The following is a 56,630-nucleotide window of genomic DNA, read 5'->3' on the forward strand; positions in this document are numbered from 1 at the left end:
CGCTCGCGGGCGCGGCCGGCTCCCGTCAGGCCAGGGCTGGATGCCCGGCGGGCAGCGCGTGGCGCTCGCGGGCGCGGCCGGCTCCCGTCAGGCCAGGGCTGGATGCCCGGCGGGCAGCGCGTGGCGCTGGCCGGCGGCGTGGAGCTTGAGGTTCTTCGCTTCCCAGTCCCCCAGCGCCTGGCGTACCGGACCCAGGGCACGGGTCTCGGGGCAGGCTGCGACCGATTTGCCGCATCCGCAACGCTGCGGGTCTGCCGGGGTCGCCCGGTGTAGCTGGTCGATCTGCCAGAGCACGGCCATCGCGGCATCCGTGCGGCGCTGGCCCAGCTCTGCCTTGCGCTCGGCACGCTTGAGCACCTCGGTCTCGAGCAGGCCGCGCAGCCCGGCGTCCGGGCCGCGGTCGAAGCGGCCGGCCACGATGCCGGTGAGCTCGGCGACCTGGGCGGCGAGCGCGGCGATCTCGGCGTCACGTTCGGCGATCGTGGCGGTCGTCGTGGTTTCGACATCGTGCAGAGTCTGCTGCTGCGCGGCGAACTGTCCCAGCCACAGCTGGATGTGGTCGGCGTCGCGCTGCTCGGCCTTCTCCGCGCCGAGGTGGCGCAGGCAGTGCGTGCACACCACCTGGTCGGTCGCCGAGCCGAAGTGGAACGGTTGCAGTGACTGGCAGCAGAAGCACTGTGCCAGCACATTGACATACAACGGATACGAGTGGGCCACAGGCTCTCCAGGGTCGAGGTGCTGCCCCGAGCCTAGCCGGGCGGCCGGCACGGCTCAGTGCAGGCCGGCCCGGTGCGCCAGCCCGCGCACGAACGCGGCCTGGCCGGCGTGCTCGAGGTCGTCGCCGATCACGCTGACCAGCCGCACGGCCACGGTCACCGGCGGCGTCCAGCGGGTGTCGACCACGCGGCTGAAGTCGTCTTCGCGCAGGGTGCCCAGGTAGGCGATGGTGCGCTCGTGCACCGCGTCGAAGTAGCCGCGCAGCAGGTCGGACCCGGCCCGCACGGCCGCGACCTCGCCCGCGCTCTGGCGGTACCCGGTGGCACCGACGGCGAAGGGCAGATTGAAGCGCTTCTGCCAGCCCTCGGTCGTCCAGAGCTGGGGCTCGCCCATGAGGTCGGCGACGTGGTCGTCCTGCACCCGGGTGAGATGCCAGACCAGCCAGGCGATGGTGTTCGCCTCGGGGTCGGCGCGGAACTCGAGCAGATCGGACCCGGCGCCCACGAGCACGGCATGCACCGCCTCCTGCACCCGGCCGAAGGCATCCGTCATCAGGTCGGTCGACAGCATTCGGTACCTCCAGGGGTTTGATGCCCACCCTAGTCCGACGAGGGCTGATCGGAGCTGCGCGGGTACAGCGCCGGTGCGTGGGCGGCGCGCCACGCGCGTACCGGCGCCGCTCCCGCGCGTCGTCCGACGCCGGAGCGCATCCGGCCGGCCGAGCCGTCACTGTCTCGTATACGAGACACGAACCGGGCGAAAGCCGCTGCGCCGACGGCCGTGCAGGAGTCAGATAGGAGCATGCACACCGTCGACACCGTCCTGCCCGCCGCCAGTACCGCTCCGGCCCCCGTCACCGTGGGCACCGGCCCGGTCTCGGTGGCGGATGTCGTGGCCGTCGCCCGCCGCGACGCCCCGGTGCTCCTCGGCGATGACGCCCGCGCCGCCGTGGCCGCCAGCCGGGCCACCATCGAGGTGCTCGCCACCGACGTGCAACCGCACTACGGCATCTCCACCGGGTTCGGCGCCCTGGCCACGACCTTCATCACCGCGGCCGACCGCACCCGGCTGCAGCAGAGCCTGGTGCGCTCGCACGCGGCCGGGTCCGGCGCCGAGGTGGAACGGGAGACCGTGCGCGCGCTGATGCTGCTGCGCCTGTCGACCCTGCTCACCGGCCGCACGGGCATCCGCCTGTCGACGGCCGAGGCGTACGCCGGTCTGCTCAACGCCGGCATCACCCCGATCGTGCGCGAGTACGGCTCGCTCGGCTGCTCGGGCGATCTGGCCCCGCTGGCGCACTGCGCGCTGGCGCTCATGGGCGAGGGCACCGTGCGCGATGCCGCCGGCACCGAGCTGCCCGCCGCCGACGCCCTCGCCGCCGCCGGCCTCGAGCCTGTGCTGCTGGCCGAGAAGGAGGGCCTGGCCCTCATCAACGGCACCGACGGCATGCTCGGCCAGCTCAGCCTGGCCCTGCACGACCTGCACACCCTGCTCGCCACCGCCGATGTGGCCGCGGCGATGAGCATCGAGGCACTGCTCGGCACGGATGCCACCTTCGCCGCCGACCTGGCCGGCCTCCGCCCGCAGCTTGGCCAGCAGGCCTCCGCCGCCAACCTCCGCCAGCTGCTCGCCGGCTCCCCCATCGTGGCCAGCCACAAGGGCCCGGAGTGCACCCGGGTGCAGGATGCCTACTCGCTGCGCTGCGCCCCGCAGGTGCACGGCGCCGCCCGCGACACGATCGACCACGCGAGCCGCATCGCCGAGCGCGAACTGGCCAGCGCCATCGACAATCCCGTCGTCACGATCGACGGCCGCGTCGAATCCAACGGCAACTTCCACGGCGCCCCGGTCGCCTACGTGCTCGACTTCCTCGCCATCGCCGTGGCCGACGTCGCGAGCATGTCCGAGCGGCGCACCGACCGGATGCTCGACCCGGCCCGCAGCAACGGCCTGCCCGCGTTCCTCGCCCACGACGTGGGGGTCGACTCGGGCCTGATGATCGCCCAATACACCGCCGCTGGCATCGTCTCCGAGCTCAAGCGCCTCGCCGTGCCGGCCTCGGTCGACTCGATCCCGTCCTCGGCCATGCAGGAGGACCACGTCTCGATGGGCTGGCACGCCGCCCGCAAGCTGCGCACCGGCATCGACGGGCTCGCCAGGGTGCTCGGCATCGAGGTCGTGACCGCGAGCCGCGCCCTCGACCTGCGCGCACCCCTCACGCCCGGCCCCGCCACCGGCGCCGTGGTCGCCGAGGTGCGCCGCGAGGTCGCCGGCCCCGGCCCCGACCGGTTCCTCTCCCCCGACATCGAATCCGTCGCCGCCTCCGTGAGGAGCGGTGCCGTGCTCGCCGCCGCGCAGACCACGACCGGCCCGCTCTACTAGTCCGCCCGCATCCCCACGCATCCGCACGCTCAGCTCTCGAGAAAGCAGAACCGCTCATGACCGACCTGACCGACACCACGGCCGCAGCCACGGATGCGACGCCCACCGACCCGCACGCACCCCGCGTCGTGCGCGCCGCCCGCGGCACCACCCTCACCGCCAAGTCCTGGCAGACCGAGGGCCCGCTGCGGATGCTGATGAACAACCTCGACCCCGAGGTGGCCGAGCACCCCGAGAAGCTCGTGGTCTACGGCGGCACCGGCAAGGCCGCCCGCAACTGGGCGGCCTACGACGCGATCGTGCGAACCCTCACCACGCTCGAGAAGGACGAGACCCTGCTCGTGCAGTCCGGGAAGCCCGTCGGCGTGTTCCGCACCCACGAGTGGGCGCCGCGCGTGCTGATCGCCAACTCCAACCTCGTCGGCGACTGGGCCACCTGGCCCGAGTTCCGCAAGCTCGAGGCTCTCGGCCTCACCATGTACGGGCAGATGACCGCCGGATCGTGGATCTACATCGGCACGCAGGGCATCCTGCAGGGCACCTATGAGACCTTCGCCGCCGTGGCCGCGAAGCGGTTCAACGGAACCCTGGCCGGCACCCTCACCCTCACCGGCGGCGCCGGCGGCATGGGCGGCGCCCAGCCCATGGCGGTCACCCTCAACGAGGGCGTGGTGCTCATCGTCGACGTGGACCCGTCCCGCCTGGCCCGCCGGGTCGAACACGGCTACCTCGACGAGATGACCGACGACATCGACGACGCGATCACCCGGGTGCTCGCCGCCAAGGCCGAACGCCGGCCGCTCTCGGTGGGCCTGGTCGGCAACGCTGCCACGGTGTTCGCCGAGCTCCGCGCCCGCGAGGTGCCCATCGACATCGTGACCGACCAGACCAGCGCGCACGATCCGCTGGCCTACCTGCCGGAGGGCGTCACGGTGGCCGAGTGGCACGCCTACGCAGCCGAGAAGCCTGAGGAGTTCACCGAGCGGGCCCGCGCCTCGATGGCCAAGCAGGTACAGGCCATGGTCGATTTCCAGGAGGCCGGCGCCGAGGTCTTCGACTACGGCAACTCCATCCGCGCCGAGGCGCTGCTCGGCGGCTGCGAGCGGGCGTTCGATTTCCCCGGCTTCGTGCCCGCCTACATCCGGCCGCTCTTCGCCGAGGGTAAGGGCCCGTTCCGCTGGGCCGCGCTCTCCGGCGACCCGGCCGACATCGCGGCCACCGACAAGGCCATCGTCGAGCTGTTCCCGCACGACGAACACCTGCGCCGCTGGATCACCGCGGCCGGCGAGAAGGTGCGCTTCGAGGGCCTGCCCGCCCGCATCTGCTGGCTCGGCTATCAGGAGCGGCACCTCGCCGGCCTCAAGTTCAACGAGATGGTCGCCTCGGGCGAACTCAGCGCCCCGATCGTGATCGGCCGCGACCACCTCGACTCCGGCTCCGTCGCGTCGCCGTACCGCGAGACCGAGGGCATGTTGGATGGCTCGGATGCGATCGCCGACTGGCCGCTGCTGAACGCGCTGCTCAATACCGCCTCGGGCGCCACCTGGGTCTCGATCCACCACGGCGGCGGGGTCGGCATCGGCCGCAGCATCCATGCCGGCCAGGTCATCGTGGCCGACGGCACCCCACTGGCCGCCGAGAAGATCTCCCGAGTGCTCGTGAACGACCCCGGCACCGGCGTGATGCGCCACGTCGACGCCGGCTACGAGCGCGCCGAAGAGGTCGCCCGTGAACGCGGCCTGCGGGTGCCGATGTGGGAGGGCGATGCACCGACCGGAGCGCCCGTCGGTGCCACGGATGTGCCCGATGCCTGACCTCGTCGCCCACGGCGTGCTGGCCGGGCTCGACGAAATCGCCGGCACCGGTCGCGACCTCCGGGCCGGCGGCTACTCACGGCACCTCTGGCAGAGCGCCGACCTCGAGCTGCGGGCCTGGTTCACCGAACGTGCCGAGCGGCTGGGCCTCGGCGTGGAGGTGGACCGCAACGGCAACACCTGGGCCTGGTGGGGCGCACCGGGTCCGGATGCCGTGGTGGTCGGCAGCCACCTCGACTCCGTGCCCGGCGGCGGCGCCTACGACGGGCCGCTCGGCGTGGTCTCCGCGCTCGAGGCCGTCGCCCGACTGCAGGCCGCCGGCTTCACGCCCAGCCGGCCCTGCGCGGTCCTGGTCTTCGCCGAGGAGGAGGGTTCCCGCTTCGGCGTGGCCTGCCTGGGCTCCCGGTTGCTCTCCGGCGCCATCGACCCCAACCGGGCCCGCGCCCTCACCGACCGGGCCGGCATCACCCTCGGCGAGGCCGCTGCGACGGCCGGACTCGACCCCGCGCACCTGGGCCGGGACCAGGAGGCCCTGGACCGCATCGGCATATTCCTTGAACTGCATGTGGAGCAGGGCCGGGGACTGATCGACCTGGGTGAGCCCCTCGCGGTGGCTTCGTCGATCCTCGCGCACGGCCGCTGGCGGCTGAGCTTCACCGGGCAGGGCAACCACGCCGGTGCCACCCCGATGGCCGACCGGCGTGACCCGATGGTCGCGGCCGCGCACGCCATAGTGGCCGTGCAGGAGGCGGCCCTGGCCAACCCCGGATCCCGCGCCACCGTCGGCCGCATCGAAGCCGTGCCCGGCGGCACCAACGTGATCCCCTCCGTCGTGCACGCCTGGCTGGATGCGCGCGCCGACACCGACGCCCAGGCCCGCGCCGTGGTGGCCGAGATCGCCGCCCGCGTCCAGGCGCCGCACCACGGATGTTCCACCTCCGTGGTGGAGGAGTCCTGGACGAGCACCGTCACCTTCGACCCCGAGTTGGCCGCCCGGCTCGCCCTCACGCTCGGCGGGCTGCCCGCGCTGGCCACGGGCGCCGGCCACGATGCCGGGGTGCTCGCCGCCCGCGTGCCCACCGCGATGCTGTTCGTGCGCAACCCCACCGGCATCTCGCACGCGCCCGACGAGTTCGCCACCCTCGAAGACTGCCTCGCCGGCGTCGAAGCCCTGGACACCCTGCTGCGGGAGCTGCTGTGACCGCGCCGCCGGTTGCGACCTACTGGTGCGAGTCGCTGCTGGTCGACGGCGTTGTCACCGCCGGCGTCCGCCTGAGCATCGGCGCCGACGGCCGGATCTCCAGCCGTGTCGACGATCTTCCCGCCGAGCCCGGCGACATCCGCCTCGGCACCGTGCTGCCCGGCCTCGCCAACGCACATTCGCACGCGTTCCACCGGGCGCTCCGCGGCCGCACCCACGACCAGGGCGGCGACTTCTGGCGCTGGCGGGAGTCCATGTACGCCGTCGCCCTGGCGCTCACCCCCGAACGCTACCTGCAGCTGGCCCGGGCGGTCTTCGCCGAGATGCTCGTCAGCGGCTACACCGCCGTGGGCGAGTTCCACTACCTGCACCACCAGGCCGACGGCACCCCCTATCCGCAGGCGCACGCCATGGAGCTCGCTCTGGCGACGGCCGCCCGCGAGGTGGGCATCCGCCTGGTGCTGCTGGACACCAGCTACCTGGCCGGCGGCCTCGAGACCCCGCTGCGCCCCGAGCAACAGGGCTTCAGCGACGGGTCTGCTGCCGGCTGGCTGGAACGGTGGGCGCGGCTGCGCGAGACTCTCGCAGCGGATGCCGCGGGCCGGCCGAACGAGCCGGCTCTGGTCACCCTCGGCGCCGCACTGCACTCGGTGCGGGCGGTGCCGCGTGACGCCATGCGGCAGATCCTGGCCGGGCTGCCGGCCGAGGTGCCACTGCACATCCACCTCTCCGAGCAGCCGCAGGAGAACTCCGACTGCCTGGCCGTCCACGGCGTTACCCCGACGGCGCTCCTCGACGGCCTCGGGGCGCTCACCCCGCGGCTGAGCGTCGTGCACGCCACCCACCTCAGCGACGACGACCTCCGGATGCTCGGCCGCACCGGTGTCTCCGTGGTGATGTGCCCGAGCACCGAGGCCGACCTCGGCGACGGTATCGGCCGCGCCAGGGAGCTGGCCGCCGCGGGCAGCCCGATCGCCCTGGGCTCCGACCAGAACGCCGTCATCGACCCGTTCCTGGAGATGCGCGGCCTGGAGATGGGCGAGCGCCTGGCCGCGGGCAGCCGGGGCCGGTTCACCCCCGCGGCGCTGCTGCGGGCCGCCGGCGCCGACGGGTACGCCGCGCTGGGCCTCGGCCCGGCACGCCTGGCCACGGGTGACCCGGCCGACCTCGTCGAGGTCGACGCCCACAGCATCCGCACCCTGGGCGCCCGGCCCGGCCAACTGGTGCTCGCCGCCACGGCGGCCGACGTACGGCGGGTGATCGTGGCCGGCCGGCTCGTGGCCGACAGCGGCCGGCTCGTGGGCACCCCCGCGGCCGCATCCGCGCCCGCCGGCTCCCCCGCCGCGCTACTCCGGGACGCGCTCGACACCCTCGACGCCCGCCCGTCCGCCGAAGCCCCGAGCCCCGCGTGACCTCCCCCGCCCGGCCCTACTGTTCCCCGTGCGGACACTTGTGGCCGGCGCACCGGGCACAATTGTCCGCAACGGACACAGTCGCATCGGGTCACGCTCTTCCCCACCCGACTCCCCCCGTTCACCTCCCCGACCGGAAGGCCTCACGATGACCGCCGAACTGCTCACCGGGATCGCCGAGCTCACCACGCAGGCCGCCGAGTTCAGCCACGACGACGACCGGCTCCGGGATGCCGCGCTCGTGATCGAGAACGGCCGCATCGCCTGGATCGGGCCGGCCGCCGAGGCGCCCGCCGCCGACAGCGTCGTGGATGTGCACGGTCGGGCGGTACTGCCGGGCTGGGTCGACACCCACAGCCACCTGGTTTTCGCGGGCGACCGGGCCGCCGAGTTCGAGGCCCGGATGGCCGGGCAGAGATATACCGCCGGCGGCATAGTCAGCACGATGATGGCGACCCGGGCCGCGAGCGAAGCCCACCTCATCGCCAATGCCCGACGCCTTCGCCGGGACGCCGAGGCCCAGGGCACCACATTCCTGGAGACCAAGACCGGCTACGGCCTCGACCTGGCCAGTGAACTCCGCAGCGCCAAAGCGGCCGCGGAGGTGGCCGACGTGGTCAGCTTCCTCGGTGCCCACGTGGTGCCGCCGGGGATCGACCGTCGGGACTACCTCGACCTGGTGACCGGCCCGATGCTGACTGCCGTGACCCCGCACGTGGACTTCATCGACGCCTTCTGCGAGACCGGAGCGTTCGACGTCGAGGAGTGCCGGGAGGTGCTGCTGGCCGGCCGGGCCGCCGGGCTGGGCCTGCGTCTGCACGGCAACCAGCTCGGCTCCAGTGGTGGTGTGCGCCTCGCCGTGGAGTTGGGCTGCGCCAGCGTGGACCATTGCAACCACCTGGACGACGCCGACATCGACGCCCTGGCCGGCTCGAACACCGTGGCCACCCTGCTGCCGGCCTGCGACCTGTCCACCAGGGAGCCGTTCCCGCCCGCCCGCCGGTTGCTCGACGCCGGCGCTCACATCGCCCTGGCCAGCAACTGCAACCCCGGCACCTCGTACACCACGTCGATGCCCTTCTGCGTGGCGACGGCGGTGCTGCAGATGGGCCTGACCGTGCGGGAGGCGGTCTGGGCGGCCACCCGCGGCGCGGCGCGGGCGGTCGGCCGCGAGCACGGGCCGGATGCCGTCGGCTCCCTCCGGATCGGCGGCCGGGCCGACCTGCAGGTGCTCGACGCCCCCTCGGTGGCGCATCTGGCCTACCGGCCGGGCATGCAGCTCTGCGTCGCCACCTGGACCGAGGGAGTGCGTGCCCGCCCCCTCGCGAACCGTGACCTAAGCACCTAAAAACGCGAAAGTCTGGTGCTCAGCTCACAGTTCGCGGGCTAGGACGTGGGCCAGCCGTGGCGGGCGAGGGCGTCCCGGGCCAGCTCGCGGGCCGAGTACGGCGTGCGCACACCGCGGATGTCGCGGTAGTCCTGGTGGCCGGGTCCGGCCCAGAGGATGGCGTCGCCGTCCCTGGCCAGGTCGACCGCGTAGTCGATAGCGGCCTCCGGCGGGGAGACCTCCACGATCTGCTTGGCGGGGAAGGCCTCCCTGGCGGCGTCCACGAGCATCCGGCGGATGCTGGCCGGGTCTTCGAAGCGGGGGTGGTGGTCGGTGATCACCACAATGTCGGAGCCGGCCGCGGCGACGCGGGCCATTTCGGGGCGCTTGACCGGGTCACGGTCGCCGTCGGCTCCGAAGAGCATGATGACCCGGCCGGGGGTCACGGCCTTGACCGCCCGCAGGGTCTTCTCGAATGCGTCAGAGCTGTGGCCGAAGTCCACGTAGACGCGCGGTCCGGTCGGCCCGGAGACGCTCTCGGTGCGGCCCGGGATGTACACCTCGATGCCGTCCTGCAGCGCGGCCTGAACGCGGTCGGCGGCGTAGCCGGCCTCGATGGTCATCGCAACGGCGAGCCCGGCGTCGGCGACGAGGTGGTCACCCAGCAGCGCGACAGTCGTCTCGACCGAGTCGCCGGCCCGGTTCTGCACGCGGAAGCGGGTGCCCTCCGGGAGCGCCTCGAGGATCTCCAGGCGCCAGTCGGGGTCGGTCGCGGCATCCGCGGAAATCGATGCCACCGGGATCTTCGGCTCGGCCAGCAGCTTCTGGCCCCAGGTGGTTTCCAGGCTCACGACGGCGGTGCGGGAGCGGTCCGGCCGGAACAGGAGTTCCTTGGCGTCGAAGTAGTTCTCCATGGTGCCGTAATCGTCGAGGTGGTCGATCGAGAGGTTGGTGAAGCCGGCGACGTCGAAGAGGATGCCGTCGACCCGGCCGTGGGTGAGGCCCTGGGCGCTCACTTCGAGCACCACGGCCTCCACGTGCTGTTCCTTCATGCGTGCCAGGAGCGCGTGCACGTCGGTGGCCTCGGGGGTGGTCAGGCGGGAGACGAAGACCTCACCGGCGATGTGGCGTTCGGCCGTGGTGGACAGCCCGGTGACCAGGCCCATCTGGCGCAGCACGGCCTCGAGCACGTAGGCGGTGGTGGTCTTGCCGTTGGTACCGGTGATGCCGAAGATTGTGGGGGCGCCGTCGGCCGTGCCGTAGATGAAGGCACTGAGCTCGCCCAGCCTGGCGCGCAGATTGTCACTCACGATGACGGGAACGCCGGCCGCGCGGGCCTCGGCCTCGCCGTCGGCATCCGTGAGCACCGCCACCGCACCGGCCTGCACGGCGCTGTCGGTATAGGCGGCTCCGTGGCCGTTCTTGCCGGGCAGCGCCACGAAGAGATCGCCCGGCTGCACGGACTGGGTGGAGAGTGCGATGCCGGTGACGATCGTGCCGGCCTCGGCGGGGGTGCTCGATGTGTCAGCCCGGCCGGCGATGTCCTCCAGGCGAATCTGCGGCGGGGTGCTCGGCCGCACAACGGGTGGGGTACTTTCGATTGCCAAAACAGACGCCTCCGGATTCACCCCCCGAATGAGGGCACAATATTACCGTAAGCGCCCCTCCTGCAAGGGATCTGCGATAGCCCTCCGTTCGGGCACACTCATATGAACTGCATAGAAACCGACCCGGAGCCGGTTGCAGCGCGGCGGCCCGGCCTGCCCGCGCAAGGCTCAGCTCAGGATGTCCTTGGTGACGAACCGCCCGTACGCCAGTGCCCCGAAGACCAGCAGATAGCCGCCCTGCAGCAGCGCGTTCGCGCCGAAGGAGCTGAGGTCGACGGGCTGGCGCAGCAGGTCGGCGAAGTCGAGCCAGTAGTGGCTGAAGAGCCACGGATGCAGCCAGTCCAGTTGCGGCAGCGAGTCGAGCACCTGCGCGACCACCGAGAGGACGATGGTGGCGGCCATTGCCCCGACGGGCACCACGGTGAGGGTGGAGAAGAACAGGCCGATGGCCGAGAGGCCGAGCAGCGACACGGTGACGTAGCCGGCGATGAGCAGGGCGCGCAGGAACGACTCGCCCAGGCTGATGGTGTCGCCGGAGAGCAGGGTGAGCGGGCCCACCGGGAACAGCGCCAGCCCGGCAAGAACCCCGGCGGTGACGACGGTGAGCGTGGCGGCCAGGCAGAAGACCGCAGCGCCGACGTACTTCACCACGAGCAACCGGACCCGGCCGGCCGGGGCCACGAGCAGGTAGCGCAGGGTCCCCAGCCCGGCCTCGCCGGCGATGGTGTCTCCCGCGACCACACCGACGGTCAGGGGCAGGAACAGGGGGATCGACACGATGAGGCCGGTCACCGCGACGAACAGGCCGTTCTGGGTGACCTGGTCGAGGAACGGCGGGCCGCGGCCGGGGGTGGGCTCCTGCGAGGAGAGCCGCACGGCGACGGCGATCAGCACCGGCACCGCGGCGAGCGCCAGCAACAGCGCCCAGGTGCGGCGGCGGCGGAAGAGCACGGTCAGTTCGGAGACCAGCAGCGCCCAGGCGCCGCCGGACCGGGGTGTCCTGGCCTGTGCAGTCTGGGGCGCGACGGTCGCGGCAGGCTTATCGGACAACGTCGAACCCCTCTCCGGTGAGCGCCACGAAGCGGTCCTCGAGGCTGGTCTCCTGCACCTCGAACCCGCGCACCCGCACCCCGCCGGCGACGAGCGCGGCGACGAGGTCCTCCTCCTCGAGCTGCCCACCTGCGGACCAGCTGCCCGGGTCTGCGGGGGCAACTCGTCCGCTGCGGGGCAACTCGATGGGGGCGCTCACCCAGTGGTCGGCGGATCGGTCCGGGGATGCGGAGGCGCCCGGGAAACTCTCGGTGCCGCGATCGTTCGGCGCGGGCTCCAGCCCTGCCGCCAGGCCGGCGCCTGCCAGCACGCGGATGGCGGCCGCGGCATCCGGGGTGCGCACCCGCACCCGGGACTCACCGGCGCGCAGCTCGTCGAGGGTGCCCTGGGCCACCAGGCGTCCGGCGCTCATGATCGCAGCGTGCGTGCACATGTGCTCGACCTCGGCGAGCAGGTGGCTGGAGACGAAAACCGTCGTGCCCTCGTCGGCCAGCGACCGCACCAGGGCGCGTACCTCGCGGGTGCCCTGCGGGTCGAGTCCGTTGGTGGGTTCGTCGAGCACCAGCAGCCGGCGCGGCATCAGCAGGGCGTTCGCGATGCCCAGCCGTTGCTTCATGCCCAACGAGTACGCCGCCACCTTCTTGCCTGCCGCGTTGGACAGGCCGACCCGTTCGAGCGCCCGGTCCACCCGGGCCCGGCGGCTTCCCGTGGGGGCCGCACGGTCGGCGGAATCGAGGCGCCGCAGATTGGCCGCGCCGGAGAGGAACGGGTAGAACGCCGGGCCCTCCACGAGGGCGCCCACCTGCGGCAGCACCCGGCCGAGCCTGGCCGGCATCGGCTCCCCGAGCACTCTCACCTCACCGCTGGTGGCGGCGGCGAGGCCGAGCATCACCCGGATGCTGGTGGTCTTGCCCGAGCCGTTCGGACCGAGGAAACCGAACACCGAGCCCGTCGGCACGGCGAGGTCAATGGCGTCGACGGCGGCCTGCTGGCCGAAGCGTTTGGTGAGGGCCCGGGTCTCGATCGCCAGGTCGGCGACCCGGGCGGCGGCGCTCACTCCTGGGTTGCGGCGGCCAGCAGCCGCTCAACGGGAACGGACCCGGCGAAGACCCGGCCGTCGTCGGTGATCAGCACCGACACGAGCGTGGTGCTCAGGGCCCGGCCGCCATCGACGGCGTCGGTGACCTGGGTGTACAGGGGTGAGGCGGTGAGTTCGGCCAGGGCCGCGGCATCCTCGCCGGCCGGCAGGGCCACGACGGCGTCCCAGCCGGTGCCGATCACGGTCACACCGCTCGGGTCGGCCTCGGAGTGGCCGACGCCATCCTTCGTGGGCAGCGTCTCTTCCGAGACGGTTGCGCCGGCCGGCGGGGTGAAGGCGAAGAGGTCGCCCGGTGGGGCCTCGAGGGTGAGCGCTGTGAAGGCCACGCTGATGGCCGGGTCGGTGGCGTCCTGCGCGGCGACCTGCACCCGGAGCGGCAGTCCGGTCTCGGAGTCCACCGCGATCGACACCGAGCCCACCAGGGTGTCGGAGCTGTCGGGGGTGAGCACGAGCTCGTAGGCGGTGCGGCCGGCGACCTGGGTGTTCTCGGCCAGGCTCACGTCGGTGCTCGGAGTCACCTCGTCGAGGAATGTCTGAGCCAGTTCGCTCGGCGTGTAGCTCGCGCCGTCCTTCTCTGCGCCGTCGGTCGGGGCGGCATCGGCGGGCAGGGTGGTGTGCACGGCGGTGTTGTCGGCGGAGTCGTAGAGCCATACGTCGGAGCCGTTCCGGATCAGGTTGCGCTCGGACATGGTGTCCTGCACCTGCACCCGGCTCTGGTCGGCGCCGTTCTGGTAGACCCGCACGGTGCGACTGCCGGTGAGCAGGTCGAGGGCGTCGGCGAACTCGGCGGTGGCGGCGTCCCCGGTGCTGGGGATCTCGGGCAGCCCAAGCTCCGAGGACTGCTCGATGGTGCCGGAGAAGGTGTCGACGGTGCTGCCTGCGGCCAGTTCGAGAACGTCCTGCGGGCTCTTGTCCGGCAGGTCGACGGCCGCGCCGGCCTGCAGGGGAACCGCGAGGACCCCGGCGACGATCACGGCGGGAACCGCCACGGCGGGCATCCACTTCAGCCAGGTTCGGGACATGACGTGCAACCTCCAGTGTGACCACATAGAACAACGCAATGCGTATGCCCGACACTACGCTTCGATGCTGAAAGTTCCACTCGACTTTTCACCGGCGTCCAGGCGTGCCCACAGGAGTTCCGCCACGGCCCGGGCGGTCCGGGAGTGCCAGGTGGGCGTGGCATCGCCCTGCGCCCAGGCCAGGGACAGGCCGCACCAGGCGATGGTCCACTCGGCGAGTATCACCGGGTCGATGTCGGCCTGGCGGCTGATGGCGTGCAGCCGCGCAGCAAGGTTGTCGAGCGCGGCCGTCTCGGTGGGGTTGCAGAGGATGTTGGCAAAGTCGAAGCCGCGATGTCCGAGCAGGGCTTTCGGGTCGATGGCGGCCCAGCGATCGCCGAAGTCGAGCACATTGCCGTGATGGATGTCGCCGTGCAGCACAACGATCTCTGGGGCCGTCGTGCCGGACAGCAGGCGTTCGGCCAGTTCGGCCGTGCGTTGAAGGAGCGGATCGTCGGAGTTCGTTGCCAGCAGGTCGCGGAACCAGTCGCGGAGGGGAACAAGCTGCACATCGTCCCGGCTGGAGGGTGCCGGATGGTCGTGCAGTGCCAGGGTGGTGCGCACGAGGATGTCGGTAGCGGTCGCGTCCTGCCCGGAGGCGGCCAGCGCCGCCAGCTCTCGGGGGCCTGTGGCCCGCTCCATCAGTGTGGCGGCTTCATCACGCAGGAGAACGCGGGCGGCACCGCGGCCGCCCCACCACTGGAGCAGCGCCGCGCCGCGGACCTCCTCCTCGACCAGCGCGATCTTCAGCATCACCGGCAGCCCCTGACGCGTACCGGGCATCAGCTCACTCGACGGCGTCCTCCATCCCGGCCCGCTGGGTGTCACGCCCCACGCGGCCAGCCGTCGGCGCATCCGAATCGAGGGCTCCTCCACGGTCAGCCCCGACCGCCGAGTGCGGGCGACATCGTCACCATTTGCGCGCGCAGCGCTTCCACCACGGCCGCGATCACCGGCTGGCGTTGCGCCTCGGGCCGGAGCACCAGCCAATACGGCAGTTCCTCGGCGAACTCCGCCGGCAGCACCCGCACCAGGTCGTCGTGCCTGTCGGCCATGAAGCAGGGCAGCAGCCCGATGCCGCCGCCCACCCGGGTTGCCTCGATCTGCACGAACACATTCGTCGAACTCAGCGAGCCCCGCATGCTGGGCACTCGCCGGCGGGGCGCATCCAGATCGTCCACCTGCAACATCGAGTCGACGAAGTAGACCAGCGGATGCTCCACCAGCTCGGCCACGCCGGCCGGCGTGCCGTTCCGGGCCAGGTAGTCCCTCGACGCGTACATGCCCAGGGTGTAACGGCCGAGTTCGAACGCCTCGGCCCGGTGCGCCGTCGGCCGGCCGACCACAACCTCGATGTCCAGGCCCGAGCGGTGCTGAAGCGCCTGCCGGGTCACCGTGACGATTTCCACCCGGAGCAGCGGATGCGTCTGCTGCAACTCGGCCACCGCCGGGGCCGCGATGAAGGCGCTGAAGCCATCCGTCGCGCTCAGCCGCACCACCCCGGAGAGCTCCCGGCCGTCCGTCTGCCCGCCCAACAGGTCCAGGGCCGCTTCCACGTTCTCGGCCGCGCGCACCGCGCGGGTGCCGAGGTCGGTGAGCTCCCAGCCGCCCGCCGTGCGCGAGAGCACCCGGCCGGCCAGCGCCGTCTCCAGGGCCGCGATGCGCCGGGAGATTGTGGTGTGGTTGAGGCCGAGGGATTCGGCGGCGGTGGTGAAGCGGCCGGTCCTCGCGACGGCAAGCAGCACCAGCAGGTCGTCGGGATTGGCCGGGGTGGTGACACGAGAGTCGGTCATATCTGCAATTATGCACATCCGGAGTGTTGAAGTGGTCATTGCCGCAGCCGAACGGAGACGGAATACTCAGGGGAGCCGTCGCCGCCCCTGCGTGCGCCTGTCGAGTCCTTCCCCCATCCAGTGTCAATGCCGATACTCAAGGAGATCCCCATGAGCGCGAACTCGCGTGTCACCGCCGCCACGAGCGGCCCACCCTCCACCAGCGAAACCTCCGGCCTGAAGAAGGTCGTCGCCGCCTCCATGGTCGGCACCGTCGTCGAGTGGTACGAATTCTTCCTCTACGCCACGGCGGCGAGCCTGGTCTTCGCCACGGTCTTCTTCCCCAACGCGGGCAGCCAGCTCGACGGCATCATCGCCGCGTTCCTCACCTATGCGGTGGGCTTCATCGCCCGGCCGCTCGGCGGCATCGTCTTCGGCCAGATCGGCGACCGGCTCGGTCGCAAGCACACCCTGCAGCTCACCATCGTGCTGGTCGGTGTCGCGACCTTCCTGATGGGCTGCCTGCCCGGCTTCGACACCATCGGCTACTGGGCGCCCGCCCTGCTGGTGGCCCTGCGATTCATCCAGGGCTTCGCGGTCGGCGGGGAGTGGGGCGGCGCCGTGCTGCTCGTGGCCGAGCACAGCCCGAACCAGTCCCGCGGGTTCTGGTCCAGCTGGCCGCAGTCCGCCGTACCGGTGGGCAACCTGCTCGCCACGCTGGTGTTGCTGACCATGTCCTGGACCCTGCCCGCCGACCAGTTCCTCAGCTGGGGATGGCGCGTGGCGTTCTGGCTCTCCGCGATCATCGTCGTGGTCGGGTACTACATCCGCACCCACGTGAGCGAGGCGCCGATCTTCCTCGAGGCCCGCGCCCAGGTGGAGGCCGACAAGGCCGCCAACTACGGTGTGCTCGAGGTGGTGCGCAAGTACCCGAAGGGCATCCTGGGCGCCATGGGCCTGCGCTTCGCCGAGAACATCCTCTACTACATCATCGTGAGCTTCTCGATCGTCTACCTGGTCACGGTGTGGGAGTACAACACCAGCAGCCTGCTGCTGGCCCTGCTGATCGCCCACGTCGTGCACTTCCTGGTGATCCCGCAGGTCGGCCGGCTCTCCGACCGCGTCGGCCGCAAGCCCGTCTACTTCGCCGGCGCCGTCCTCGGCGCCACGTGGGCGTTCTTCGCCTTCCCGATGTTCGACACCCAGAACCCGGCGCTGATCGTGCTGGCCATCACCATCGGCCTGTGCTTCCACGCCCTGATGTACGCGGGCCAGCCCGCGATCATGGCCGAGATGTTCCCCACCCGGATGCGCTACTCCGGCGTCTCGCTCGGCTACCAGGTCACCTCGATCCTTGCCGGCTCGATGGCACCGATCATCGCCACGGCCCTGCTCAAGGAATACGACTCCTGGCTGCCGGTGGCCCTCTACGTGGCCGCGGCGTGCGCCGTCACACTGGTGGCAGTCGTGACCCTCAAGGAGACCCGCGGCATCTCCCTGCGCGAGGTCGACAAGGTGGATGCCGAGAAGCACGGTCTGACCCCCGTCGGCAGCCTCTGATGGTCAGCGACCTCTCCGGCCAGAGCGCCCTCATCACCGGCGGCGCCGGCGGCATCGGGGCCGCCTGCGCGGCGGCCCTGGCCGCCCAGGGCGCGCATGTGATCGTCGCCGACCGGGATGCCGAGGCCGCCGAGCGGGTGGCCGGCCAGGTCCGCGGCGAGGCCTGGGCCGTCGACCTGCTCGACACCGCGGCGCTCGAAACGCTGACATTATCCGCCGACATCCTGGTCAACAACGCCGGCTACCAGACCATCAACCCCATCGAGGCGTTCGACCCGGCGGAGTTCCGCCGGATGCAGACGCTCATGGTCGAGGTGCCGTTCCTGCTCATCCGCGCCGCCCTTCCGCACATGTACAAGAACGGGCACGGCCGCATCATCAACGTCTCTTCGGTGCACGGCCTGCGCGCCTCCGCGTTCAAGTCCGCATATGTCACCGCCAAGCACGGCCTCGAGGGTCTGTCCAAGGTGACCGCGCTCGAGGGCGGCGACCACGGGGTCACGAGCAATTGTGTCAACCCGGGCTATGTGCGCACGCCCCTGCTCGAGAGCCAGATCTCGGCGCAGGCCGCGGCGCACGGCATCCCCGCCGATGAGGTGATGCACGAGGTGATCCTGGCCAAGAACGCGATCAAACGCCTCGTCGAACCTGCCGAGGTCGCCGCCCTGGTGGCATTCCTCGCTTCCCGTGAGGCGGCCATGGTCACCGGCTCGTCGTATCTGATGGACGGCGGCTGGACCGCCTGAGCGATCCCGCCCATCCTGACCCACCGTGAACCAGAGGAGACTCCGATGACAACACTGCACCTCAGCGCCGCCGAGGCCCTGGCCGGCACCCTCACCGACGGCTGCGTGCTCGCGGTCGGCGGCTTCGGCCTCAGCGGCATCCCCGCCGACCTCATCGAGGCCGTGCGCGACTCCGGCGTGAGAGGCCTCACCGTGGTCTCGAACAACATGGGCGTCGACGGCCTGGGCCTCGGCCTCCTGCTCGAGGCCGGTCAGGTGCGCAAGGTCATCGCCTCCTACGTGGGCGAGAACAGGCTCTTCGCCGAGCAGTTCCTCGACGGCCGCCTCGAGGTGGAGTTCAGCCCGCAGGGCACCCTAGCCGAGCGGCTGCGGGCCGGCGGTTCAGGCATTCCCGCGTTCTACACCAAGACCGGGGTGGGCACCCAGGTGGCCGACGGCAAACCGCACGCCGACTTCGACGGTCAGCGCTACGTGCAGGAACGCGCGATCATCGCCGATGTGTCCCTGGTACGAGCGCACACCGCCGACACCGCCGGCAACCTCACCTACCGTCACACCGCCCGCAACTTCAACCCGGTGGTCGCCACGGCCGGCCGCCTCACCATCGCCGAGGCCGAGCACATCGTGGTGGCCGGCGAACTCGACCCCAACCGGGTGATCACCCCCGGTGTCTATGTGCAGCGCCTCGTGCCGGCCACGACCCGCGAGAAGCCGATCGAGCAGCGCACCGTGCGCCAGCGCGACACCGTCGACACCACTTTCAGCACCGAAGGAGCACTGCGATGAGCTGGACCCGCGACGAGATGGCCGCGATCGCGGCCGCCGAACTGGAGGACGGCGACTACGTCAACCTCGGCATCGGCATCCCCACCCTGGTGGCCAACAACCTGCCCACCGGCGTGCAGGTCACCCTGCAGAGTGAGAACGGGCTGCTGGGCATGGGCCCGTTCCCCTTCGACGGCGAGGAAGACGCCGACCTGATCAACGCCGGCAAGCAGACCGTCACGATCCTGCCGGGCGGGTCGGTGTTCGACTCGGCCACCTCGTTCGGCATGATCCGCGGCGGCCACGTCAAGGTGGCCATCCTCGGCGCCATGCAGGTCTCCGGCGCCGGCGACCTGGCCAACTGGACCATCCCGGGCAAGATGGTCAAGGGCATGGGCGGCGCGATGGACCTCGTCGCCGGCACCCCCCGCGTGGTGGTGCTCACCGAACACGTCGCCCGCGACGGCTCCGCCAAGATCGTCACCGAGTGCACCCTGCCGCTCACCGGGGTGGCCGTGGTCGACCGCATCATCTCCGACCTCGCCGTCTTCGACATCACGGATGCCGGCCTCCAGCTGGTCCGTCTCGCCCCCGGCGTCACCGTCGAGCAGCTGCGCGACTGCACTGAGGCCGCCTTCACGGTGGATGCCGCGGCGGAGGCGATCGCATGAGCCTCGCCACGCAGTTCGGCACCGACGTGCTGCTCACCGGCTGGGGGCACAGCCGGTTCGGCAAGCTCACCGATGACACCCTCGAGTCCCTCATCGTGCAGGTCACCCGGGAGGCCATCGCCGGCGCCGGCATCGACGCCGCCGAGATCGACGAGGTCTACCTGGGCCAGTTCAACTCCGCCCTGGTTCCGTTGGCGTTCCCGTCCTCGCTGGTGTTGCAGGCCGACCCGGTGCTGGCGAACGTGCCGGCCACCCGGGTCGAGAACGCCTGCGCGTCAGGCTCGGCCGCCCTCCAGCAGGGCGTGAAGTCACTGCTGGCCGGCACGGCCAAGACCGTCCTGGTGATCGGTGCCGAGAAGATGACCCATGCCTCGGCCGACCAGGTCGGCTCGGCGCTGCTCGGCGCGGACTACGACCTGGCCGGCACACCATCCAGCACCGGGTTCGCTGGCCTGTTCGCCGTCGTGGCCGACGCCTACGCCGAGCGGTACGGCGCGATCGGCGACGTTCTCGGCTCGATCGCGGCGAAGAACCACCGCAACGGCGTGGCCAACCCGTACGCACAGCTGCGCAAGGACCTCGGCGAGGAGTTCTGCCGCACCGTGTCGGAGAAGAACCCGATCGTGGCCGGGCAGCTGCGCCGCACCGACTGCTCGCCGGTCTCCGACGGCGCCGCAGCGGTGATCCTCAGCACGGATGCCCGCCGCGGCTCCGGCGCGGCCACCGACCCGGTGCGCCTGGCCGGCTTCGGCCAGGCCAACGACTTCCTGCCGGCCGCGCGCCGCGATCCCACGGCGTTCGCGGCCACCCGGGTCTCGTTCGAGCGGGCGCTCTCGATGGCCGGGGTAGGCCTTGACGACATCGACTTCGCCGAGCTGCACGACTGCTTCACCATCGCCGAGCTCGTGCTCTACGAGGCCATGGGCCTCACCATGCCAGGTCAGGGCCGCCGGGCCATCGACGAGGGCTGGGTGCGGCCGGACGGACGCCTGCCGGTGAACCTGTCCGGCGGCCTCAAGGCCAAGGGGCACCCGGTGGGCGCCACCGGGGTGTCGCAGCACGTCGTCTCGGCCATGCAGCTCACCGGCACCGCCGGCGACATGCAATTGCCCGCCGCCCGCCGCGCCCTGGTGCAGAACATGGGAGGCGTCGGCGTGGCCAACTACGTGAGCATCCTCGAGGCCGTCTAGCCGCCCTCTCATCAACTGTTCCCCAAGCGGACTTCTGCGCCCGGAACGCCGGGCGCAGAAGTCCGTTCTGGCAACAGGTGGAGTGGTGCAGGAATCTAGATCAGGCCGTGGCGGCGGAACGCGTTCCAGACCCCGTCGTCGAGCACGCTCGTGGTGACCTCGTCAGCGTGCGCCTTCACCGCATCCGTGGCGTTGCCCATGGCGATGCCCATGCCGCAGACCTGCAACATCTCGATGTCGTTGTTGCTGTCGCCGATTCCAATGGCGCTTGAAGCGTCGAGGCCGAGCTTGTCGAGCAACCGCAGCAGCGTCGAGCCCTTGTTGACCCCGCCGAGGGTGACTTCGCCGCTGCCCTTGCCCATGTGCGGGATGGTGCCGGTGATCACGTGGAAGTCGCCGCTGAGCGCCGCGCTGACCCGGTCGAACGCGGTGAGGTCGCCGGCCAGGAACACCGACTTCGCAATCCCGGTGAAGCTGAGTGGGCGCACGTCGGCGAAGGCCTTCAGTGCGGGGTGCTCGTCGGCGTCGGTCACCGACGCGAGGTCGGTGCGGGTTTCGCCCTTGCGCTCGCTGTCGTCGTCGAGGTACTTCGCGAAACGGTTCCGCACCCCGGGGCTCGGGTACAGCTCGTCAAAAGCCTGCAGGTAGAAGTCGTACCCGGACTCCTCGTAGAAGCCGACCATCCGCTCCACCGCCGCTTCGGGCATCGTGCGCTTGATGACCAGTTCGTTGCCGATCTCGGCGAAGCCGCCGCCGGCGCTGATGGCCCCGTCGAAGCCGATGTCCCGGATCCGGGGGTAGATCTCCACGCTCGCCCTGCCGGTGCTCAGGTAGACCAGGTGCCCGTTGGCCCTGGCGGTCTGCACCGCCTCGATGGTGGAATCGGCGATCACCTCGCCCGAGTCGATAAGGGTGCCGTCTACGTCGAGGAAGGCTATGCGGGGCGAAATCATGTGGAGCTCCAAACGAGGCGGTCTCCGGGCGAACTGCATCCCGGAGACCACCCAAGGGGTTTAAACGTCTACATCGACGCTAGCGGGTGAGGCTGGCGCCGTTCGACCTGATGACTTCGGCGTACCAGTGGAAGGACTTCTTCTTGTACCGGTCCAGGGTGCCGGAGCCGTCGTCGTTGCGGTCGACGTAGATGAATCCGTAGCGCTTGCTCAGCTGGGCGGTGCTGGCACTGACCAGGTCGATGCAGCCCCAGGACGTGTAGCCCATGACGTCGACGCCGTCGGTGATGGCCTCGCCGACCTGCACGAGGTGGTCGTTGAGGTAGTCGATGCGGTAGTCGTCGATGACCGTCTTCGTGCCGTCGATCTCCACAAGCTGGTCCTTGGCGCCGAGGCCGTTCTCCACGATGAAGAGCGGCTTCTGCCAGCGGTCCCAGAACTGGTTGAGCACGATGCGCAAGCCCACCGGGTCGATCTGCCAGCCCCACTCGGATTCCTTGAGGGTGGGGTTGCGCACTCCGCCCATGATGTTGCCCTTGCCGATGACGCGCTTGGACTCGTCGGCGGTCTCGGCCACGCTCATGTAGTAGCTGAAGGAGACGAAGTCGACGGTGTTCTCCTTCAGCAGCGCGCGGTCCTCGTCGGTGATGACGAGTTCGACGCCCTGGTCGCGCAGGCTCCGCAGGTAATAGCCCGGGTATTCACCGCGCACGTGGATGTCGCCGAAGGCGAGGTTGGTGCGCTCGGTGGTCATCGAGGCCATCACGTCGTCGGGGTCGGGCGACAGCGGGTAGGCCGGCATCGCCAGCACCATGCAACCGATCTGGGCGCTGGGGGCGAGTTCCCTGGCGGCCTTGGTGGCCAGGGCGCTGGCGACCAGTTCGTTGTGGATGGCCTGGTACAGGTCGGTCTTGGAGAGCTGGTCCTTGGGCGTGTTGATGCCGCCGGACATCAGCGGGGCGTGCAGCACCGAGTTGATCTCGTTGAAGGTGAGCCAGTACTTCACCCGGGCGCCATAGCGGGCGAACAGTACGCGGGCGTAGCGCTCGTAGAAACCGATCATGTCGCGGTTGACCCAGCCGTCGTAGGTGTCGGCGAGGTGCAGCGGGGTCTCGTAGTGCGAGATGGTGACGAGCGGTTCGATACCGTGCTTCTCGCACTCGTCGATCACCCGGTCATAGAAGGCGAGGCCCTCTTCGTTGGGGAGCGTCTCGTCGCCGAGCGGGAAGATCCGGCTCCAGGCGATGGAGAAGCGGAAGGTCTTGAAGCCCATCTCGGCGAACAGGGCGATGTCTTCGGCGTAGCGGTGGTAGAAGTCGATGGCCACCTGCTTGAGGTTGTCGTCGGTCGGGCCGTCCGCACGCGGCGTCGTGATGCCCTGGGGCATGACGTCCTGGATCGACAGGCCCTTACCGCCCTCGTTGTATGCGCCTTCGATCTGGTTCGCGGCCGTGGCACCGCCCCAGAGGAAGTCGGTGGGGAACGTTGTTGAATCGGTCATTCTTGTACTCCTTTTATTACGCAATGCAGATGTGCTGCAGTGCATGGGGTGGAGGAGCGGCCAGGCCGCTCCTCCACCGGGACGTGCTGGGTGTGCTGGTTAGGCGAGGGCCAGTTCTTCTTCGGCGATGGCGAGGAAGAGGGCGTCACCGTGGGCCACCGGGCCCGAGGCGGGCGAACCGATGGTCGGGTACTTCTTCGGGTTGGTGATGATGACCGGCGTGGTGATGTCATAGCCGGCCGCGGTGATCGCGGGGATGTCGAACTCCACCAGGAGGTCGCCGGCCTTGACCTGCTGGCCCTTTTCGACCTTGAGGGAGAAGTGCTTGCCGCCGAGCTTGACGGTGTCGATGCCGATGTGGATCAGCGCTTCTGCGCCGTCGGCGTGCTGCAGGCCGATCGCGTGCCCGGTGGGGAACGCGGCGACGACGAGGGCGTCGAACGGGGCGTACAGGGCGCCGACGCGGGGAATGATCGCGACTCCCTTGCCCAGGGCGCCGCCGGCGAAGACGGCATCCGGCACCTCGGTGAGCGGGACCGCGGTGCCGTCCAGCGGGCTGAGGACAGCAAGGTCGGTGCCGTCCACAGGGGCGGCGGTCTCGACGACCGGGTCCTTGAAGCCGACGATGACCGTGAGGAGGAACGGAACCAGGACGGCGACGGCCAGGCCGAGGAACAGCAGGACCAGGTTGCCTTGGCTGAGTAGTGCGGGCAGGGCAAGGCCCGAGGGGAGCACGAAGGCGTTGGCGGCGATGCCGCCGGCCGAGATCAGGCCACCACCGATGACACCGCCGATGACGCCGTACACGAACGGGCGCTTCAGCGGCAGGTTGACACCGTAGATGGCGGGTTCGGTGACCCCGGCGAGAAACCCGGACAGCGCGGCTGGGGCGGCGAGGGATTTGAGGTTCTTGTCTTTGGTGCGTACCCAGACGCCGGTGACGGCGGCGGCCTGCGCCAGTACGGCGGCGAACAGCGGGGCGACGAGGTAGATCAGGCCGCCGGTCTGGAGTTCTGCGGTCATCAGCGGGACGAAGCCCCAGTGCAGGCCGAAGATCACGAAGACCTGCCAGAGGCCGCCCATGATGGCGCCACCGAGCCACGGCACGACGTCGAAGATCCAGCCGATGCCGCCGGCGAGCCCGCTGCTGATCAGGTTGGAGAGCGGTCCGATGGCCAGGAAGGTCAGCGGCACGAGGATCAAAACGAGAAGCATCGGTGTGACGAAGCGGCGGATCGCGGAGGGCAGCTTGGCGTAGAGAACCCGCTCGGCGTGGCTCTGCATCCAGACGATGACGATGATCGGGATGACGCTCGAGACGTAGCTCACCATGGTGACCGGAATGCCGAAGAAGGTGATGTCCGGTACGCCGTTCAGCGCAACGATTGACGGGTAGACGAACGCGCCCGCGATGGCGAGGGAGGTGAACTGATCGGCCTTGAAGTACTTCGCGGCGGTGATCGCGAGTGCGAGCGGCAGGAAGTTGATGAACGCGTCGGAGAGCGCGTTGAGGATCACGTAGGTGGTCGTGGTGTTGTCCAGCCAACCGAAGGTGACCGCCGCGGCGAGGAACGCCTTGAGCAGGCCGGTTCCGGCCAGGGCCCAGAGCAGCGGGGTGAAAATCGCCGAGATCATCGCGATAAAGCGGTTGAGCAGGTTGCCCTTGGGTCCGTCAGAGGCGGCCTTCTCGTTGGCGGACGGGCCAGCGAGCGTGGAGATCTTGGCGATCTCGGCGAAGACCTCTGGCACCTCGTTGCCGATGACGACCTGGTACTGGCCGCCGGCCTCGGCCGTGGCGATGACGCCGGGGGCGGCCTTGACGGCGGCCTTGTTGACCTTGGCGTCATCCTTGATGACAAAACGCAGCCGGGTCGCGCAGTGCACGAGCGAGGAGACGTTTTCCTCGCCGCCCACGGCTGTGAGAACCGCAGCAGCGGTTTTGGAGTAATCCATCGTTCTGATTCACCTTCCGCCGCGACATCGCGGCTTCTCCTTCTCAGGTCATCGATCCGGATTTTGGGCAAAAAAAAGACCTGAACCCGTCGCCGCTCAATGGCGGTTCGAGTTCAGGTTTTGCCTGCTTGCGCAGTAACAATCCGGAAAGTTACCACAGGGCGTCTTCGCCCTGCGTCGCTCACGCTATCACATCAACGGGGCGATTCACGATCGACGACCTGGTTGGCCAGACGCTCGACGTGCACGATCACATAGAGCAGTTCTTCATCGGTCAGGTCGGAGCCGGTGGCTTCGCTGACGTACAGCTTGACGTCGGCGGCGATGGCGTACGACCGCGGGTAGCTGTGTTTGGCGAACTCGAAGAACGACGTGTCCGAGCCGCGCAACATCGACTGCGCCACGAGCCGTTGCAGGAGGAACTGCACGTGCAGGATGAACCGCGCGTAGTCGGGGCTGGCCGCATCCAGCTGCACACCCAGGCCCCGCTCGACCGTCGTGACCACGTGCTGTACCCGCCGGAAGAGCAGCGCCGCGGTGCCGTTGGGCTCATCCCGGGTCGCGTTCAGAATATGCATCGTGAGGAATACGGCTTCTTCCTCGGGCAGTTCGGTCTGCAGACTGGCGCTGACCGATCGGGCCATGGCCGTCGCCGCATCGAATTCCTGCGGGTGCAGCACCCGCAGTTCGGGCATCGCCGCGCCCGGGATGCGGATGCCCTTCTGCATCCGCTCCAGTACGTATTGCACGTGGTCGATGATGGCCAGCGGCAGGCGCCGGCCGAGGCTGCGACCCAGGGTCCGTTCGGCCTCGTCGACCGCGGAGGTGACGGCCTCGATGACCGGGTACGGCACGGAGGCGAGCAGCTGCCTGGCGTGGTCGGCTCCGCTGCCCTGCTCCAGGATGAAGGTCTTCTCCACCTTGGCGGGGTCGATGCTGTCGGTGGGCTGCAGCTGGAAGCCCAGCCCCCGCCCCATCAGGACCCGCTCCTGACCGCTCGAATCGACGGAGATCACGACGTTGTTGTTGAGCACCTTGTGCGCCACCACCGCGGGGGTGGGCGCCGCCGTGCGCGCTGCGGGGGTGCGCGCCACGCTGCGGTCCGTCGTCATGGCGGAAGTTTACAGCTTGGGATTTCCGGGGCCATGTCCTAGGTCCCGTCGGCGCCGCGCGCAACTGCTTCCGGTGCGGCCAAAAGGTCGCGGTGTGCCGGGCGCAACCGTCCGCTTCGGCACCAGTTATGCCAGCCGCTTTCAGCCGGCGACGTCGTGCAGGTGGTGGGTAGGGTCGTGGATGAAGTACTGGGCCAGCGTGGTCACGGTAAACCTTGCGCCGTCGCTGCGCCGGCCCGTGCGCTGCCGGTCGGCGGGCGGCACCGCGGCGAACGCGTCGGCGACGGATGCCGCGGCCGCAGCCAGCTCGGCCGCCACGGCCTGCGGGTCCTGCTCGTTGTAGCGCTCGGCCACGGCCGTGGCGTCCTGGTCCCAGTTCGCGAACAGCGGGTCGTCCTCGCCGAGGATCAGGCCGAGCCGGGTGTTGAAGATGCGGAACACATCGCGCACGTGGGCCGCGTACTCCAGCGCCGACCAGGTCGCGTCGTCGGGCCGCACCGCCGCATCCGGTCGGGCCAGCACCGGCGCCCAGGCGGCCGCGTTCGCCCGCACGAGGGCGGGAACGTCGTCGTAGTCAAGGTCGGCTGCGGAGAATCCGCACTCGGTGCAGGGGCGCTCGAGCACCCAGGTCCAGTCTTTGGTGTCGGGGGTGATCGGCATTCCCCCAGCGTAAAGAGGTCTCTGAGGGCGGTGGGCGGTGGCGACTGCCAATCCTCGGCGATCTGCTGCCAACCCAGGCCGGCCACAACTGTTCCCCGTGCGGACCTGTGCGTCCGGTGCGCCGGACGTAAATGTCCGATTCGGGAACATATCCGGCGCATTCTGGTTGAAGCATGGGTACCTCGTACCGGGGTCGCACTCGTGCCCGTTTCGTTAGGACCCCGTTGACAGACTCCACCGTCGCCACCAGCGCCGCCCCCAGCCCCGCCCCGGTCGTTCCCGGCAACGCCCCGGATGCCGCCGGCACCAAGCTCGTCATCTCGCTGCTGCTGGTGTCCGCGTTCGTTGTGATCCTCAACGAGACCATCATGGGTGTGGCACTGCCGCACCTGATGAAGGACCTGAACATCACCGCCGGCGCCGCCCAGTGGCTGACCACCGCGTTCATGCTCACCATGGCCGTCGTGATCCCGATCACCGGTTTCCTGCTGCAGCGGTTCAACACCCGCCCGGTCTTCCTGGCCGCGATGACCCTGTTCAGCACCGGCACGTTCATCGCCGCGATCGCGCCGGGCTTCGAGGTTCTGATCGTGGGCCGGGTGGTGCAGGCCATGGGCACGGCCATCATGATGCCGCTGCTGATGACCACCGTGATGACCCTCGTCGCGCCCGCCGCCCGAGGCAAGACCATGGGCAACATCTCCATCGTGATCTCGGTCGCCCCGGCGATCGGCCCCACCATCTCCGGCCTGATCCTCAGCGTGCTCGATTGGCGCTGGATGTTCATCTTGGTGCTGCCGATCGCCCTCGGCTCCCTCACGCTCGGCGCCGCGCGCATCAAGAACGTCACCCAGCCCTCCAAGGTGCCCCTCGACGTCGTCTCGGTGATCCTCTCCGCGTTCGGTTTCGGCGGCCTGGTCTACGGCCTGAGCAACCTCGGCGAATCCGCCACAGGCAGCGCCGCGGCCGGCCTGGTCCCGCTGGGTATCGGCGCCCTGGCGATCGCCCTGTTCGTCTGGCGCCAGGTCGCCCTGCAGCGCACCGACCGGGCCCTGCTGGACCTGCGCACCTTCACCTCGCGCACCTTCACCTTCGCCATCATCATGCTCGCCGTGAGCATGATGGCCCTGTTCGGCACGCTGATCCTGCTGCCCATCTACATGCAGACGGTGTTGGGCCTGGATGCGCTCACCACCGGCCTGCTGCTGCTGCCCGGTGGCCTCACGATGGGCCTGCTCTCCCCGTTCGTCGGCCGCTTCTTCGACAGGTTCGGCCCGACCGTCCTGCTCGTTCCCGGGTCGATCATCGTCAGTGGTGCGTTCTGGTTCCTCACCATGCTCACCGCGACGACCCCGGTCTGGTGGGTGCTTGTGGCCCACGTGGCCTTGAGCTTCGGGCTGGCGTTCCTGTTCACCCCGCTGTTCACGTCGGCGCTCGGCTCCCTCAAGCCCACGCTGTACTCGCACGGCAGCGCTATTGTCGGCACCGCCCAGCAGCTGGCCGGCGCGGCGGGCACGGCGCTGTTCATCACGGTGATGTCCGGGGCCGCGGCCACGCAGATCGCCAACGGCGCCGGCGAGGTCGCCGCCACCGCGGCGGGCACCCAGAGCGCGTTCCTCTACGGCGCGATCATCTCGCTCTTCGCGATTCCACTGGCCTTCTTCATCCGCCGGCCGGCCGTGTCGGTCACCGGCACACACGACGCACCGGCAATGGCGCACTGAGCGCGAACTCACTGTGCGCGGCGAACGGCCTGAGCCGCCCGCCGCGCACCGAACCGCTCGCGCGTCAGCGGTTGGCCGCCCGGGGCGCCCCGATCCCCCGTTCAATCTGGAACGGCCCGGCCGCGGACGGTCGCACATCGAAATCGAAGATGGCCGTCGGGATATACACGGTCGAACAGGAGTTGGGGATGTCCACGACACCCGACAGCCTGCCCTCGATCGGTGCGGCGCCGAGCAGCAGATAGGCCTGCTCCGGGCTGTAGCCGAACTTGGTCAGGTAGTCGATCGCGTGCAGGCAGGCGCGTTGGTACGACAGGTGCGAGTCGAGGTAACGCTGCTCGCCGCCCAGGGTGACCGAGGTGCCCGAGAAGGCCAGCCACTGGCTGAACCTCGGGTCGACGGTGCCCGGCAGGAAGATCGCGTTCTCGCCGACACCGTAGGTCTCCATGCCGCCGCGGATGAGGTCGACGCGGAGGTCAATGAACCCGCCCATCTCGATGGCGCCACAGAAGGTGATCTCGCCGTCGCCCTGGGAGAAGTGCAGGTCACCCAGCGACAGGTTGGCTCCGTCGACGAAGACCGGATAGAAGACCCTGCTGCCCTTCGAGAGGTTCTTGATGTCCTGGTTGCCGCCGTTCTCCCGGGGCGGGGCGGTGCGGGCCGCTTCGCCGGCCACGCGGGCGAACTCCGTCGCCGGCAGGCTGCCCAGCACGGCGTGTTCGGCCTCCGGAGGCAGCGCGAGCGGCGGCACCCGGCCCGGATCCGTGGCGATGAGGTCCCCCTCCCGCTTGTTCCAGGTGGCGAGCAGCTTGGCCGACGGCGCCGTTCCCATCAGGCCCGGGTGGATCAGACCGGCGAACGAGACCCCGGGAATGTGGCGGGACGTGGCGGTCTGACCGGTGAAATCCCAGATGGCCTTGTAGGCGTCCGGGAACTGTTCGGTGAGGAAGCCGCCGCCGTTGTTGCGCGAGAAGATGCCGGTGTAACCCCAGCCCTGACCGGCCAGGGGCCCTGTGTCCTCCTGCGGAATGGGGCCCACGTCCAGGATGTCCACGATCAGGAGGTCACCGGGCTTGGCGCCTTCCACCGCGAACGGTCCGCTGAGCTTGTGCACGGTGAGCAGCGGGGCGTTGAGGATGTCGTCGGCCGAGTCGTCGTTGCGAATCGCGCCGTCGAACCACTCCCGGCAGTCCACCCGGAAGGAACTGCCGGGTTTGACCGTCGCCACCGGTGGAATCTCCGGATGCCACCGGTTGTGCCCCACCTTCTCCTGGTCTTCGAACTTCCGGCTCGAGTCCAACGGGAACAGTTGCTCTGGCATGTGGAACCTCTCTTCTTCGCGAGGCGCCGGCAGACGGTCTACGGGCGCGGTAGTTTCCTGTGCAGCGGATTGGCGGTGACCGGCGTTCCCCTGCCGGACCGTCGCCCAGGGTGGGTGGACTGCACGACCTCCGGCTCCGCGGCGCTGCGTGATGTCTTCTCGACCAGGCGGAAGGCGGCCGACCCCGCCGCCGACAGGTGCGGTGCGCTCATGACCCGCCGAGCGGGTGCCAGGCAGGTTGGACAGTCGACGAGGTCGGGAACCAGGTCCATCGGGTGGTTCTGCTCGAATCGGGCGCAGATCTCGCACCTGAATTCATAGATCGGCACGGGTACTCCTCTGCATGGCAGGCATCTCCCGGTGTTCGCACGTGGCGCTGACGCGCATCCTCGACTCGTTCTCGCGAACATATTCGGGGCATCGGCCGAAGTCAACGACGGCCGGCACCGGCCCGGCGCCCGATCGGCGGCGAATTGGCAACAGAACGTTAACACTCGGACACCACGCCGGGCAGATCGAAGTTCTAGGATCGATGTGCACCGCACGACGGCTCCCTGCCCCGAGCCGGCGGCGGCTCCGGAAAATTTCGTGATCGCCGGGGCAAGTGACAAGCTCGACTACCCGGTTTTTAGCCATCTCTTCACGCAACTACCAAGCAGGGCACCATATTGACCTCCCCCCACTCCCCCCTTTCGCCAGCTGAAACCCGAGACCGGGTCCTCAGCGCGCGCGGCGTGCTTTTCGACCTCGACGGCGTGCTCACCCCCACCGCCGAGGTGCACATGAGCGCCTGGTCGCGGCTGTTCACCCCGTTCCTCGACTCCCACGGCGTCAAACCGTATACGGATGCCGATTACTTCGGCTATATCGACGGCAAGCCCCGTTACGACGGCGTGCGATCGCTGCTCGCTTCCCGCGGCCTCTCGCTGCCCGACGGTGACCCGTCGGACGCTCCGGAACTGGAGACCGTCTGCGGTCTCGGCAACCGCAAGAACAAGGCGTTCAACGAAACTCTCGCCGAGGACGGCGTCAGCCCGTACCCCGGTTCGCTCCGGTTCCTCGATGCCGTCGTCGCTGCCGGCCTGCAGGTGGCCGTGGTCACCAGCTCCCTCAACGGCGAGATGGTCCTCACTGCGGCGGGCCTGCGCGACAGGTTCGAGATCGTCGTCGACGGCGTGCGTGCCCGCGCCGAGAAACTGGCCGGCAAGCCCGCGCCTGACACCTACGCCTTCGCCGCCCGGCTGCTCGGCCTCACCGCCGCCGAGTGCATCGTCGTCGAAGACGCCGAATCCGGCATCCAGTCCGGTCGGGCCGGCGACTTCGGCCTGGTGCTCGGCGTCGACCGCGGCGTCGGATCCCACATTCTGCTCGAGGCCGGCGCCGACACCGTCGTGGCCGACCTCGATGAGCTGCTGCCGTTGATCGGCAGCACCGTCCTGTCCCCCGAGAGCGGAGTTCACGCATGACCCTCGACGCCGCCATCCAGAACCTCGCCGACCCGCTGGACCGCAGCCGGTTCCCGCTGGACGAGTGGGCCCTGGTCGAAACCGAGTTCTCCGGTGACGACATGGGCCGCACCGAGACCATCTTCGCCGTCGGCAACGGCTACCTCGGCCTCCGCGGCAACGTCGACGAGGGCCGCGACGGCCACGTGCACGGTACCTTCATCAACGGGTTCCACGAGACCTGGCCGATCCGGCACGCCGAAGAGGCGTTCGGTTTCGCCCGCGTCGGCCAGACCATCGTCAACGCCCCGGATGCGAAGATCATCCGCATCTACGTCGACGACGAGCCGTTGGTGCTCACCCTGGCCGAGCTGCTCAGCTACGAGCGCCGGCTCGACTTCGCCGACGGCATCCTGTCGCGCTCGCTGGTCTGGCGCACGCCGTCGGGCAAGCAGGTGCTCATCCGCTCGCGCCGTATGGTCTCGTTCACCGAACGCCACCTGGCCGTGCTCGAGTACGAGGTCACCATGCTCGACGCGGACGCCTCCGTCGTCATCTCCAGCCAAACCCTCAACCGGCAGGACGGCATCGGCGAGTACGACCGGCCCAAGTCCGGGTCCGCGAACGACTGGGATCCCCGCCGCGCCGAGACGTTCACCGACCGGGTGCTGCAGCCACGGTTCAAGCGCGCCAACAACGGCCGCTACATCCTCGGCTTCCGCTGCACCAACTCGGGCATGACCATCGCCACGGCGTCTGACCACTCGATCGACACGATCAACGACTTCGACGAGTCGTCGCAGCTGGGCGACGACCTCGCCAAGCACGTGTACAAGGTGAAGGCCAAGATGGGCAACCCCATCCGCATCACCAAGCTGATCAGCTACCACACCTCCGCCGGCGTGCCCACGCACGAGCTCGCCGACCGGTGCGACCGCACCCTGGACCGTGCCAAGGAGACCGGCGTCGCCGACCTCATCCAGGAGCAGCGCGACTGGCTTGACGCGTTCTGGGCCCGCACGGATGTCGAGCTGCCCGGCCAGCCCGCCCTGCAGCAGGCCACCAGGTGGAACTTCTTCCAGCTCGCCCAGGCGTCCATGCGCGCCGACGGCCAGGGTGTCTCGGCCAAGGGGGTGTCCGGCTCCGGATACGGCGGGCACTACTTCTGGGACACCGAGGTCTACGTGCTGCCGTTCCTCACGTACACGTCGCCGAACGCGGCGCGTAACGCCCTGCGGTTCCGGCACGGCCTGCTCGACCACGCCCGCGCCCGCGCCACCGAGCTCAACCAGCTCGGCGCCCTGTTCCCGTGGCGCACCATCAACGGCCTCGAATCCAGTGCCTATTACGCGGCCGGCACGGCGCAGTACCACATCGACGCCGACATCTCTTATGCGCTCAGCCAGTACGTCGCGGCCACCGGCGACGAGGACTTCCTCGCCCGTGAAGCCATCGACATCCTGGTGGAAACCGCACGGATGTGGGCCGACCTGGGCTTCTGGCGCGGCAACGGCAACGACGTCTTCCACATCCACGGCGTCACCGGGCCCGACGAGTACACCACCGTCGTCAACGACAACCTGTACACGAACATCATGGCGCGCTCCAATCTGCGCGCCGCGGTGAAGAGCGTGCGCCGGCTGCTGTCGACGGACCGGGCCTCGTTCGACTCGATGGCCGCCCGCCTCAAGCTCGACGAGGCCGAGGTGATGGAGTGGTCCTTCGCCGCCGAGGCGATGCACATCCCCTTCGACCGCAACCTCGGCATCCACCCGCAGGACGCGCAGTTCCTCGAGAAGGAACGGTGGGACCTCGCGGCGACGCCGCCGGAGAACCGGCCACTGCTGCTGCACTACCACCCGCTGGTGATCTACCGCTTCCAGGTGCTCAAGCAGGCCGACGTGGTGCTGGCCCTCCTGTTGCAGGGCGACCAGTTCACTCCGGAAGAGAAACGGGCCGACTTCGACTACTACGACCCGCTGACCACGGGCGACTCGACGCTGTCGGATGTCGTGCAGTCGATCATCGCCGCCGAGGTGGGTTACCACGAGCTGGCGCTGAACTACTTCACCTCCGGGCTGTTCGTCGACCTCGCCGACCTGCACCACAATGCGGCCGACGGTGTGCACGTCGCATCCGCCGGTGGTGTGTGGAGCGCTCTGGTCATGGGGTTCGGTGGCCTGCGCGACCACAGCGGACGCATCACGCTCGACCCGCGTCTGCCGGAGGATTGGGATGAGCTGATCTTCAGGGTCACGCTCAAGGGCAGCCGCCTGCGCGTGGCGGTCACCCAGACCAGCGTGCACCTCAGCATCGAGGAGGGCACGGAGGCTCGCCTGACCGTTCGCGGCCTGCAGGTCGTCGTGACGGCCGGACAGCCGGAAACGATTCCGCTGTCGCACCAGGGCGCCCGCGACCCCGGGGCTCCCACGGCGGCGCTCATCGAGAGCAGCCGACGTGCCGACGGCACCGTCATCACCTCGTCGATCCCCACGATCGCGCACATCACCGAGCAGATGCCCACGCTCGACTAGCGTTCGCGTTCGTCAGGGCCGCGCCTCCTCTCGCCTAGCGAGCGGAGGCGCGGCCCTGTTACGTTGGGGTCACCGATCCTGGTGGCCGAGGCCACCCAGCACGAGGAGCACCTTGACCTCTCAGGCGTATTTGGACACCATCAAGGCCAAGACCGGCCTCGGCCCGGACGATTTCCGTGCCGCGGCCGCCGCCAAAGGCCTCCTCGGGCCCACCGTCAAGACCGCCGACATCGTGGCCTGGTTGAAAGAGGACTACGGCCTGGGCACCGGCCATGCCATGGCCCTCGTCTCGGCCTTGGGGCAGGTGCCCGGCCAGCGTCTGCCCGCCGGCGAAAAGGTGAACGCCCAGTTCAGCGGGGCGAAGGCGCACTGGCGCCCCACCTTCGACACGCTGCTCGCCCACGCCCGCAAGCTCGGTCCGGTCACCCTGGCGCCCACGAACAGCTACATCAGCCTGCTCAAGGGCTCCGGGAAGTTCGCCATCGTGCAGGTCACCGCCGGCCGGCTCGACCTGGGCCTCAAGCTGCCCGGCATCGACGGCACCGAGGCGTTGGAAGCATCCGGCAGTTGGAACAGCATGGTCACCCACCGGCTCCGCCTGGCCGACCCTGCCGACCTCAGCCCCGATGTGCTCACCTGGCTGGGCCGGGCATACGACACCGCGTGACCTGACCCCTAGGGCTTCAGCACCATCAACACGGTCACGGCGACCAGCAGCAGGGTCACGATGCCGGACCCGGCGGCGATCCGCGGGTAGCCGGCCAGCCGGGCCGTGCCGGACGGGTTCGCCGTCACCTCGTCGGCCGCGGCGCGGAGCGCCGGCACGACGAGAAACAGGTTGATCCCGAGCGCGACCGCGTAGAGCACGATGGACAGCCAGATCCAGGTCGATGCGAAGGACGCCCGCTCACTCATCCCCAGCGCGCCGAAACCGAACAGCGCCACCAGCAGGGAGAGCAGCGTGAAGACGTTCACCGATTTCGCCAGCACCGTGATCGGTCCGGCCTCCCGGGCGCGTAGGGCCCGGAGCCCGGTCATCGGCAGGATGGCCATCGGTCCCACGATGAAGACGGCGGCGACGATGTGCAGAAGCTCGAGTGTGGTGTCCATGTGCACACCCTAGAACGGATGCGCCGCCGGGGCAGTCTGCCGGCGTCGATACCGGACGCGCCGGGCGGGCTCGGGGATACTGGGGGTACCCGTCACCGAGGAGATCACCGTGGATTCCGACACCGTCGTCGCAGCTGTCCCGCCCGCCGAACAGGCCCGACCGCCGCTCTCCATCCGCGGGGCCGTCCTGAGGACCACCGGATCCGCCAGGCCCTACCGGGAGTCGCGGCCCCTGGAGATCCTCGACCTGCAGCTCGAACACCCGGGTTCAGGCGAGATCCTCGTCAAGATCGAGGCCGCCGGCCTCTGCCACTCGGATCTCTCGGTGGTCAACGGCAGCCGGGTGCGTCCCACACCGATGTTGCTCGGCCACGAGGCGGCCGGCCGGGTCGTGGAGCTGGGCGCCGGGGTCGACGACCTCCGGGTGGGCCAACGCGTCGTGATGGCGTTCCTGCCCCGCTGCGGTGACTGCGCCGGCTGCCACACCGACGGCAAGCTGCCCTGCGTCCCCGGCAGCGCGGCGAACAACGCGGGCACCCTGCTCGGCGGCACCGGGCGGCTCGAGCATGACGGCAGCCGGGTGAACCACCACCTCGGCGTCTCGGCGTTCGCCGACCATGCCGTCGTCAACCGGTTCTCGGTGGTGCCGGTCGGCGACGACGTGCCGCCGGACATCGCCGCCGTGCTCGGCTGCGCGGTGCTCACGGGCGGCGGCGCCGTCATCAACGCCGGCCGGCCACGCCCCGGTGACACCGTCGCGATCGTCGGTCTCGGTGGTGTCGGCATGGCCGCGCTGATCACCGCGCTCTCCCTCGACGTCGCCGGGGTCATCGGCATCGATTCAGTGCCCGCGAAGCTCGACCAGGCCCGCAGACTCGGCGCCGGCGCGGTGTACACCCCGGCGGAGGCGCTCGAGCAGGGCATCCGGGCGAACGTGGTCATCGAGGCGGCCGGGCATCCTCGCGCCTTCGAGACCGCTGTGCGCATCACCGCGGCAGGCGGGACCACGGTCACGGTGGGGCTGCCCGCACCCGATCAGCTCGCGTCGGTGTCCCCGCTCACGATCACCGCCGAGGCACGCACGATCATCGGCAGCTATCTGGGCTCCGCCGTGCCTGCCAGGGACATCCCGTTCTACGCGGAGCTCTGGCGGGCGGGCAGGCTGCCCGTGGAGAGCCTGATCTCCAGCCGCATCCGGCTCGAGGACATCAACGAGGGCATGGACACTCTCGCCGACGGCAACGCCGTGCGCCAGATCATCCTGTTCGACTGAGCCGGGCCGCCGCTAGAGGTGCCGCAGGGTCTCCAGCACCACCACGGCCGAGCGCTCTGCCGCGTCGTCCACGTGGGTGAGGTGATCACCCACCGGTCCGCACAGATCCGAGATGCCGCGGATGGCGACGAACGGCACCCCGTACACGAAGCAGGTCTGCGCGATGCCCACGGATTCCATGTCGGTGCAGAGCACTCCGGGGAACAGCTCGCGGAGGCTCTCGGCCAGCTCGGCGCCGACGAACTTGTCGTTGGAGACCATCAGGCCGCGCTGCACGGCCAGGGGCGACCCGTCGGGCATCCGGGTCGGCGTTTCGGCGGCGTCCAGGGCCGCGGCCGCACCGGCGTACCGGGCCGGCATGCCGGGCACCTGGCCGAGCGCGTAGCCGAACGCTTGCGCATCCGCGTCGCTGTTCAGGCACTCGCTGCCGATCACGACCTCGCCGACCCGCACGTCGACGCCCACACCGCCGGCCGACCCGGCGCTGATCACCAGCGGCGCGGCCCCGGGGTCCGTCGCCCGGGCGGTGAGAATCGCGGATGTTGTCGCCCCGGCCGCGTTGACCAGGCCGATGCCGCCCTGCACGAGCAGCACCTCGCGCCCCGCCAGGGTGAGCCGGTACTGCAGGGCCTTGCCCACGGTGACCGGCGCTGCCGAGACGCCGGCCGCGGCCAGGAACGGCGCGGCCTCCTCCGCCATCGCGACCAGGATGATCGCGGCGGGGCTGGTCGGGCCGGGGCCGCCGGTGCCGGCTGCCCTGGTGTCGACGGGGCTCATGCGGTGACGTTCTCCCAGCCCGCGCGGCCGGCCAGGAACACCGTCACGGCCTCCTGGGCGGCGCTGAGCGAGTGGTTCGCGCCCCAGCCGCACTGCACCTCGTTGGCCGCGGGCACCTCGGTGGCGCCGAGGATGTCGGTCATGGTGGCCTCGATCAACTCGAGAACCTCGGCGAATTCAGGCTGGCCCTGCAGAATCAGGTAGAAGCCGGTCTGGCAGCCCATCGGCGAGAAGTCGACGACCCGGGCCGAGTGGTTGCGGGAGTGCTCGGCGAACAGGTGCTCGATCGAGTGCACGGCCGGCATCTCCAGATGCGCCACATTGGGCTGGGTGAACCGCACGTCGTACTTGACGATGACGTCGCCCAACGGCAGAACCTTGGTGTCGGCCAGGCGCACGTAGGGTGCGACGACGGTGCGGTGGTCGAGGTTGAACGACTCGACGTTCATGCGTGGCTGGTTCACGTGAGCTCCCTGCAGGATGGTGCCGGCCCGGTTCCGGGCGACCAATCGACAGTAACAGGATGCGTCATACTGGCACCCTTGGCGAGTAGCCGGGGGGATTCGGGGGAAGCCATGCACACCCACTCGAGCCGATGCTGACGCCCAGGCGCCACCGGGCGGTCGCGGGCGCGGTGCTGCTCACCCTCGCCGCGGCCCTGTCCGGGTGCAGCCTGCTGACACACCCGCCGGCCGAGGTCACGGCCGCGATCGATAGGGCGACGCAGGCGATCCGTCAAAGCGCCGGCGTGGCCGGCGCGACCTCTGAGATCCGACCCCGCGACCTCAAGGACGGCGGGCCGTTGTCGAATCCGGGCGCGTGGACGGCCACCATCACCGTCGACGCCGACGAATCCGGTGTGGATGTGCGCGCCCTGGCCGAATCGGTCGGGCGGAACGCCACCATCGGCATCGTGTCCACGACGGCTCTGCTGCGGATCCCGGGCGAGGACGGCGCCGCCGATGCGCAGCTCAACTTCACGCCTCTCCCCGACGCCACCAATATCATCACCGAACCCGACGAGATGGCCGACGCTGTGCTCGCCCTGCGCGAGTTGGCGGGAGCCCGGTCGGTCGCCGTGTTCGACCACGGCGACCCGGCCACCATCACCGCCGACACCGACCGCTGGGCCGACCTCACGGCCTCGGTGCGGGCCCTGCCCGACTTCGGCCTCAACGCCCTGTCGGCCATCACCCTGCGCGCCGAGGCGGATGGGAACGAGGGCGGGGCGGCCTGGCTCACCATCGATGCGTCGTCGCCGACCGTTGATTTCGTGCGGTTCCTCGGCGAGCTCAGCGCTGACAAAGCCGTCGAGTCGGTGCTGTTCACCGGCGTCGACATCAGGCGGGACCTGGCCGCGCAACGGCCGGACCTCTGGGTGGAGGTGGCCACCGCCGGCGACGTCGACACCGTCGCCGGGATGCTCACCGCCCTCGATGTCTCGCAGACCACGGTCGCCGGCGTGCCGCGCGCCTCCTTCACGGTCTCCACCCGCAGCGACTCCGCGCGCAGAGAAACCGGCTACCTGGGCCTGCCGCCCGGGTCCGCGGAGCCCGACGACCGCTTCTTCAGCACCCCGAACCCCGCCGCCGCCGACGACTTCGACCCGGTCGCCGCGGCCGACCAGCTTCAGCGCGACCGCGCCGTGGTGACCGCCCTGCTGGATGCCGCCGGCGACGCCGCGGGCATCCGCGGGCCCGCGACGGTCACGATCGGGCCCTGCGCCACCGGCGCCGACCAGCAGGTGCAGGGCTCGGTCGTCATTCCCATCTTCGAGATCGCGGACAGCGCCGACGAGGCCTTCGACGCCATCACCACCGGCTGGGAGCGCCAGGGAATCCGGAAGTCCGACCGCGCCATGGGAACGGATTTCTACTCAGCGGCCGATAAGAGCCTCGACACCCTCTCGATCCGGGGCGGAACAGAGGGCATCTCGATCAGCGTCGCCACTCGATGCGTGCTTTCCGGGTGATCTCCGGACACAGGGGACGGTTCCGCAGGCTCAGGGCACTCGGTAGCCCGCGGCGCGGAACAGTTCGTACCACTCGGCGCGGGTGAGCGGGATCTCCGAGCCCAACGCGGCCCCGGCGACCCGCTCGGGACTGGTGGTGCCGAGCACGACCTGCATCTGGGCGGGGTGCCGGGTGATCCACGCCGTGGCGATGGCGATCGCGGGCACGTCGTAGGCCGCCGCGAGGCGGTCGATGACCGCGTTCAGCTCGGGGTACTCCGGGGAGCCCAGGAAGACCCCGGTGAAGAAGCCGGCCTGGAACGGCGACCAGGCCTGCACGGTGATGTCGTTCAGCCGGCAGTAGTCCAGGATCCCGCCGCCGTCGAGGGTGAGGGACTGCTGCTCGCCGGCCATGTTCGCGGCCACGCCCTGCGCCACGATCGGCGCGTGCGTGATCGACAGCTGCAGCTGGTTGGCCACCAGCGGCTGGCGCACGTACTTCTTGAGCAGGTCGATCTGGCGCGGGGTGTGGTTGGAGACACCGAAGGCGCGCACCTTGCCGGCGGCCTCGAGCTCGTCGAAGGCCCGCGCGACCTCTTCGGGCTCAACGAGCGCATCCGGGCGGTGTAGCAGCAGGATGTCGATGTGGTCCGTGCCCAGCGCGGCCAGGGAGCCGTCCACCGATTCGATGATGTGCTCATAGGAGAAGTCGAAGTACGGCCCCTCCCCCACGATCCCGGTCTTGGTCTGGATGGTCAGCTCGTCGCGCTGGGACGGCGTCAGCTGCATCGCCTCGGCGAACCGGCGCTCACAGCCGTGCAGCTCGCTGCCGTAGACGTCGGCGTGGTCGAGGAAGTCGATACCGGAGTCACGGGCGGTGCGCACCAGTTCGCGCACCTCGTCGTCGGTCTTCTCCTGGATCCGCATCAGGCCGAGCACAACGTTCGGCGCGACGATCTCGGTACCGGGCATGGTGAAACGCTTCACAGTGGTCCTCTCGGGTGATCCGCCGGCGGCGGTGCTGCACGATCGAGCATCTCGCGCCGCCATGGCGTGTTTCCCACCGTACGGACGGACACCGTAGAAGTAAAACAACACATATCGATGCTATTTAGAAGCGAGAGCGGTCAATCCCTCGATCGACCTCTCGGGGGTCCAGTGCGCCCCGACAGCCCCGCACATGACGAAAGGCCCCCGGGTTACCGGGGGCCTTTCCTGTTCGCGCAGATTATTCATCCATCGTGCACTTACCAACTGTGCGCGAGGGGGGACTTGAACCCCCACGTCCTTTCGAACACTGGCACCTGAAGCCAGCGCGTCTGCCAATTCCGCCACTCGCGCGAACTTTGAAATCCTAGCATTCCGCAGGGCTGAAACGCCATTCGAGCGTTTGCGGGTCGGTCCCGCTGCCGGAGGGGGCCGTAACACTACCCCGATTAGTGGTCCGGCCCTAGTACACCCGTAGGATGACTTCCCGTGCCCTGACCCGCCCATTGGGCGAGTTAACACGTGAGGCAAGTAACATGCTCATAGCCAAACGGACCGGATCGGGAGACCTGTGGGCATACTGGACAACTTTGAGAAAGGTCTTGAGCGCGCCGTAAACGGTGCTTTCGCCAAGACCTTCAAGTCGGGCGTGCAGCCGGTGGAAATCACCTCAGCGCTGCGTCGTGAGCTCGACACCAAAGCCGCGGTCGTGTCGCGCGACCGCATCCTCGCGCCCAATCGCTTCACCGTGCGACTCGCCCAGCCCGACTTCCGGCGCATGTCCGATCTGGGCCCTGCCCTCATCGATGAACTCGGCCAGCTCGTGCAGCAGCACGCCTCCTCGCAGGGGTACCAGTTCACCGGCGTCGTCTCGATCACCCTCGCCAACGACCCCGGTCTCAGCGAGGGCATGGTGCAGATCGACTCCAGTTCGGTGAACGGCTCCGTCGCCTGGACCCCGGTCGTGGACATCAACGGTCATCGCCACCAACTCGTCAAGTCCCGCACGGTCATCGGCCGCGGCTCGGACGCCGACATCACCATCGACGACACGGGCACCTCCCGCCGGCACGTCGAGATCATCTGGGACGGAGCCCGCGCCCAGGTGCGCGACCTCGGCTCGACCAATGGCTCGCAGCTGAACGGCTCCCCCGTCAAGCAGGCCATCCTCGAGCCCGACTCGGTCATCACCATCGGGCGCACCAGCATCGTCTTCAGGGTCGTCGCCCAGGCCGGTACCGAACGCTCCGAGGCGCGCCGGGTCGACGAATCCACCCAACGGCACGACATGGGCGGGTTCTGGGGGCCGAACACATGAATCCCAGTGAACTGACCCTGCTCGTCCTGCGTCTGGCCTTCCTGCTGGTGCTGTGGCTGTTCATCTTCGGCATCGTCTACGCCCTGCGCAGCGACCTGTTCGGCCAACGGGTACGCAAGATGTCCACGGATGCCCCAGCAGCGGCCCCAGTCCCGTTCGCCACCCCGCCGCCCGCCCCGGTACCCGCCGGAGCGTTCGCCCAGGCGCCGGCAGCCGCGGCCTCGGCTCCCACCGAGCAGTTCTCCCGCCAGAAGGCCGCACCGTTGCCGCCAGCCGGCCCGGAGAAGGCCACCACCCAGACCGCCACCCGCCTGGTCATCACCTCAGGGCCCAAGGCCGGCACCGAGTTCCCGCTCGGCTCCGAACCCGTCACCATCGGCCGCTCGAGCGATTCCAGCCTGGTCATCCGCGACGACTACACCTCCACGCACCATGCGCGTCTGATGCTCTGGCACGACGACTGGATGGTTCAGGACCTCGATTCCACCAATGGCACCTTCCTCGACGGCAAACGTGTTGCCGTGCCGACGTCGGTGCCGTTGAACACCACCGTGAAAATCGGCGCGACCAGCTTCGAGCTTCGGCGGTAATGCATGGCCTCGGTTAGTCACAGCGCAGCCGCGTCCAACGTTGGCAAGATTCGTTCCAACAATCAGGACTCCGGATACGCGGGACACACCCTGTTCGTCGTGGCCGACGGCATGGGCGGGCACGCCGGCGGCGACGTCGCCTCCGCCATCGCCACCAAGCGCATCATCGAGGCCGACAAGACCTACCTGTCCGCCCAGGATGCCGAGTTCGCGCTGCAGGCCGCCCTGATCGCCGCCAACTCGCAGCTGGCCGAGACCGTCTTCGAACACGCCGAGCTCACGGGAATGGGCACCACCGTCAGCGCCCTGGTGGTGCTCGACGACCAGGTCGCCATCGCGCACATCGGCGACTCCCGCATCTACCTGTTCCGCGACGGCGAACTGTCCCAGATCACCACGGACCACACCTTCGTGCAGCGGCTCGTCGACAGCGGCCGCATCACCGAGGCCGAAGCCATGGTGCACCCGCGCCGCTCCGTGCTGATGCGGGTGCTCGGTGACGTCGAGTCCTCGCCGGAGATCGACACGTCGATCCTGGCCACCCGGGCGGGTGACCGGTGGCTGATCTGCTCCGATGGGCTGAGCGGCGTGGTGTCGAACACCGGCATCGCCAATGCCCTGAAATCCTCGCTCGACGCCCAGGCCGTCGCCGACCGCCTGGTCAAGGAGAGCCTGGACGGCGGCGCGCCCGACAATGTGACCATTGTTGTCGTCGACATCGGCTCAGGCGGCGAACGCCTCGGTGAGCCCGTTGTGGTCGGTTCCGCCGCCGCCCCGCTCGCCTTCGGTGAGGAGCCGGTGCGCACCCGCGCCCCCCGCATCCCGTCGCTGCGCCTGCACCCGGTGCGGGAAACCCACTTCGAGCCAGACTCGCAGGACTACCTGTCCGAGCTGATCGAGGAAGACGCCCGCCGTGCCATCCGCCGCAAGGTCACCTGGCTGGCCGCCATCGTGCTGCTCATCGTCGCCATAGTCGGTGCCGGGTTGCTCGGCTATCAGTGGACCCAGAGCCGATACTTCGTCGGCGTCGAAGGCAGCACCGTCGCGATCTATCAGGGCATCCAGCAAGATCTGGGCCCCATCAAGCTCTCCAGCGTCTACGAAGACACCGACCTGGAGCTGAATCAGTTGCGTGTCTACGACCGCCAGCAGGTGGAGCGCACCATCAGCGCGTCCTCCCTGGAGGACGCCAAACTCATCGTGGAACGGTTGAGCAATGCCCCGGCAGAGTAATCCCTCCACGGATGCCCGCGAGGCCGCCCCCCAGACCGGCAAGGTCCGTCGGCTGCACCTGCCGCAGAAGCTGCGCAACCTCGAGTTGTTCCTGCTGATCATCGCCTGCGGCATCAACCTGGGCGCCGTCGTGCTCGTGCAGCTGGGCGCGCTCGGACAGATCGACACCACCCTGGTGCTCCTGGGCGCGAGCCTGTCCGGCCTGGTCTTCGCGATGCACATCGTGCTGCGTTTCGTCGCCAGAGAAGCCGATCCGTTCATCCTGCCCATCGCCACCCTGCTCAACGGCATCGGTATCGCGATGATCTACCGCATCGACATCGCCAACAACGAGTCCGGCTGGGCCAGCGCCGCCGTGCGGCAGACCGTCTGGAGCGGCCTGGCCATCGCCTGCGCCATCGCCGTGATCCTCATCATCCGCAACCACAGGGTGCTGTTCCGGTACACCTACGTGGCCGGTTTCGTCGGTGTGCTGCTGTTGCTGCTGCCGCTGGTGCCGGGCCTGGGCCGTGAGGTCAGCGGCGCCAGGGTCTGGATCGGTTTCGGCTCGTTCGCCACCTTCCAGCCCGGTGAGATCGCGAAGATCGCCCTGGCCGTGTTCTTCGCCGGCTACCTCGTGCGCAACCGCGACAGCCTCTCCATGGTCGGCAAGAAGTTCCTGGGGATGCGTTTCCCACGCCTGCGCGACCTCGGCCCGATCCTCGTGGTGTGGGCCCTATCGATGTCGGTCATCATCTTCCAGCGCGACCTCGGCACCGCCCTGTTGTACTTCGGCCTGTTCCTGGTGATGCTCTACCTGGCCACCGGCCGGCTCAGCTGGGTGCTTCTGGGCATGGCGCTGTTCCTCGGCGGCGCCCTCATCGCCAGCCAGACCCTCGACTACGTCAACGGCCGGTTCACCAACTGGCTGGATGCGCTCAACCCGGCCGTGTACGACGCCGCCGGCGGCAGCTACCAGCTGGTGCAGGGTCTGTTCGGTCTGGCCAAGGGCGGGTTGATCGGCACCGGCCTGGGCCAGGGCCGCCCCGAGCTCACCCCGGTCCCCCAGAGCGACTACATCATCGCCAGCCTCGGCGAGGAGCTCGGCCTGGCCGGCATCTTCGCAATCCTGGCCCTGTACCTGCTCCTGGTCGCCCGCGGCTTCCGCATCGGTTTCGCCGGTCAGGACGACTTCGGCAAGCTGCTCGGCGTCGGCCTCTCCTTCGTCATCGCGCTGCAGTGCTTCATCGTCATCGGCGGTGTCACCCGCGTCATCCCGCTCACCGGCCTCACCACCCCGTTCCTGGCCGCCGGTGGCTCCTCCCTCGTCGCCAACTGGATCATCGTCGCGCTGCTGCTGCGACTGAGTGACACAGTGCGCAACCAACCTCGGCTGGTGGTCTAGTTGAATCGTGAACTCAAGCGCGTGAGCCTCGTCGTGATGCTCATGTTCGTTGCCCTCCTCGCGTCGACGTCCATCGTGCAGGTTTTCCAGTCCGACAACCTGTCGGCGGATGACCGCAACACCCGCACGCTGCTCGACAGCTACTCCGTCGAGCGCGGCGCCATCCTCGCCGGTGGCGAGCCCATTGCCCAGTCGATGCCGACCGATGACAACTACAAGTTCCAGCGCACCTACAGCAACGGCCTGCTCTACGCCCCGATCACCGGCTTCATCCCGGTCAACGGCGCCCCGACCGGGCTGGAACAGGCCCTGAACGGGGAGCTCAGCGGCACCTCGAACGCGCAGTTCTTCGACCAGATCTCCAGCCTGGTCACCGGCCAGGACCCCAAGGGCGCCGCCGTGGAGACCAGCATCGACCCGATCGCGCAGCAGGCCGCCTGGGATGCCCTCGGCGACAACACCGGCTCCGTGGTCGTCACCGAGCCCAAGACCGGCCGGGTGCTCGCCATGGTCTCCAAGCCGAGCTACGACCCGAACACCCTCGCCGTGCACGACAGCGCCGCGGTGAACGACACCTACGATGCCCTCGTCAACGCCCCCGGCGACCCCCTGATCAACCGGGCCATCAACTCGCTCAACCCGCCCGGCTCGGTCTTCAAGCTCGTCGTCGTGGCCGCGGCCCTCGAGTCTGGCCAGTTCACCCCCGACAGCACCTTCCCCAACCCGGCCACCTGGACGCTGCCCAATTCCAGCTCCGTCGTGATCAACTCCGGTGGCGGCACCTGCGGCCCAGGCGATACCGTCACCATCGCCACGGCCCTGCGGCTCTCCTGCAACATCCCGATGGCCGAGCTGGGCCTGCAGCTGGGCGATGACGCCATCCGCGCCATGGCCGAGAAGTTCGGCTTCAACTCCGAGTTCACCATCCCGCTGTCGGTCACCGCCAGCGAGTACCCCGAGGACCCCGACGACGCCCAGACGGCGTTGTCGGCATTCGGACAGACCAGCGTGCGTGCCACGCCGCTGCAGATGGCCCTGGTCTCGGCCACGATCGCCAATGGAGGTATCGAGATGCAACCCAACCTCGTCGACCAGATCCTGGCACCGGACCTCAGCCCGCTGCAGACCTTCGAACCCGTGGCCGCCGACCGCGTGCTCAGTGCCGAAACCGCGGCCACGATGACCCAGATGATGGTCAACGGGGTCCAGGACGGGGCCGCGAGCAATGCAAGAATAGACGGAGTCGACGTGGCGGGAAAAACGGGGACTGCGGAGAACGGCGCCGACGATCCATACACCCTGTGGTTCACCGGATTCGCGCCTGCAGCAGACCCGCAATACGCGATCACCGTTCTCATCGAAGATGGTGGGGGACTCGGTCAGACCGGGTACGGCAACTTGCTTGCCGCACCGATAGCGAAACAGGTACTAGAGGCGGTGCTGAATAAATGAGACCCACAGCAGGGCTCACCTTCGGGGGACGATACGAACTGCAATCCCGCATCGCCATCGGCGGTATGGGCGAGGTTTGGCAATCCGTCGACCTGGTGATCGGGCGCACTGTCGCCATCAAGATCCTCAAGGACGAATACCTCGGCGACCCCGGGTTCCTCGAGCGCTTCCGCGCTGAGGCCCGGCACGCCGCCCTGGTGAACCACGAGGGCATCGCCAACGTGTTCGACTACGGCGAAGAAGACGGCAGTGCCTTCCTGGTGATGGAGCTGGTGCCCGGTGAGGCGCTCTCCACGATCCTCGAGCGCGAGCACACACTGCCGGCCGACAAGGTCCTCGACATCGTCGCTCAGACCGCCGCAGCCCTGCACGCCGCCCACGCGGCCGGCCTGGTGCACCGCGACATCAAGCCGGGTAACCTGCTGATCACCCCCGAGGGTCGCGTCAAGATCACCGACTTCGGTATCGCACGCATCGCCGACCAGGTTCCGCTCACCGCGACCGGCCAGGTCATGGGCACCGTGCAGTACCTCTCGCCCGAACAGGCGAGCGGACGCTCGGCGTCGCCGACCACGGACATCTACTCGCTGGGCATCGTCGCCTACGAGAGCCTCGCCGGCCGACGGCCGTTCACCGGCGAGTCCCAGGTGGCGATCGCCATGGCGCAGATCAACGAACAGCCGCCGCCGCTGCCCGACACCGTCTCCGAACCGGTGCGCAACCTGGTGATCTCCTGCCTGGCCAAGAACCCGGCCGAGCGTCCAGCCTCGGCGGCGCACCTCGCGCGCGCCGCGATCGCCCTGCGCCGCGGCGACATCGCGGCAGCGGCCGCATCCGTGCCCGCTGTCATGACCGGCCTCACGCCCACGGCCGCCACCATGCTGATGCCTGGTGCCGGCAACGACCAGACCACCCAGCTGATGCCCGCCGCCGGCGGAGCGCCGCAACCGGGCACCCGTGCCGAAGCGGCCGCAGCAGCTGCAGCCGCCGACCCGAAGAAAAAGAAGAAGCGCAGCCCCTGGACCTGGCCCCTGGTCGCGCTCATCTCCATCCTCGGCCTGGTACTGGTGGGCACCTTGGTCACGCTGTTCATGCAGCCGACCTCGACGCCGGAACCAGACCCGACACCGTCCTCACAGGCCCCGTCTCCCCCGAAGACCACGCCGACGCCGACGCCCACGCCGTCGTCCACCATGGTGGAGCTCGATCAGAACGAATTCCTCGGGCTGACGAGTACCGAAGCACGGGACAAGCTCAGTGAGCTCGGCCTCAGCGCCAACGTCGTCGCCGACAAGGCGGCACCGGCCGAGGACCAGGCCGACAGGGTCTACGCCATCAACCCCACCGGGCGGGTCGCCGAGGGTACCGAGATCACGGTGCGGGTCTATTCCGAATTCGTTCCGCCTCTCCCCGACGCGCCCTCTGGCACGCCGACGGCCACCCCGGCCACGGTCGCACCGGCCGGAACCGTCACGGTCACCTGGCCGGCCCAGACCTGCCCTGCCGGGCAGGAACTCTCGGGCTACGAGCTCCTCGCCGAGGGCAACGGGGTCTCCTCCCCGCCGCCCACCGGTGCGGACACGACCACGGCCACCGTCACGGCGGGCACCGGCAACTTCACCGTGAAGTTCCGGTACCTCTGCGGCGACGTCGCCTCCGACTACTCGGCTTCCACCACCGTCACCGTCACAGCGCCTGTCGTGCCCACCACCCCGGCCACACCGCCGGCAGGGTAGGCGTTCCCCCGGTGGGTGCCTGCAGGGTGCCCACCGGATCTTGGCTAAAATAATCAACATTGTCCGCGAGCAGGGAGTTTTGCATTGACTGATGAGGGCCGTCTGCTTGCTGGTCGATACCGCGTGGGAGCGTCCATCGGCCGCGGCGGCATGTCCGACGTGCACATCGGCACCGACTCCAGGCTCGGCCGCACGGTGGCCATCAAGCTGCTCAAGTCCTCCCTCGCCGCCGACCCCGCCTTCCGCACCCGGTTCCGCCAGGAGGCCCAGGCGGCCGCGCGGATGGCGCACCCCACGATTGTGCGGGTGTTCGACGCCGGCGAAGAAACCATCTCCGAAGCCGACGGCAGCGAATCGCAGATCCCGTTCATCATCATGGAGTTCGTCGACGGGCGCCTGCTCAAGGACATCATCCGTGAGGGCCCGATCGATTCCGTCGAGGCCGTTCGCATCATCGACGGTGTTCTGACCGCTCTGGAGTACTCGCACCGCGCCGGCGTGGTGCACCGGGACATCAAGCCGGGCAACATCATGATCACCAAGGCCGGCCAGGTGAAGGTGATGGACTTCGGCATCGCCAGGGCCATCTCCGACTCGGCCACGACGGTCGCCCAGACCACGGCCATCCTCGGCACCGCCTCCTACTTCTCCCCCGAGCAGGCCAAGGGCGAGTCGGTGGATGCGCGCACCGACCTGTACTCCAGCGGCGTGGTGCTCTTCGAGATGCTCACAGGCCGTCCGCCTTTCCGTGGCGACACGCCCGTAGCCGTGGCGTACCAGCACGTCAGCGAAGCCCCGGTCAAGCCCAGTTCCATCAACCCCAAGGTGTCGCCGGCGCTGGACGTCGTCGTCGTGCACGCCCTGGCCAAGGACCGGTTCGCCAGGTACCAGAGCGCTGTGGAGTTCCGCAACGACGTCGAGACGGCCGGTGCCGGTCATATTCCCGTCAAGCGCACCGCCGACGACATCGCCGGAGGCCTGTTCGGTGCCCCGCCGGAGGTGGAGTCCACCTCGGAGCTCGCCCTCAAGCAGCTGGCCGAAGACCAGACCATGGACCGCACCCAGCGCCGCCCACCGGTGATCTGGATCTGGGCCGGCATCGTCAGCGTCATCGTCATCGTCATCGCGGTGATGTTCTGGGCGCTCAGCCTCACCCCCAACAACGACCTGCCCGACTCGTCACGACGGGTTCCGGTGCTCACCGGTTTCACCTACGACGACGCTCAGGATGCGCTCCTCGAGTTGGACCTCGCGGCCACCAAGGCCGAGGAGAGTAGTCCAACGGTCGCCAAGGACGAGGTCATCCGCACCGATCCGCCATCCGGCACCATCGCGCCGCCGGCCACCGTCATCAAGGTCTATGTCTCCACCGGCGCCGAACTCGTGGCGATGCCCAACGTCACCGGCCAGCCTTTCGCCGACGCCGAACCGGCCCTGGTGGAACAGGGTTTCGTTTCCGGCGCGGTGACCACTGAGAACTCCGCGTCGGTCGCCGAGGGCATCGTGACCGGCACCACCCCGGCGGGCGGCGAACAGACCGCAGTGGGCACGATCGTCGACTTCACAGTGTCCAGCGGCCAGGTGACGATGCCGGACGTGGTCGGACAGGCCCTTGCGGCCGCCAACACGCTCCTGCAGGCCGAGGATACGCAACTGGTGCCGATCCTCGAGCCCGACTACGCGTGTGACAGCGAAGCCGGCTCGCCGGTCACCAAGCAGTCCCTGCCTCCGGGCGACGCGCCACAGAAGTCCGAAGTCGAACTCACCTACTGCGCCGGCTAGTTCTCTAGCTCAGCTTGAGCATGGGGGTGAGGTGCTTGGCCTTCTCGCGCGCGTCCGGCAGTCCGGCCAAAGCCAACCAGTTCGCCACCATCAGGTAGCCGCCCTCCGTCAGGACCGACTCCGGGTGGAACTGCACTCCGAGGATCGGCGCCGACACGTGCCGCAGGCCCATGATCACGCCGCCCTGGGTGCGGGAGGTCACGACCAGGTCGCTGGGGACTGTACCGTTCACAACGGCCAGCGAGTGATAGCGGGTAGCCGTGAAGGGCTGGGGGACTCCGTCGTAGAACTCGCTGCCGTCGTGGGTGATCTGTGAGGTCTTGCCGTGCATGAGTTCTTCGGCGTTCGTCACCGTCGCGCCGAAGGCCTCGGCGATCGCCTGGTGACCCAGGCACACGCCGAACAACGGCTGGTTGGCGGCCAGGGCCGCTTCCACGGCCGCAATCGACACACCGGCGTCGGACGGCTTACCGGGCCCGGGGGAGACCAGCACCCCATCGAACTCGGCGAGGCGGGCGGCGACATCCGTCTTGGCGAAGGAGTCGTTGCGCACAACTTCGGTCTCCGCGCCCAGTTCACGCAGGTAGCCGTTGAGGGTATAGACGAAGCTGTCGTAGTTGTCGATTACAAGGATGCGGGTCATGGGGCGCCCACCGTCACTTCCTGATTGTTGACCACGGTGTCGACCCAGGGGAAAACCCAGGTGACGAGGCAATAGAGAATAGCCGCGAGCAGCACGAGAACGAGCAGGACACGCACCCAGACCGGTCCGGGCAGGAGACGCCAGAGTGCTGCGTACATCGGTTGGTCCTTAGCTCTTCTGTGTGACGGCTGGGTGGGTATTAGGCGGCGGGGAGCAGGGCCGCCAGCTCGGCGGGAGGCCCTGCGCCGGTCGGTTGCCACGATTCGAACACACCGTAGGCGATGATCCGTTCCGCGGTGGAGAGAAGCGGGTTACAGGTGGTGAGGGCGATCAGCCGGTCGACGGGAACACCGTCCGGGTCGTGCGGCACGGGTGCGATGGCCTCCACGGCGCTCGGCGGCACGTACTCGAAGTCGCGGAACCTGTAGGTGTAGTACCCGTCGGCGGTCTGCACGTAGATCGCGTCGCCCAGCTGCAGTTCGTTGATCAGGTGCATCCCGCCGCCGTTGGCGCTGCGGTGCGAGGCGATGGCGAAGTTGCCGACCTCGCCGGGCATCTGCGTGCCCGGGTAGTGGCCGATGCCCATGTCGGGGCTGTTCAACACGTTGGTGCCGGTGCCCTCGGCGATGGTGCGCTTGTAGGTGTCGCCGAACCGCGGCACATAGAGTACGGCGAACGGTGTCGCATCACCGGGAGCGGCGGCCACTACGGGGTCGCCATATCCCTCCTCGACGGCGGGGGCCGGGGCCGGGTCCGGCTTGGCCTCCTCGAGCCAACCCTGACTGATCGACTCGGCGGCCCGGGACTGGGAGGCGGCCATCACGGCGTCGTTCCACCACAGCTGCCAACCGAGGAAGAGGAACACGAGCACGCCCCCGGTCATCAGCACCTCGCCGACGACTCCGAAGACGCTCACCCGGGGGCGCACCCGCTTCTTCGGCCCGCGTTGGGCTCTCCGCCCACGCTGGGCCGGAACTTCGGACTTGGCCGGCTCGGTCATGCAGTCGATTCTAATCGGGGCGAACCTACTGATCCGCCGAGTGCTTCCGGCAGGGCAACGCAGGCGGGGACGCTAGAATCTCAGGCATGGCACGCACAAATCCCCGAACCAAGCCCGCCCGTCCCGAGGCCCGCGCGGGCGAAGAGGCCCCGAATGCCGTCTGGTTCAAGCCGGTGATGTTCGGTTTCATGCTGATCGGGCTCGCCTGGATCATCGTCTTCTATGTGAGCCAGGGCGCACTGCCCGTTCCGGCCTTCGGCTCGTGGAACATCCTGGTCGGATTCGGGATCGCCTTCATCGGCTTCCTGATGACCACCCGCTGGCGCTGAGACCCAACTGTTCACCACCTGTTCCGCGTGGTTTAACCACCCGTTCGGGTAGTCAATTACAGCCGTGTAATTATCCCCAATGTGGAAACTCCTGTGGATAACTTTCTCCCTGGGTGTGGATAACCCTGGGGAAACCTAGTCGCCGAGCGGTCTAGACGAAGAACTTGCTCAGGCTCAAGGCCACGAGCAGGGCAGCAAAACCGCCCAGGAGCAGGAACTGCTGGGTGCGCTTGCTGCGCTGGCGGGTCTGCACGTAGATCAGGCCGATGACGGCACCGCCGACGAGGCCGCCGACATGTGCCTGCCAGGCCACGTTGAGTCCGGGCAGGAAGCCGATCACGAGGTTGATGCCCACCAGGATCAGCAGTTGGGTGGCGTTACCGCCGAGCTTGCGCTGGATGACGAGGAACGCGCCCATCAGACCGAAGATGGCCCCGGAGGCGCCGACGACCGCCACATACGGGTCGGCCAGGAACAGCACACCGAGTGAACCGGCCAGGCCGCTGAGCAGGTACAGGGTGAGGAACCGGCCGCGTCCGAGCATCCGCTCGAGGATCTGGCCGAAGATCCACAGGGTGTACATGTTCAGCAGTACGTGGAAGATGAACCCGGTGGAGTGCACGAAGACGCTGGTCAGCATGCGCCACGGTTCGAAGTTGCCCGGGTAGGAGAACGCGCCGGCGTAGAGCAGCGCGTTCGTCACGCCCAGTCCGGGGATGAGCTGCAGAACGAAGATGACCAGCGTCAGCGCGATGATCGAGTAGGTGACCACCGGCTCGCCGGCTGCGGTCATGCGGCCGAGCCTGGTGCGGGCGGCCGACTTGGTGCGTGGTGCGCTCTGGCGCTGCTCGCGCATGCACTCGGGGCAGATGACGCCCACGGCGGCTTGGGTCTGGCACTCGGGGCAGATGGTGCGACCGCAGCGCTGGCAGAGGATGAAACTCTGCCTGCCCGGATGCCGGTAACAGAAGTTGGCGGCGGTTCCGGGCAGGCTGGTCATCTCGGGAGGTCCTAGACCTGCTCGACGGTGATGCTCTCGATGACGACATCGGTGAGCGGACGGTCACGGCCGTCGGTGGGGACGACGGCGAGCTGGTCGACGATCTTGCGGGACTCTTCATCTTCGACGGCGCCGAAGATCGAGTGCTTGCCCTGAAGCCAGGTGGTCGGCACGACGGTGATGAAGAACTGCGAACCGTTGGTGCCGCGGCCGCCCTGGATGCCGGCGTTGGCCATGGCCAGGACGTAGGGCTGGGTGAAGTCGAGCTCAGGGCTGATCTCGTCATCGAACTGGAAGCCGGGTCCGCCGGTGCCCTGGCCCAGCGGGTCGCCGGCCTGGATCATGAAGTCCTTGATGATGCGGTGAAAGACGGTGCCGTTGTACAGCGGGTCGTTGGAGGTCTTGCCCGTGGCCGGGTGCTTCCACTCGATCTCGCCGGTGGCGAGGCCGACGAAGTTCTTGACGGTCTTGGGAGCGTGGTTCCCGAAGAGGTTGACCTTGATCGGTCCGAGGGTTGTATTGAGCGTTGCGACTGCAGTGTGCTTAGACATAGGGATAATTCTTGCACAGCGAAGATTGCATGAATCCGTCTGCTTGTCAGGCATTCAGAGCGCTCACAGGCTATTCAGTGGCAAGATGGGCTGTGTTAACCACAAGAAACGATGGAGGGTCCAGATGAGCCTGTCACGCAAGCGCCGAAAGGAACTCACTCGTCTGCGCAAGAGCGCGGACGAACTGTGGAGTAATCAGCAGGAAGTTCTCGACCGCGCCAACGAGATTGCACGTGAAGCCGGCCGTCAGGCCAGTGTGCTCACTCGTGAAGAAGTAGTACCCCGCGTTCGCCAGGGATATGAGCACTATCTCCTCCCCGGTGTGCACGCGACCCAAGATTTTGCCGGTGGCGTTCGCCACCAGGTCACGGACAAGGTTCTGCCGGGGATCGGAACCGCACTTGGCACTGTCATGTCGGTGGGGGATATCGCCAAGGACGCACGCGTCGCCGCGCTCAACCGCGTTCGCTTCCAGAAGCCCGTCGTGGTTCAGAAGCAGGGCCTGGGTGCGGGAACGTACATCGCCATCGGTGTGGGCATCGCTGCCGCAGCCGGTGTGGCGTACGCCATCTGGCAGACCTTCCGTGCCGACGATGAGCTGTGGGTCTCCGAAGACGAGTCACTGCTCGATTCTCCGATTGAGAAGTCCACGGACATCTAGTCCGCAGCTTGCCGACAAGGCCCTCGTCTCTGACGGGGGCCTTGTTGCGTGTCCTGACGGCGACCCCGCCCTGGGCAACAACGGGCGCACCCTGTCCCCGAGGCCCTGTGTGCCGCGTGAGCGGATGCGGAGCCCCGGCAGGTGGCGGAGGGCGGTAGCTCGCTCCGGGGCGTGCAGAGCGCGCCTGGAGGGCGATGAGCCCGTGGTGCCCGTCCGGTGGGGAAACACAAAACCCTCAGCCGGTGAACCGGATGAGGGCGGGTACTGCGGGTGATTCTGTGGAGCCACGGGGAATCGTTATCTCTAGGTTGGTAAGACCCTTGTACGACATGCGTGACAGAAACCTGATTGAGGTCTACTCTCCGTCGTAGAACGTTATCCGTGAGGAGTTCTACGACGTGATGCCGATGGTGGCCAAGGCAGTAGAGTTCGACACCCTATCCGGGCGGCGAAGCTGGACCGTCGTGGGCGCAGACGGAATCCCCATTGATGAGCTCGAGGCCTACTTGGGCACGATTCGATCGACGGGACGGGCCACCAACACCGTCAAGTCGTATGCCCGCCATCTAAGCCTGTTCTGGCGTTGGCTCGACGCTGCGAAGGTCGACTGGGAGAAGCTGACGTTCCCCCAGCTGACGGATTTTCTTCACGTGTATCGCCGGGGTGTCTACCCTCTGGAACGCGCAGATGGCCGTGAACGAAGCCAGTCATCTACCAAGGCTGTCGCAGCGGCCGTGAAGGAGTTCATCGACTTCCAGAGGGCAGAGGGGCGCGGGCCCAGTCAGCTCATTCTCACCCGGGCGTCGCGCTACTCCGTGCGCACATCCAATGCCTTTCTCGCCCACATCGAACAACGAGCTCCAGCCACGCGCAATCGTCTCGTGGAGGGATTCAAGGATGCTGGCCGCCCTCCTTCAACAATCGATTTCGAGAGCGATTTCGAGAAGCTCCTGACGGCGTGTGACACGTTCAGGGACCGGCTTCTCCTCTCCGCCATGTACGACGGTGGGATGCGGGTCGGGCAGGCTCTTGGGCTGCGTCACGGCGACCTGCTGATCCCTCGGAAGCACGTCTTGGTTGAGCGTCGGGACAACAACCTCAACGGCGCGACGTCGAAGACGCCCGACCTTCTGGATCTTTCCATGCCACGGCGCTTTTTCGACCTCTACGCGGACTACCTCCTGAAGGAACTTATGCCTCGCCGGCTCGACAGCGATTACCTGTTCATCAACATCAACCAGGAGCCGCTCGGCATTCCGTGCAGCTACTCGAACATCTACCAACAGGTCGTGTCCATCGGTGCCCGGGCTGGTATTCCGTCACTGACCCCGCACGTGTTACGCCACACGCACGCGACCTATCTGGCGAAGATGGGCTGGACCAGTGCCGAGATCGCCGCACGGCTCGGCCAGCGGCATGCCGCTAGCGCGGACGTATATATCCACATTGCCGCAGACGACCTCGACCAAAAGCTCGCAGAGACGTCTCACCTGATCTGGAACGGAAGCGAGGAGCGACCCGATGCCGAGTAGCCACATTCCCGAGGTGCCATCGCGAGAACTTCCTGAACCAGGCTCAGACGGGCCACCCGCGCTTCCGCTCATTGACGGTGCCTGGTCACAGGACGAATGGGCAATCCTCGACATCCCCGGGCGCCGGCTCCGAATGTCCAGCGGCGTCTGTGCTGTCGTTGATTGTTTGAGTCCGCGCTTTGACGGCTCTGAGGAAGTATCGCTCTGCCATGGCCACTACTGGCGATGGAAGCGAGACGATGAACCCTCGATCGCCAAGTGGGCCGCTCGCCCCCACCGGCCGGTAATGAAGAAGAACCTTCCTCTCTCTGTCCGTTCGGTGAAGTTCAGCGACCTCCCTCCGGCGGCCGCGGAAGAGATCCGCTACGTCTTCGGGTTCAAACTCACAAATGGCGACTGGACCCCGACACCGGCGCTCCGACAATGCCTCGAGCTCCTTTTCGAACTAGTCCTGACCAAGGGCGCGTGGTCATTCACGGACCGGCGCTTCGAGGACTGGATCCTGTTCGCTCGCCAGCTGTATCGCGGTGCCGACGTCACCTTTGAACGAAGCATTGCGCCATACCTGCGCACCTTCTTCTCGACGCTGAACCGAGGGCTGATTTCCGATCCTTGGGCCGAGAACGTCTGGCTCTGGAAGGGCATGTTTGACCGTGTGATGGGCGCTGGCGCGTACGCGAGCCAGCCGAACATCAACTGGTCCCGGATCGAGCAGGACTGGCTACGCGAGCCCCTGAAGGCCTATGCACGCCAATGCCTGCAGGGGTCGACCAGAACCTGGGCCACCATCCACACTTGGTCCGATAGCTTCTTCAGATTGTCCGGCCACCTTTCGTTGATCAGACTCACTGAACCGGAGCAACTGACCCGGAAGGTCTTCCTCGGCTTCTTAGAGGAGCAGCGCGCGCGTTACGGCGACACAGGCAACATGCGGCAGCGCATCAATACGACCGCGCACGTGCTCATGAACTTGAAGCTCGAAGAATTCCAGCCGCGGCTCGCAAGTGAGATCTACTTGAGAAGCGGTGAGAACCCCGCGATCCGTATACGTAACCCGAGGCCGTGGCCCAAGGACACAATCACGCAGATTGAGTCGCGCATCTTGGACAGCGATCGCGTGGACCCGCAGATTCGGCTCATGCTCCGTTTCTGCCGCTGGGCTGGGCCACGAGTGAGCGAGCTCGTTTCGCTGCCAATCGATTCTCTTGTTGAGAACGGCAAGGGCGGCTACTGGGTGGAGTACTGGATGCCCAAAGTCAGCCGCTTTCGCCGGTTCCCGATCGTCCCGGAGCTGGGCCGTGACCTCGCGGCAGAAGCATTGGCCGTCCGAGCTCAGTTCGGGTCCGCGACAACGCTACTTTTCCCGAGTCTCGGTCGCTCCAACTTGAGCGCCGGAATCGCTCGACCTTGGTCCGCCGCAGGGTTTCGGACCAGAGTCCAATCGCTCTTCACTGAAAACGGAATCCTGAGCTCAGCCATAACCGGCGAGCTCATATCCGGCGCCGACATCCACAGATTCCGTCACAACATAGGCACGGAGCTACTGAACGCTGGGTGGACCCAGCAGCAGGTCATGGAGTTCTTGGGCCACGTCTCACCGACAATGACGGCGGCATACGCCAAGATCCTCGACGAGACGCTCAACAGGAAGGCTGACGAGTTCCACCGAATGGTCCAGGCCGACCGCGCCGCTGCAGGGATCTCTCACACTGATCCACGAGTAGAGCGCCTGAGAGAAATGCTG

Annotated in this window: 51 protein-coding genes and 1 tRNA gene (1 of these 52 running past the window's edge); 27 read left to right on the plus strand and 25 right to left on the minus strand. The window is 68.5% G+C overall.

Features of this window, described 5'->3' with window-relative positions; translation table 11 throughout:
* Positions 1-87: 87 nt before the first annotated feature.
* Together E3T61_RS19195 and E3T61_RS19200 are read right to left on the minus strand one after the other, a co-directional pair.
* Positions 88-717: a hypothetical protein gene (locus tag E3T61_RS19195; protein ID WP_134642456.1), complete on the minus strand. Its 630-nt coding sequence runs from the start codon at positions 715-717 to the stop codon at positions 88-90.
* Positions 718-771: 54 nt separating this feature from the next.
* Positions 772-1,287 carry a mycothiol transferase gene (locus tag E3T61_RS19200; RefSeq protein ID WP_134642457.1) on the minus strand — a complete coding sequence of 172 codons (516 nt, stop codon included), beginning with the start codon at positions 1,285-1,287 and terminating at the stop codon, positions 772-774.
* Between the two features lie 231 nt (positions 1,288-1,518).
* Here E3T61_RS19200 and hutH point away from each other — a divergent pair, with 231 nt between their 5' ends.
* From hutH to hutI, 5 genes are all read left to right on the plus strand, one after another.
* Entirely contained in the window at positions 1,519-3,099 is a 1,581-nt protein-coding gene (gene hutH, locus E3T61_RS19205; RefSeq protein WP_134642458.1) for a histidine ammonia-lyase, read from the plus strand.
* Between the two features lie 56 nt (positions 3,100-3,155).
* Positions 3,156-4,913 (plus strand): urocanate hydratase, encoded by a 1,758-nt coding sequence (gene hutU / locus E3T61_RS19210; protein WP_134642459.1) that lies wholly within the window; start codon positions 3,156-3,158, stop codon positions 4,911-4,913.
* Positions 4,906-6,114, plus strand: coding sequence for an allantoate amidohydrolase (locus E3T61_RS19215; protein ID WP_134642460.1), 1,209 nt, complete (start codon positions 4,906-4,908; stop codon positions 6,112-6,114). Before hutU ends, E3T61_RS19215 begins: the two co-directional genes overlap by 8 nt.
* Positions 6,111-7,526 carry a formimidoylglutamate deiminase gene (locus E3T61_RS19220; RefSeq protein WP_134642461.1) on the plus strand — a complete coding sequence of 472 codons (1,416 nt, stop codon included), beginning with the start codon at positions 6,111-6,113 and terminating at the stop codon, positions 7,524-7,526. The genes E3T61_RS19215 and E3T61_RS19220 overlap by 4 nt, the downstream gene beginning before the upstream one ends.
* A gap of 148 nt (positions 7,527-7,674) precedes the next feature.
* Positions 7,675-8,874, plus strand: coding sequence for an imidazolonepropionase (hutI, locus tag E3T61_RS19225; protein WP_134642462.1), 1,200 nt, complete (start codon positions 7,675-7,677; stop codon positions 8,872-8,874).
* Positions 8,875-8,912: 38 nt separating this feature from the next.
* On the opposite strand, the gene E3T61_RS19230 is transcribed toward hutI, so the two are convergent.
* The 6 genes from E3T61_RS19230 to E3T61_RS19255 all read right to left on the minus strand — a co-directional run bounded on the left by E3T61_RS19230 (position 8,913) and on the right by E3T61_RS19255 (position 15,463).
* Positions 8,913-10,460 (minus strand): Mur ligase family protein, encoded by a 1,548-nt coding sequence (locus E3T61_RS19230; RefSeq protein ID WP_241992693.1) that lies wholly within the window; start codon positions 10,458-10,460, stop codon positions 8,913-8,915.
* 168 nt (positions 10,461-10,628) lie between these two features.
* Positions 10,629-11,432: an ABC transporter permease gene (locus tag E3T61_RS19235; RefSeq protein ID WP_241992698.1), complete on the minus strand. Its 804-nt coding sequence runs from the start codon at positions 11,430-11,432 to the stop codon at positions 10,629-10,631.
* A 67-nt stretch (positions 11,433-11,499) separates the two neighbouring features.
* Positions 11,500-12,567: an ABC transporter ATP-binding protein gene (locus E3T61_RS19240; RefSeq protein WP_134642463.1), complete on the minus strand. Its 1,068-nt coding sequence runs from the start codon at positions 12,565-12,567 to the stop codon at positions 11,500-11,502.
* Complete coding sequence (locus E3T61_RS19245) at positions 12,564-13,631, minus strand: LolA family protein (RefSeq protein WP_174777050.1); 1,068 nt, start codon at positions 13,629-13,631, stop codon at positions 12,564-12,566. The genes E3T61_RS19240 and E3T61_RS19245 overlap by 4 nt, the downstream gene beginning before the upstream one ends.
* A gap of 54 nt (positions 13,632-13,685) precedes the next feature.
* On the minus strand, positions 13,686-14,525 hold the full coding sequence (locus tag E3T61_RS19250; RefSeq protein WP_134642464.1) for an aminoglycoside phosphotransferase family protein: 840 nt from the start codon (positions 14,523-14,525) through the stop codon (positions 13,686-13,688).
* 23 nt (positions 14,526-14,548) lie between these two features.
* Positions 14,549-15,463 carry a LysR family transcriptional regulator gene (locus tag E3T61_RS19255; RefSeq protein ID WP_241992695.1) on the minus strand — a complete coding sequence of 305 codons (915 nt, stop codon included), beginning with the start codon at positions 15,461-15,463 and terminating at the stop codon, positions 14,549-14,551.
* A gap of 150 nt (positions 15,464-15,613) precedes the next feature.
* Between E3T61_RS19255 and E3T61_RS19260 the strand changes: the two genes are divergently transcribed.
* The 5 genes from E3T61_RS19260 to E3T61_RS19280 are packed head-to-tail and all read left to right on the plus strand — an operon-like array spanning position 15,614 to position 20,374.
* The gene (locus tag E3T61_RS19260; protein WP_134642466.1) at positions 15,614-17,002 is read left to right on the plus strand and encodes an MFS transporter; all 1,389 of its coding nucleotides are present in this window, start codon (positions 15,614-15,616) and stop codon (positions 17,000-17,002) included.
* Entirely contained in the window at positions 17,002-17,748 is a 747-nt protein-coding gene (locus tag E3T61_RS19265) for a 3-hydroxybutyrate dehydrogenase (RefSeq protein ID WP_166793316.1), read from the plus strand. Before E3T61_RS19260 ends, E3T61_RS19265 begins: the two co-directional genes overlap by 1 nt.
* Positions 17,749-17,793: 45 nt before the next feature.
* Positions 17,794-18,534, plus strand: coding sequence for a CoA transferase subunit A (locus E3T61_RS19270; RefSeq protein ID WP_134642467.1), 741 nt, complete (start codon positions 17,794-17,796; stop codon positions 18,532-18,534).
* Positions 18,531-19,184: a 3-oxoacid CoA-transferase subunit B gene (locus E3T61_RS19275; protein ID WP_134642468.1), complete on the plus strand. Its 654-nt coding sequence runs from the start codon at positions 18,531-18,533 to the stop codon at positions 19,182-19,184. The genes E3T61_RS19270 and E3T61_RS19275 overlap by 4 nt, the downstream gene beginning before the upstream one ends.
* On the plus strand, positions 19,181-20,374 hold the full coding sequence (locus E3T61_RS19280; RefSeq protein WP_134642469.1) for an acetyl-CoA acetyltransferase: 1,194 nt from the start codon (positions 19,181-19,183) through the stop codon (positions 20,372-20,374). Before E3T61_RS19275 ends, E3T61_RS19280 begins: the two co-directional genes overlap by 4 nt.
* A 95-nt stretch (positions 20,375-20,469) precedes the next feature.
* Here E3T61_RS19280 and E3T61_RS19285 read toward each other — a convergent pair whose 3' ends face one another.
* The 5 genes from E3T61_RS19285 to E3T61_RS19305 form a co-directional block, all read right to left on the minus strand.
* On the minus strand, positions 20,470-21,327 hold the full coding sequence (locus E3T61_RS19285; protein WP_166793317.1) for a Cof-type HAD-IIB family hydrolase: 858 nt from the start codon (positions 21,325-21,327) through the stop codon (positions 20,470-20,472).
* A 79-nt stretch (positions 21,328-21,406) separates the two neighbouring features.
* Positions 21,407-22,828 (minus strand): glycoside hydrolase family 1 protein, encoded by a 1,422-nt coding sequence (locus tag E3T61_RS19290; protein ID WP_134642471.1) that lies wholly within the window; start codon positions 22,826-22,828, stop codon positions 21,407-21,409.
* Positions 22,829-22,927: 99 nt separating this feature from the next.
* On the minus strand, positions 22,928-24,781 hold the full coding sequence (locus tag E3T61_RS19295) for a beta-glucoside-specific PTS transporter subunit IIABC (protein WP_134642472.1): 1,854 nt from the start codon (positions 24,779-24,781) through the stop codon (positions 22,928-22,930).
* A 194-nt stretch (positions 24,782-24,975) separates the two neighbouring features.
* A complete protein-coding gene (locus E3T61_RS19300) occupies positions 24,976-25,893 on the minus strand; it encodes a PRD domain-containing protein (RefSeq protein WP_134642473.1) in 918 nt (305 codons plus the stop codon).
* Positions 25,894-26,034: 141 nt separating this feature from the next.
* A complete protein-coding gene (locus E3T61_RS19305; protein ID WP_134642474.1) occupies positions 26,035-26,553 on the minus strand; it encodes a DinB family protein in 519 nt (172 codons plus the stop codon).
* A 173-nt stretch (positions 26,554-26,726) separates the two neighbouring features.
* Between E3T61_RS19305 and E3T61_RS19310 the strand changes: the two genes are divergently transcribed.
* A complete protein-coding gene (locus E3T61_RS19310) occupies positions 26,727-28,277 on the plus strand; it encodes an MDR family MFS transporter (protein ID WP_134642475.1) in 1,551 nt (516 codons plus the stop codon).
* A gap of 64 nt (positions 28,278-28,341) precedes the next feature.
* Here E3T61_RS19310 and fmdA read toward each other — a convergent pair whose 3' ends face one another.
* Positions 28,342-29,598 carry a formamidase gene (gene fmdA / locus E3T61_RS19315; protein WP_134642476.1) on the minus strand — a complete coding sequence of 419 codons (1,257 nt, stop codon included), beginning with the start codon at positions 29,596-29,598 and terminating at the stop codon, positions 28,342-28,344.
* Between the two features lie 38 nt (positions 29,599-29,636).
* Complete coding sequence (locus tag E3T61_RS19320; protein ID WP_134642477.1) at positions 29,637-29,927, minus strand: FmdB family zinc ribbon protein; 291 nt, start codon at positions 29,925-29,927, stop codon at positions 29,637-29,639.
* Positions 29,928-30,332: 405 nt separating this feature from the next.
* On the opposite strand from E3T61_RS19320, the gene E3T61_RS19325 reads away from it, so the two are divergent.
* The 3 genes from E3T61_RS19325 to E3T61_RS19335 all read left to right on the plus strand — a co-directional run bounded on the left by E3T61_RS19325 (position 30,333) and on the right by E3T61_RS19335 (position 34,244).
* Entirely contained in the window at positions 30,333-31,064 is a 732-nt protein-coding gene (locus tag E3T61_RS19325; RefSeq protein WP_134642478.1) for an HAD family hydrolase, read from the plus strand.
* Positions 31,061-33,577: a glycoside hydrolase family 65 protein gene (locus E3T61_RS19330; protein WP_134642479.1), complete on the plus strand. Its 2,517-nt coding sequence runs from the start codon at positions 31,061-31,063 to the stop codon at positions 33,575-33,577. Before E3T61_RS19325 ends, E3T61_RS19330 begins: the two co-directional genes overlap by 4 nt.
* A gap of 112 nt (positions 33,578-33,689) precedes the next feature.
* The gene (locus tag E3T61_RS19335; protein ID WP_166793318.1) at positions 33,690-34,244 is read left to right on the plus strand and encodes a DUF5655 domain-containing protein; all 555 of its coding nucleotides are present in this window, start codon (positions 33,690-33,692) and stop codon (positions 34,242-34,244) included.
* A gap of 8 nt (positions 34,245-34,252) precedes the next feature.
* Here the strand turns inward: E3T61_RS19335 and E3T61_RS19340 are convergent, their stop codons facing one another.
* Positions 34,253-34,687: a DUF2269 family protein gene (locus E3T61_RS19340; RefSeq protein WP_134642481.1), complete on the minus strand. Its 435-nt coding sequence runs from the start codon at positions 34,685-34,687 to the stop codon at positions 34,253-34,255.
* A 109-nt stretch (positions 34,688-34,796) separates the two neighbouring features.
* Between E3T61_RS19340 and E3T61_RS19345 the strand changes: the two genes are divergently transcribed.
* Positions 34,797-35,960, plus strand: coding sequence for an alcohol dehydrogenase catalytic domain-containing protein (locus E3T61_RS19345; protein ID WP_134642482.1), 1,164 nt, complete (start codon positions 34,797-34,799; stop codon positions 35,958-35,960).
* Positions 35,961-35,972: 12 nt separating this feature from the next.
* Here E3T61_RS19345 and mtnN read toward each other — a convergent pair whose 3' ends face one another.
* Both mtnN and E3T61_RS19355 read right to left on the minus strand, forming a co-directional pair.
* A complete protein-coding gene (gene mtnN / locus E3T61_RS19350) occupies positions 35,973-36,737 on the minus strand; it encodes a 5'-methylthioadenosine/S-adenosylhomocysteine nucleosidase (protein ID WP_134642483.1) in 765 nt (254 codons plus the stop codon).
* Complete coding sequence (locus E3T61_RS19355; RefSeq protein WP_134642536.1) at positions 36,734-37,186, minus strand: S-ribosylhomocysteine lyase; 453 nt, start codon at positions 37,184-37,186, stop codon at positions 36,734-36,736. Before E3T61_RS19355 ends, mtnN begins: the two co-directional genes overlap by 4 nt.
* Positions 37,187-37,332: 146 nt before the next feature.
* Between E3T61_RS19355 and E3T61_RS19360 the strand changes: the two genes are divergently transcribed.
* Complete coding sequence (locus E3T61_RS19360; RefSeq protein WP_134642484.1) at positions 37,333-38,709, plus strand: hypothetical protein; 1,377 nt, start codon at positions 37,333-37,335, stop codon at positions 38,707-38,709.
* A gap of 30 nt (positions 38,710-38,739) precedes the next feature.
* On the opposite strand, the gene E3T61_RS19365 is transcribed toward E3T61_RS19360, so the two are convergent.
* Both E3T61_RS19365 and E3T61_RS19370 read right to left on the minus strand, forming a co-directional pair.
* Positions 38,740-39,675: an aldo/keto reductase gene (locus tag E3T61_RS19365; protein ID WP_134642485.1), complete on the minus strand. Its 936-nt coding sequence runs from the start codon at positions 39,673-39,675 to the stop codon at positions 38,740-38,742.
* Between the two features lie 270 nt (positions 39,676-39,945).
* Positions 39,946-40,029: transfer RNA gene (locus tag E3T61_RS19370), tRNA-Leu, on the minus strand.
* A gap of 217 nt (positions 40,030-40,246) precedes the next feature.
* On the opposite strand from E3T61_RS19370, the gene E3T61_RS19375 reads away from it, so the two are divergent.
* From E3T61_RS19375 to pknB, 7 genes are all read left to right on the plus strand, one after another.
* Positions 40,247-40,993 carry an FhaA domain-containing protein gene (locus tag E3T61_RS19375; protein ID WP_134642486.1) on the plus strand — a complete coding sequence of 249 codons (747 nt, stop codon included), beginning with the start codon at positions 40,247-40,249 and terminating at the stop codon, positions 40,991-40,993.
* Positions 40,990-41,583 (plus strand): FHA domain-containing protein FhaB/FipA, encoded by a 594-nt coding sequence (locus E3T61_RS19380; RefSeq protein WP_134642487.1) that lies wholly within the window; start codon positions 40,990-40,992, stop codon positions 41,581-41,583. The genes E3T61_RS19375 and E3T61_RS19380 overlap by 4 nt, the downstream gene beginning before the upstream one ends.
* Before the next feature lie 3 nt (positions 41,584-41,586).
* Complete coding sequence (locus E3T61_RS19385) at positions 41,587-42,816, plus strand: PP2C family protein-serine/threonine phosphatase (protein WP_134642488.1); 1,230 nt, start codon at positions 41,587-41,589, stop codon at positions 42,814-42,816.
* Positions 42,800-44,200 carry an FtsW/RodA/SpoVE family cell cycle protein gene (locus E3T61_RS19390; protein WP_134642489.1) on the plus strand — a complete coding sequence of 467 codons (1,401 nt, stop codon included), beginning with the start codon at positions 42,800-42,802 and terminating at the stop codon, positions 44,198-44,200. Before E3T61_RS19385 ends, E3T61_RS19390 begins: the two co-directional genes overlap by 17 nt.
* A complete protein-coding gene (locus E3T61_RS19395) occupies positions 44,201-45,652 on the plus strand; it encodes a peptidoglycan D,D-transpeptidase FtsI family protein (RefSeq protein WP_134642490.1) in 1,452 nt (483 codons plus the stop codon). It begins immediately after the preceding gene.
* Positions 45,649-47,388, plus strand: coding sequence for a protein kinase domain-containing protein (locus E3T61_RS19400; RefSeq protein WP_134642491.1), 1,740 nt, complete (start codon positions 45,649-45,651; stop codon positions 47,386-47,388). The genes E3T61_RS19395 and E3T61_RS19400 overlap by 4 nt, the downstream gene beginning before the upstream one ends.
* An 84-nt stretch (positions 47,389-47,472) precedes the next feature.
* Positions 47,473-49,170 carry a Stk1 family PASTA domain-containing Ser/Thr kinase gene (gene pknB, locus E3T61_RS19405; RefSeq protein ID WP_174777051.1) on the plus strand — a complete coding sequence of 566 codons (1,698 nt, stop codon included), beginning with the start codon at positions 47,473-47,475 and terminating at the stop codon, positions 49,168-49,170.
* Positions 49,171-49,174: 4 nt separating this feature from the next.
* Here pknB and E3T61_RS19410 read toward each other — a convergent pair whose 3' ends face one another.
* From E3T61_RS19410 to E3T61_RS19415, 3 genes are read right to left on the minus strand one after another with little or no spacing between them, the layout of a single operon-like run.
* Positions 49,175-49,813, minus strand: a complete 639-nt coding sequence (locus E3T61_RS19410; protein ID WP_134642492.1) for an anthranilate synthase component II — start codon at positions 49,811-49,813, stop codon at positions 49,175-49,177.
* Positions 49,810-49,971, minus strand: coding sequence for a hypothetical protein (locus E3T61_RS21980; RefSeq protein WP_166793319.1), 162 nt, complete (start codon positions 49,969-49,971; stop codon positions 49,810-49,812). Before E3T61_RS21980 ends, E3T61_RS19410 begins: the two co-directional genes overlap by 4 nt.
* A gap of 41 nt (positions 49,972-50,012) precedes the next feature.
* Complete coding sequence (locus E3T61_RS19415) at positions 50,013-50,813, minus strand: class E sortase (protein ID WP_134642493.1); 801 nt, start codon at positions 50,811-50,813, stop codon at positions 50,013-50,015.
* Between the two features lie 86 nt (positions 50,814-50,899).
* On the opposite strand from E3T61_RS19415, the gene E3T61_RS19420 reads away from it, so the two are divergent.
* Positions 50,900-51,142 (plus strand): cell division protein CrgA, encoded by a 243-nt coding sequence (locus E3T61_RS19420; protein ID WP_134642494.1) that lies wholly within the window; start codon positions 50,900-50,902, stop codon positions 51,140-51,142.
* A gap of 151 nt (positions 51,143-51,293) precedes the next feature.
* Here the strand turns inward: E3T61_RS19420 and E3T61_RS19425 are convergent, their stop codons facing one another.
* Both E3T61_RS19425 and E3T61_RS19430 read right to left on the minus strand, forming a co-directional pair.
* Positions 51,294-52,142: a rhomboid family intramembrane serine protease gene (locus E3T61_RS19425; RefSeq protein ID WP_134642495.1), complete on the minus strand. Its 849-nt coding sequence runs from the start codon at positions 52,140-52,142 to the stop codon at positions 51,294-51,296.
* 11 nt (positions 52,143-52,153) lie between these two features.
* Entirely contained in the window at positions 52,154-52,693 is a 540-nt protein-coding gene (locus E3T61_RS19430) for a peptidylprolyl isomerase (RefSeq protein ID WP_134642496.1), read from the minus strand.
* A gap of 124 nt (positions 52,694-52,817) precedes the next feature.
* Between E3T61_RS19430 and E3T61_RS19435 the strand changes: the two genes are divergently transcribed.
* The 3 genes from E3T61_RS19435 to E3T61_RS19445 form a co-directional block, all read left to right on the plus strand.
* Positions 52,818-53,354, plus strand: coding sequence for a hypothetical protein (locus E3T61_RS19435; RefSeq protein ID WP_134642497.1), 537 nt, complete (start codon positions 52,818-52,820; stop codon positions 53,352-53,354).
* Positions 53,355-53,755: 401 nt separating this feature from the next.
* Positions 53,756-54,886: a tyrosine-type recombinase/integrase gene (locus E3T61_RS19440; protein WP_241992700.1), complete on the plus strand. Its 1,131-nt coding sequence runs from the start codon at positions 53,756-53,758 to the stop codon at positions 54,884-54,886.
* Between the two features lie 286 nt (positions 54,887-55,172).
* Positions 55,173-56,630 carry the 5' portion of a tyrosine-type recombinase/integrase gene (locus E3T61_RS19445; RefSeq protein WP_166793320.1) on the plus strand. Its footprint extends 264 nt past the window's final position, so the window shows 1,458 of its 1,722 coding nt (coding positions 1-1,458); its start codon is at positions 55,173-55,175; the stop codon falls past the right edge of the window.

The organism is Cryobacterium lactosi (genome assembly GCF_004403945.1).
GTDB lineage: Bacteria > Actinomycetota > Actinomycetes > Actinomycetales > Microbacteriaceae > Cryobacterium > Cryobacterium lactosi.

What these genes read in the sequence shown, in the direction of transcription:
- E3T61_RS19200 (WP_134642457.1), bottom strand. Translation starts at nt 1,287, where the DNA reads ATGCTGTCGACCGACCTGATGACGGATGCCTTCGGCCGGGTGCAGGAG.
- hutH (WP_134642458.1), top strand. Translation starts at nt 1,519, where the DNA reads ATGCACACCGTCGACACCGTCCTGCCCGCCGCCAGTACCGCTCCGGCC.
- hutU (WP_134642459.1), top strand. Translation starts at nt 3,156, where the DNA reads ATGACCGACCTGACCGACACCACGGCCGCAGCCACGGATGCGACGCCC.
- E3T61_RS19215 (WP_134642460.1), top strand. Translation starts at nt 4,906, where the DNA reads ATGCCTGACCTCGTCGCCCACGGCGTGCTGGCCGGGCTCGACGAAATC.
- hutI (WP_134642462.1), top strand. Translation starts at nt 7,675, where the DNA reads ATGACCGCCGAACTGCTCACCGGGATCGCCGAGCTCACCACGCAGGCC.
- E3T61_RS19245 (WP_174777050.1), bottom strand. Translation starts at nt 13,631, where the DNA reads ATGTCCCGAACCTGGCTGAAGTGGATGCCCGCCGTGGCGGTTCCCGCC.
- E3T61_RS19250 (WP_134642464.1), bottom strand. Translation starts at nt 14,525, where the DNA reads ATGCGCCGACGGCTGGCCGCGTGGGGCGTGACACCCAGCGGGCCGGGA.
- E3T61_RS19255 (WP_241992695.1), bottom strand. Translation starts at nt 15,463, where the DNA reads ATGACCGACTCTCGTGTCACCACCCCGGCCAATCCCGACGACCTGCTG.
- E3T61_RS19260 (WP_134642466.1), top strand. Translation starts at nt 15,614, where the DNA reads ATGAGCGCGAACTCGCGTGTCACCGCCGCCACGAGCGGCCCACCCTCC.
- E3T61_RS19265 (WP_166793316.1), top strand. Translation starts at nt 17,002, where the DNA reads ATGGTCAGCGACCTCTCCGGCCAGAGCGCCCTCATCACCGGCGGCGCC.
- E3T61_RS19270 (WP_134642467.1), top strand. Translation starts at nt 17,794, where the DNA reads ATGACAACACTGCACCTCAGCGCCGCCGAGGCCCTGGCCGGCACCCTC.
- E3T61_RS19275 (WP_134642468.1), top strand. Translation starts at nt 18,531, where the DNA reads ATGAGCTGGACCCGCGACGAGATGGCCGCGATCGCGGCCGCCGAACTG.
- E3T61_RS19280 (WP_134642469.1), top strand. Translation starts at nt 19,181, where the DNA reads ATGAGCCTCGCCACGCAGTTCGGCACCGACGTGCTGCTCACCGGCTGG.
- E3T61_RS19285 (WP_166793317.1), bottom strand. Translation starts at nt 21,327, where the DNA reads ATGATTTCGCCCCGCATAGCCTTCCTCGACGTAGACGGCACCCTTATC.
- E3T61_RS19290 (WP_134642471.1), bottom strand. Translation starts at nt 22,828, where the DNA reads ATGACCGATTCAACAACGTTCCCCACCGACTTCCTCTGGGGCGGTGCC.
- E3T61_RS19295 (WP_134642472.1), bottom strand. Translation starts at nt 24,781, where the DNA reads ATGGATTACTCCAAAACCGCTGCTGCGGTTCTCACAGCCGTGGGCGGC.
- E3T61_RS19300 (WP_134642473.1), bottom strand. Translation starts at nt 25,893, where the DNA reads ATGACGACGGACCGCAGCGTGGCGCGCACCCCCGCAGCGCGCACGGCG.
- E3T61_RS19305 (WP_134642474.1), bottom strand. Translation starts at nt 26,553, where the DNA reads ATGCCGATCACCCCCGACACCAAAGACTGGACCTGGGTGCTCGAGCGC.
- E3T61_RS19310 (WP_134642475.1), top strand. Translation starts at nt 26,727, where the DNA reads ATGGGTACCTCGTACCGGGGTCGCACTCGTGCCCGTTTCGTTAGGACC.
- fmdA (WP_134642476.1), bottom strand. Translation starts at nt 29,598, where the DNA reads ATGCCAGAGCAACTGTTCCCGTTGGACTCGAGCCGGAAGTTCGAAGAC.
- E3T61_RS19330 (WP_134642479.1), top strand. Translation starts at nt 31,061, where the DNA reads ATGACCCTCGACGCCGCCATCCAGAACCTCGCCGACCCGCTGGACCGC.
- E3T61_RS19340 (WP_134642481.1), bottom strand. Translation starts at nt 34,687, where the DNA reads ATGGACACCACACTCGAGCTTCTGCACATCGTCGCCGCCGTCTTCATC.
- mtnN (WP_134642483.1), bottom strand. Translation starts at nt 36,737, where the DNA reads ATGAGCCCCGTCGACACCAGGGCAGCCGGCACCGGCGGCCCCGGCCCG.
- E3T61_RS19355 (WP_134642536.1), bottom strand. Translation starts at nt 37,186, where the DNA reads ATGAACGTCGAGTCGTTCAACCTCGACCACCGCACCGTCGTCGCACCC.
- E3T61_RS19360 (WP_134642484.1), top strand. Translation starts at nt 37,333, where the DNA reads ATGCTGACGCCCAGGCGCCACCGGGCGGTCGCGGGCGCGGTGCTGCTC.
- E3T61_RS19380 (WP_134642487.1), top strand. Translation starts at nt 40,990, where the DNA reads ATGAATCCCAGTGAACTGACCCTGCTCGTCCTGCGTCTGGCCTTCCTG.
- E3T61_RS19385 (WP_134642488.1), top strand. Translation starts at nt 41,587, where the DNA reads ATGGCCTCGGTTAGTCACAGCGCAGCCGCGTCCAACGTTGGCAAGATT.
- E3T61_RS19390 (WP_134642489.1), top strand. Translation starts at nt 42,800, where the DNA reads ATGCCCCGGCAGAGTAATCCCTCCACGGATGCCCGCGAGGCCGCCCCC.
- E3T61_RS19400 (WP_134642491.1), top strand. Translation starts at nt 45,649, where the DNA reads ATGAGACCCACAGCAGGGCTCACCTTCGGGGGACGATACGAACTGCAA.
- E3T61_RS19410 (WP_134642492.1), bottom strand. Translation starts at nt 49,813, where the DNA reads ATGACCCGCATCCTTGTAATCGACAACTACGACAGCTTCGTCTATACC.
- E3T61_RS21980 (WP_166793319.1), bottom strand. Translation starts at nt 49,971, where the DNA reads ATGTACGCAGCACTCTGGCGTCTCCTGCCCGGACCGGTCTGGGTGCGT.
- E3T61_RS19415 (WP_134642493.1), bottom strand. Translation starts at nt 50,813, where the DNA reads ATGACCGAGCCGGCCAAGTCCGAAGTTCCGGCCCAGCGTGGGCGGAGA.
- E3T61_RS19420 (WP_134642494.1), top strand. Translation starts at nt 50,900, where the DNA reads ATGGCACGCACAAATCCCCGAACCAAGCCCGCCCGTCCCGAGGCCCGC.
- E3T61_RS19425 (WP_134642495.1), bottom strand. Translation starts at nt 52,142, where the DNA reads ATGACCAGCCTGCCCGGAACCGCCGCCAACTTCTGTTACCGGCATCCG.
- E3T61_RS19430 (WP_134642496.1), bottom strand. Translation starts at nt 52,693, where the DNA reads ATGTCTAAGCACACTGCAGTCGCAACGCTCAATACAACCCTCGGACCG.
- E3T61_RS19435 (WP_134642497.1), top strand. Translation starts at nt 52,818, where the DNA reads ATGAGCCTGTCACGCAAGCGCCGAAAGGAACTCACTCGTCTGCGCAAG.
- E3T61_RS19440 (WP_241992700.1), top strand. Translation starts at nt 53,756, where the DNA reads ATGCCGATGGTGGCCAAGGCAGTAGAGTTCGACACCCTATCCGGGCGG.